General features: G+C 58.4%; 75 protein-coding genes (1 of these 75 running past the window's edge). 61 read left to right on the plus strand and 14 right to left on the minus strand.

Annotated features, from left to right (window positions below; genetic code table 11):
- Positions 1 to 60 precede the first annotated feature (60 nt).
- Positions 61 to 1,197 carry a DNA polymerase IV gene (gene dinB, locus OC446_RS14110; RefSeq protein WP_262029664.1) on the minus strand — a complete coding sequence of 379 codons (1,137 nt, stop codon included), beginning with the start codon at positions 1,195 to 1,197 and terminating at the stop codon, positions 61 to 63.
- Between the two features lie 156 nt (positions 1,198 to 1,353).
- On the opposite strand from dinB, the gene OC446_RS14115 reads away from it, so the two are divergent.
- Genes OC446_RS14115 through OC446_RS31050 form a run of 3 tightly spaced genes read left to right on the plus strand, consistent with a single transcriptional unit; the run spans position 1,354 to position 2,233 of the window.
- Entirely contained in the window at positions 1,354 to 1,827 is a 474-nt protein-coding gene (locus OC446_RS14115; protein WP_262029665.1) for a hypothetical protein, read from the plus strand.
- Between the two features lie 8 nt (positions 1,828 to 1,835).
- Positions 1,836 to 2,189, plus strand: coding sequence for a thermonuclease family protein (locus tag OC446_RS14120; protein ID WP_262029666.1), 354 nt, complete (start codon positions 1,836 to 1,838; stop codon positions 2,187 to 2,189).
- Positions 2,165 to 2,233, plus strand: coding sequence for a hypothetical protein (locus tag OC446_RS31050; protein ID WP_410055075.1), 69 nt, complete (start codon positions 2,165 to 2,167; stop codon positions 2,231 to 2,233). The genes OC446_RS14120 and OC446_RS31050 overlap by 25 nt, the downstream gene beginning before the upstream one ends.
- Positions 2,234 to 2,241: 8 nt before the next feature.
- Here OC446_RS31050 and OC446_RS14125 read toward each other — a convergent pair whose 3' ends face one another.
- Positions 2,242 to 2,658 carry a MucR family transcriptional regulator gene (locus OC446_RS14125; RefSeq protein ID WP_262029667.1) on the minus strand — a complete coding sequence of 139 codons (417 nt, stop codon included), beginning with the start codon at positions 2,656 to 2,658 and terminating at the stop codon, positions 2,242 to 2,244.
- 623 nt (positions 2,659 to 3,281) lie between these two features.
- On the opposite strand from OC446_RS14125, the gene OC446_RS14130 reads away from it, so the two are divergent.
- The 5 genes from OC446_RS14130 to OC446_RS14150 all read left to right on the plus strand — a co-directional run bounded on the left by OC446_RS14130 (position 3,282) and on the right by OC446_RS14150 (position 5,887).
- Complete coding sequence (locus tag OC446_RS14130; protein ID WP_262029668.1) at positions 3,282 to 3,527, plus strand: hypothetical protein; 246 nt, start codon at positions 3,282 to 3,284, stop codon at positions 3,525 to 3,527.
- 70 nt (positions 3,528 to 3,597) lie between these two features.
- Positions 3,598 to 4,257, plus strand: a complete 660-nt coding sequence (rnhA, locus tag OC446_RS14135; protein ID WP_315986506.1) for a ribonuclease HI — start codon at positions 3,598 to 3,600, stop codon at positions 4,255 to 4,257.
- A gap of 20 nt (positions 4,258 to 4,277) precedes the next feature.
- Complete coding sequence (locus OC446_RS14140) at positions 4,278 to 5,048, plus strand: hypothetical protein (protein WP_262029669.1); 771 nt, start codon at positions 4,278 to 4,280, stop codon at positions 5,046 to 5,048.
- A 151-nt stretch (positions 5,049 to 5,199) separates the two neighbouring features.
- The gene (locus OC446_RS14145; protein WP_262029670.1) at positions 5,200 to 5,574 is read left to right on the plus strand and encodes a hypothetical protein; all 375 of its coding nucleotides are present in this window, start codon (positions 5,200 to 5,202) and stop codon (positions 5,572 to 5,574) included.
- Positions 5,567 to 5,887 (plus strand): hypothetical protein, encoded by a 321-nt coding sequence (locus OC446_RS14150; protein WP_262029671.1) that lies wholly within the window; start codon positions 5,567 to 5,569, stop codon positions 5,885 to 5,887. The genes OC446_RS14145 and OC446_RS14150 overlap by 8 nt, the downstream gene beginning before the upstream one ends.
- A 10-nt stretch (positions 5,888 to 5,897) precedes the next feature.
- Here the strand turns inward: OC446_RS14150 and OC446_RS14155 are convergent, their stop codons facing one another.
- A complete protein-coding gene (locus OC446_RS14155; protein WP_262029672.1) occupies positions 5,898 to 6,299 on the minus strand; it encodes a hypothetical protein in 402 nt (133 codons plus the stop codon).
- Positions 6,300 to 6,444: 145 nt separating this feature from the next.
- Between OC446_RS14155 and OC446_RS14160 the strand changes: the two genes are divergently transcribed.
- From OC446_RS14160 to OC446_RS14195, 8 genes are all read left to right on the plus strand, one after another.
- Complete coding sequence (locus OC446_RS14160; RefSeq protein ID WP_262029673.1) at positions 6,445 to 6,840, plus strand: hypothetical protein; 396 nt, start codon at positions 6,445 to 6,447, stop codon at positions 6,838 to 6,840.
- 44 nt (positions 6,841 to 6,884) lie between these two features.
- Entirely contained in the window at positions 6,885 to 7,970 is a 1,086-nt protein-coding gene (locus OC446_RS14165) for a DNA-methyltransferase (protein ID WP_262029674.1), read from the plus strand.
- Between the two features lie 149 nt (positions 7,971 to 8,119).
- Complete coding sequence (locus OC446_RS14170; protein WP_262029675.1) at positions 8,120 to 8,770, plus strand: DUF4755 domain-containing protein; 651 nt, start codon at positions 8,120 to 8,122, stop codon at positions 8,768 to 8,770.
- 111 nt (positions 8,771 to 8,881) lie between these two features.
- Positions 8,882 to 9,169, plus strand: coding sequence for a hypothetical protein (locus tag OC446_RS14175; RefSeq protein WP_262029676.1), 288 nt, complete (start codon positions 8,882 to 8,884; stop codon positions 9,167 to 9,169).
- 223 nt (positions 9,170 to 9,392) lie between these two features.
- A complete protein-coding gene (locus OC446_RS14180) occupies positions 9,393 to 10,130 on the plus strand; it encodes a GIY-YIG nuclease family protein (protein WP_262029677.1) in 738 nt (245 codons plus the stop codon).
- Positions 10,131 to 10,187: 57 nt separating this feature from the next.
- Complete coding sequence (locus OC446_RS14185) at positions 10,188 to 10,739, plus strand: hypothetical protein (protein ID WP_262029678.1); 552 nt, start codon at positions 10,188 to 10,190, stop codon at positions 10,737 to 10,739.
- 431 nt (positions 10,740 to 11,170) lie between these two features.
- Positions 11,171 to 12,058 (plus strand): 3'-5' exonuclease, encoded by an 888-nt coding sequence (locus OC446_RS14190; protein ID WP_262029773.1) that lies wholly within the window; start codon positions 11,171 to 11,173, stop codon positions 12,056 to 12,058.
- Between the two features lie 59 nt (positions 12,059 to 12,117).
- Positions 12,118 to 13,029: an ATP-grasp domain-containing protein gene (locus OC446_RS14195; RefSeq protein WP_262029679.1), complete on the plus strand. Its 912-nt coding sequence runs from the start codon at positions 12,118 to 12,120 to the stop codon at positions 13,027 to 13,029.
- 113 nt (positions 13,030 to 13,142) lie between these two features.
- Here the strand turns inward: OC446_RS14195 and OC446_RS14200 are convergent, their stop codons facing one another.
- The 3 genes from OC446_RS14200 to OC446_RS14210 form a co-directional block, all read right to left on the minus strand.
- Entirely contained in the window at positions 13,143 to 14,291 is a 1,149-nt protein-coding gene (locus OC446_RS14200; protein ID WP_262029680.1) for a calcium-binding protein, read from the minus strand.
- A 140-nt stretch (positions 14,292 to 14,431) separates the two neighbouring features.
- Complete coding sequence (locus OC446_RS14205) at positions 14,432 to 14,914, minus strand: hypothetical protein (RefSeq protein WP_262029681.1); 483 nt, start codon at positions 14,912 to 14,914, stop codon at positions 14,432 to 14,434.
- A 62-nt stretch (positions 14,915 to 14,976) separates the two neighbouring features.
- Entirely contained in the window at positions 14,977 to 15,204 is a 228-nt protein-coding gene (locus tag OC446_RS14210) for a hypothetical protein (protein ID WP_203446990.1), read from the minus strand.
- Between the two features lie 803 nt (positions 15,205 to 16,007).
- Here OC446_RS14210 and OC446_RS14215 point away from each other — a divergent pair.
- The 5 genes from OC446_RS14215 (at position 16,008) to OC446_RS14235 (ending at position 18,230) form a co-directional block, all read left to right on the plus strand.
- The gene (locus tag OC446_RS14215) at positions 16,008 to 16,325 is read left to right on the plus strand and encodes a hypothetical protein (RefSeq protein ID WP_262029682.1); all 318 of its coding nucleotides are present in this window, start codon (positions 16,008 to 16,010) and stop codon (positions 16,323 to 16,325) included.
- Positions 16,326 to 16,705: 380 nt separating this feature from the next.
- Positions 16,706 to 17,044, plus strand: coding sequence for a hypothetical protein (locus OC446_RS14220; RefSeq protein WP_203446994.1), 339 nt, complete (start codon positions 16,706 to 16,708; stop codon positions 17,042 to 17,044).
- A gap of 160 nt (positions 17,045 to 17,204) precedes the next feature.
- Positions 17,205 to 17,660 carry an HAD domain-containing protein gene (locus OC446_RS14225; RefSeq protein WP_262029683.1) on the plus strand — a complete coding sequence of 152 codons (456 nt, stop codon included), beginning with the start codon at positions 17,205 to 17,207 and terminating at the stop codon, positions 17,658 to 17,660.
- Positions 17,661 to 17,749: 89 nt separating this feature from the next.
- Positions 17,750 to 17,950 (plus strand): hypothetical protein, encoded by a 201-nt coding sequence (locus OC446_RS14230; protein ID WP_262029684.1) that lies wholly within the window; start codon positions 17,750 to 17,752, stop codon positions 17,948 to 17,950.
- A gap of 25 nt (positions 17,951 to 17,975) precedes the next feature.
- Complete coding sequence (locus OC446_RS14235; RefSeq protein WP_262029685.1) at positions 17,976 to 18,230, plus strand: hypothetical protein; 255 nt, start codon at positions 17,976 to 17,978, stop codon at positions 18,228 to 18,230.
- Between the two features lie 92 nt (positions 18,231 to 18,322).
- Here OC446_RS14235 and OC446_RS14240 read toward each other — a convergent pair whose 3' ends face one another.
- The gene (locus OC446_RS14240) at positions 18,323 to 18,496 is read right to left on the minus strand and encodes a hypothetical protein (protein ID WP_262029686.1); all 174 of its coding nucleotides are present in this window, start codon (positions 18,494 to 18,496) and stop codon (positions 18,323 to 18,325) included.
- 46 nt (positions 18,497 to 18,542) lie between these two features.
- Between OC446_RS14240 and OC446_RS14245 the strand changes: the two genes are divergently transcribed.
- From OC446_RS14245 to OC446_RS14270, 6 genes are all read left to right on the plus strand, one after another.
- Positions 18,543 to 19,163 carry a hypothetical protein gene (locus tag OC446_RS14245; protein WP_262029687.1) on the plus strand — a complete coding sequence of 207 codons (621 nt, stop codon included), beginning with the start codon at positions 18,543 to 18,545 and terminating at the stop codon, positions 19,161 to 19,163.
- Positions 19,153 to 19,533, plus strand: a complete 381-nt coding sequence (locus tag OC446_RS14250; protein WP_262029688.1) for a hypothetical protein — start codon at positions 19,153 to 19,155, stop codon at positions 19,531 to 19,533. Before OC446_RS14245 ends, OC446_RS14250 begins: the two co-directional genes overlap by 11 nt.
- Positions 19,534 to 19,645: 112 nt before the next feature.
- Positions 19,646 to 20,131: a Panacea domain-containing protein gene (locus OC446_RS14255; RefSeq protein ID WP_262029689.1), complete on the plus strand. Its 486-nt coding sequence runs from the start codon at positions 19,646 to 19,648 to the stop codon at positions 20,129 to 20,131.
- Between the two features lie 75 nt (positions 20,132 to 20,206).
- Positions 20,207 to 21,013 carry a hypothetical protein gene (locus tag OC446_RS14260; RefSeq protein WP_262029690.1) on the plus strand — a complete coding sequence of 269 codons (807 nt, stop codon included), beginning with the start codon at positions 20,207 to 20,209 and terminating at the stop codon, positions 21,011 to 21,013.
- Positions 21,014 to 21,998: 985 nt separating this feature from the next.
- Positions 21,999 to 22,391 (plus strand): hypothetical protein, encoded by a 393-nt coding sequence (locus OC446_RS14265; RefSeq protein WP_262029691.1) that lies wholly within the window; start codon positions 21,999 to 22,001, stop codon positions 22,389 to 22,391.
- 97 nt (positions 22,392 to 22,488) lie between these two features.
- Positions 22,489 to 22,656 (plus strand): hypothetical protein, encoded by a 168-nt coding sequence (locus OC446_RS14270; protein WP_262029692.1) that lies wholly within the window; start codon positions 22,489 to 22,491, stop codon positions 22,654 to 22,656.
- A 232-nt stretch (positions 22,657 to 22,888) separates the two neighbouring features.
- Here the strand turns inward: OC446_RS14270 and OC446_RS14275 are convergent, their stop codons facing one another.
- The 3 genes from OC446_RS14275 to OC446_RS14285 form a co-directional block, all read right to left on the minus strand.
- The gene (locus OC446_RS14275; protein ID WP_262029693.1) at positions 22,889 to 23,278 is read right to left on the minus strand and encodes a hypothetical protein; all 390 of its coding nucleotides are present in this window, start codon (positions 23,276 to 23,278) and stop codon (positions 22,889 to 22,891) included.
- A 297-nt stretch (positions 23,279 to 23,575) separates the two neighbouring features.
- Positions 23,576 to 24,838 (minus strand): IS256 family transposase, encoded by a 1,263-nt coding sequence (locus OC446_RS14280; protein ID WP_262029694.1) that lies wholly within the window; start codon positions 24,836 to 24,838, stop codon positions 23,576 to 23,578.
- An 84-nt stretch (positions 24,839 to 24,922) separates the two neighbouring features.
- Positions 24,923 to 25,342 (minus strand): hypothetical protein, encoded by a 420-nt coding sequence (locus tag OC446_RS14285; RefSeq protein ID WP_262029695.1) that lies wholly within the window; start codon positions 25,340 to 25,342, stop codon positions 24,923 to 24,925.
- 110 nt (positions 25,343 to 25,452) lie between these two features.
- On the opposite strand from OC446_RS14285, the gene OC446_RS14290 reads away from it, so the two are divergent.
- The 8 genes from OC446_RS14290 to hfq all read left to right on the plus strand — a co-directional run bounded on the left by OC446_RS14290 (position 25,453) and on the right by hfq (position 31,525).
- On the plus strand, positions 25,453 to 26,370 hold the full coding sequence (locus OC446_RS14290; RefSeq protein ID WP_262029696.1) for a hypothetical protein: 918 nt from the start codon (positions 25,453 to 25,455) through the stop codon (positions 26,368 to 26,370).
- Between the two features lie 105 nt (positions 26,371 to 26,475).
- Entirely contained in the window at positions 26,476 to 27,165 is a 690-nt protein-coding gene (locus OC446_RS14295) for an FRG domain-containing protein (protein WP_262029697.1), read from the plus strand.
- 9 nt (positions 27,166 to 27,174) lie between these two features.
- On the plus strand, positions 27,175 to 28,116 hold the full coding sequence (locus tag OC446_RS14300) for a response regulator transcription factor (protein WP_262029698.1): 942 nt from the start codon (positions 27,175 to 27,177) through the stop codon (positions 28,114 to 28,116).
- Between the two features lie 102 nt (positions 28,117 to 28,218).
- Entirely contained in the window at positions 28,219 to 28,518 is a 300-nt protein-coding gene (locus OC446_RS14305; protein WP_262029699.1) for a hypothetical protein, read from the plus strand.
- Between the two features lie 19 nt (positions 28,519 to 28,537).
- The gene (locus OC446_RS14310) at positions 28,538 to 29,092 is read left to right on the plus strand and encodes a hypothetical protein (protein WP_262029700.1); all 555 of its coding nucleotides are present in this window, start codon (positions 28,538 to 28,540) and stop codon (positions 29,090 to 29,092) included.
- Between the two features lie 182 nt (positions 29,093 to 29,274).
- Positions 29,275 to 29,652: a hypothetical protein gene (locus OC446_RS14315; protein ID WP_262029701.1), complete on the plus strand. Its 378-nt coding sequence runs from the start codon at positions 29,275 to 29,277 to the stop codon at positions 29,650 to 29,652.
- Positions 29,653 to 29,814: 162 nt separating this feature from the next.
- Complete coding sequence (locus OC446_RS14320) at positions 29,815 to 30,789, plus strand: DUF4424 domain-containing protein (protein ID WP_262029702.1); 975 nt, start codon at positions 29,815 to 29,817, stop codon at positions 30,787 to 30,789.
- A gap of 499 nt (positions 30,790 to 31,288) precedes the next feature.
- Positions 31,289 to 31,525, plus strand: coding sequence for an RNA chaperone Hfq (gene hfq / locus OC446_RS14325; protein ID WP_262029703.1), 237 nt, complete (start codon positions 31,289 to 31,291; stop codon positions 31,523 to 31,525).
- Positions 31,526 to 31,530: 5 nt separating this feature from the next.
- On the opposite strand, the gene OC446_RS14330 is transcribed toward hfq, so the two are convergent.
- Positions 31,531 to 31,962 carry a hypothetical protein gene (locus OC446_RS14330; RefSeq protein ID WP_262029704.1) on the minus strand — a complete coding sequence of 144 codons (432 nt, stop codon included), beginning with the start codon at positions 31,960 to 31,962 and terminating at the stop codon, positions 31,531 to 31,533.
- 116 nt (positions 31,963 to 32,078) lie between these two features.
- On the opposite strand from OC446_RS14330, the gene OC446_RS14335 reads away from it, so the two are divergent.
- From OC446_RS14335 to OC446_RS14370, 8 genes are all read left to right on the plus strand, one after another.
- Entirely contained in the window at positions 32,079 to 32,456 is a 378-nt protein-coding gene (locus OC446_RS14335) for a hypothetical protein (protein ID WP_262029705.1), read from the plus strand.
- Positions 32,457 to 32,463: 7 nt separating this feature from the next.
- On the plus strand, positions 32,464 to 33,702 hold the full coding sequence (locus tag OC446_RS14340) for an AAA family ATPase (protein WP_262029706.1): 1,239 nt from the start codon (positions 32,464 to 32,466) through the stop codon (positions 33,700 to 33,702).
- Between the two features lie 344 nt (positions 33,703 to 34,046).
- Entirely contained in the window at positions 34,047 to 34,868 is an 822-nt protein-coding gene (locus OC446_RS14345; protein WP_262029707.1) for a metallophosphoesterase, read from the plus strand.
- A 74-nt stretch (positions 34,869 to 34,942) separates the two neighbouring features.
- Entirely contained in the window at positions 34,943 to 35,200 is a 258-nt protein-coding gene (locus tag OC446_RS14350; RefSeq protein WP_262029708.1) for a hypothetical protein, read from the plus strand.
- A gap of 142 nt (positions 35,201 to 35,342) precedes the next feature.
- Positions 35,343 to 35,822, plus strand: coding sequence for an ImmA/IrrE family metallo-endopeptidase (locus OC446_RS14355; RefSeq protein WP_262029709.1), 480 nt, complete (start codon positions 35,343 to 35,345; stop codon positions 35,820 to 35,822).
- A 27-nt stretch (positions 35,823 to 35,849) separates the two neighbouring features.
- Positions 35,850 to 36,104 carry a hypothetical protein gene (locus OC446_RS14360; protein WP_262029710.1) on the plus strand — a complete coding sequence of 85 codons (255 nt, stop codon included), beginning with the start codon at positions 35,850 to 35,852 and terminating at the stop codon, positions 36,102 to 36,104.
- A gap of 15 nt (positions 36,105 to 36,119) precedes the next feature.
- Entirely contained in the window at positions 36,120 to 36,344 is a 225-nt protein-coding gene (locus OC446_RS14365; RefSeq protein WP_262029711.1) for a hypothetical protein, read from the plus strand.
- A gap of 57 nt (positions 36,345 to 36,401) precedes the next feature.
- Positions 36,402 to 36,764: a DUF3572 domain-containing protein gene (locus tag OC446_RS14370; protein ID WP_262029712.1), complete on the plus strand. Its 363-nt coding sequence runs from the start codon at positions 36,402 to 36,404 to the stop codon at positions 36,762 to 36,764.
- Positions 36,765 to 36,777: 13 nt separating this feature from the next.
- Here OC446_RS14370 and OC446_RS14375 read toward each other — a convergent pair whose 3' ends face one another.
- Positions 36,778 to 37,638: an EAL domain-containing protein gene (locus OC446_RS14375; protein ID WP_262029713.1), complete on the minus strand. Its 861-nt coding sequence runs from the start codon at positions 37,636 to 37,638 to the stop codon at positions 36,778 to 36,780.
- 298 nt (positions 37,639 to 37,936) lie between these two features.
- On the opposite strand from OC446_RS14375, the gene OC446_RS14380 reads away from it, so the two are divergent.
- From OC446_RS14380 to OC446_RS14390, 3 genes are all read left to right on the plus strand, one after another.
- Complete coding sequence (locus OC446_RS14380; RefSeq protein WP_262029714.1) at positions 37,937 to 38,386, plus strand: hypothetical protein; 450 nt, start codon at positions 37,937 to 37,939, stop codon at positions 38,384 to 38,386.
- A gap of 45 nt (positions 38,387 to 38,431) precedes the next feature.
- Positions 38,432 to 38,899, plus strand: a complete 468-nt coding sequence (locus OC446_RS14385; RefSeq protein ID WP_262029715.1) for a hypothetical protein — start codon at positions 38,432 to 38,434, stop codon at positions 38,897 to 38,899.
- A gap of 396 nt (positions 38,900 to 39,295) precedes the next feature.
- Positions 39,296 to 39,568 (plus strand): hypothetical protein, encoded by a 273-nt coding sequence (locus OC446_RS14390; RefSeq protein ID WP_262029716.1) that lies wholly within the window; start codon positions 39,296 to 39,298, stop codon positions 39,566 to 39,568.
- 21 nt (positions 39,569 to 39,589) lie between these two features.
- Here the strand turns inward: OC446_RS14390 and OC446_RS14395 are convergent, their stop codons facing one another.
- The gene (locus OC446_RS14395; protein WP_262029717.1) at positions 39,590 to 39,844 is read right to left on the minus strand and encodes an RNA polymerase sigma factor region1.1 domain-containing protein; all 255 of its coding nucleotides are present in this window, start codon (positions 39,842 to 39,844) and stop codon (positions 39,590 to 39,592) included.
- A 204-nt stretch (positions 39,845 to 40,048) separates the two neighbouring features.
- Between OC446_RS14395 and OC446_RS14400 the strand changes: the two genes are divergently transcribed.
- The 7 genes from OC446_RS14400 to OC446_RS14430 all read left to right on the plus strand — a co-directional run bounded on the left by OC446_RS14400 (position 40,049) and on the right by OC446_RS14430 (position 44,196).
- Positions 40,049 to 40,651 (plus strand): hypothetical protein, encoded by a 603-nt coding sequence (locus OC446_RS14400; RefSeq protein WP_262029718.1) that lies wholly within the window; start codon positions 40,049 to 40,051, stop codon positions 40,649 to 40,651.
- A gap of 5 nt (positions 40,652 to 40,656) precedes the next feature.
- The gene (locus OC446_RS14405) at positions 40,657 to 40,887 is read left to right on the plus strand and encodes a hypothetical protein (protein WP_262029719.1); all 231 of its coding nucleotides are present in this window, start codon (positions 40,657 to 40,659) and stop codon (positions 40,885 to 40,887) included.
- A 50-nt stretch (positions 40,888 to 40,937) separates the two neighbouring features.
- Positions 40,938 to 41,240 (plus strand): hypothetical protein, encoded by a 303-nt coding sequence (locus OC446_RS14410; protein ID WP_262029720.1) that lies wholly within the window; start codon positions 40,938 to 40,940, stop codon positions 41,238 to 41,240.
- 167 nt (positions 41,241 to 41,407) lie between these two features.
- A complete protein-coding gene (locus tag OC446_RS14415) occupies positions 41,408 to 41,695 on the plus strand; it encodes a hypothetical protein (RefSeq protein ID WP_262029721.1) in 288 nt (95 codons plus the stop codon).
- Between the two features lie 89 nt (positions 41,696 to 41,784).
- Entirely contained in the window at positions 41,785 to 43,362 is a 1,578-nt protein-coding gene (locus OC446_RS14420) for a hypothetical protein (protein WP_262029722.1), read from the plus strand.
- A 39-nt stretch (positions 43,363 to 43,401) separates the two neighbouring features.
- On the plus strand, positions 43,402 to 43,815 hold the full coding sequence (locus OC446_RS14425) for a hypothetical protein (protein ID WP_262029723.1): 414 nt from the start codon (positions 43,402 to 43,404) through the stop codon (positions 43,813 to 43,815).
- A 54-nt stretch (positions 43,816 to 43,869) separates the two neighbouring features.
- A complete protein-coding gene (locus OC446_RS14430) occupies positions 43,870 to 44,196 on the plus strand; it encodes a hypothetical protein (RefSeq protein WP_262029724.1) in 327 nt (108 codons plus the stop codon).
- Positions 44,197 to 44,268: 72 nt separating this feature from the next.
- On the opposite strand, the gene OC446_RS14435 is transcribed toward OC446_RS14430, so the two are convergent.
- Positions 44,269 to 44,793 carry a hypothetical protein gene (locus OC446_RS14435; protein ID WP_262029725.1) on the minus strand — a complete coding sequence of 175 codons (525 nt, stop codon included), beginning with the start codon at positions 44,791 to 44,793 and terminating at the stop codon, positions 44,269 to 44,271.
- Positions 44,794 to 44,849: 56 nt separating this feature from the next.
- Between OC446_RS14435 and OC446_RS14440 the strand changes: the two genes are divergently transcribed.
- The 8 genes from OC446_RS14440 to OC446_RS14475 all read left to right on the plus strand — a co-directional run.
- A complete protein-coding gene (locus tag OC446_RS14440; RefSeq protein ID WP_262029726.1) occupies positions 44,850 to 45,311 on the plus strand; it encodes a hypothetical protein in 462 nt (153 codons plus the stop codon).
- Positions 45,312 to 45,533: 222 nt separating this feature from the next.
- Complete coding sequence (locus OC446_RS14445) at positions 45,534 to 48,983, plus strand: S8 family serine peptidase (protein WP_262029727.1); 3,450 nt, start codon at positions 45,534 to 45,536, stop codon at positions 48,981 to 48,983.
- 192 nt (positions 48,984 to 49,175) lie between these two features.
- Positions 49,176 to 49,436 carry a hypothetical protein gene (locus OC446_RS14450; RefSeq protein ID WP_262029728.1) on the plus strand — a complete coding sequence of 87 codons (261 nt, stop codon included), beginning with the start codon at positions 49,176 to 49,178 and terminating at the stop codon, positions 49,434 to 49,436.
- Positions 49,437 to 49,451: 15 nt separating this feature from the next.
- Positions 49,452 to 49,805 carry a hypothetical protein gene (locus OC446_RS14455; RefSeq protein ID WP_262029729.1) on the plus strand — a complete coding sequence of 118 codons (354 nt, stop codon included), beginning with the start codon at positions 49,452 to 49,454 and terminating at the stop codon, positions 49,803 to 49,805.
- A gap of 48 nt (positions 49,806 to 49,853) precedes the next feature.
- Positions 49,854 to 50,114, plus strand: coding sequence for a hypothetical protein (locus OC446_RS14460; RefSeq protein ID WP_262029730.1), 261 nt, complete (start codon positions 49,854 to 49,856; stop codon positions 50,112 to 50,114).
- A gap of 69 nt (positions 50,115 to 50,183) precedes the next feature.
- On the plus strand, positions 50,184 to 50,771 hold the full coding sequence (locus OC446_RS14465) for a hypothetical protein (protein WP_262029731.1): 588 nt from the start codon (positions 50,184 to 50,186) through the stop codon (positions 50,769 to 50,771).
- Positions 50,772 to 50,827: 56 nt separating this feature from the next.
- Complete coding sequence (locus tag OC446_RS14470) at positions 50,828 to 51,172, plus strand: hypothetical protein (protein WP_262029732.1); 345 nt, start codon at positions 50,828 to 50,830, stop codon at positions 51,170 to 51,172.
- An 87-nt stretch (positions 51,173 to 51,259) separates the two neighbouring features.
- Positions 51,260 to 51,686 carry the 5' portion of a hypothetical protein gene (locus OC446_RS14475; RefSeq protein ID WP_262029733.1) on the plus strand. 29 nt of this gene lie beyond the right edge of the window, so the window shows 427 of its 456 coding nt (coding positions 1-427); it begins with the start codon at positions 51,260 to 51,262; the stop codon falls past the right edge of the window.

Genomic DNA, 51,686 nt, shown 5'->3' on the forward strand with positions numbered 1-51,686 from the left:
GCTCGTCCAAATCGCAAATCAGGTCACTGCAACAAGCTCAGGTGAATACGATCGGCTAATTCAGAGCGCGAGGGATAGCTGTGGGGTCTCAGATTCCTCATCCGTATTGAGGGCGGACAAGGACACCCCCAAGAGACGAACCGCCTTCGGGAAGGGGATCAACCCGGACAGCAGATCGAATGAGGTGGCCTCAAGCTCCGCCCTGCCCTTCACCATTCCTGGCAGGGTTCGGCTACGGGTTATCTGGTGGAAGTCCGCATACTTAACCTTGAGCGTCACCGAGCGGCCCCTCACCCCAGTCTGATCGCAATGGCGCCAGACCTTGTCGATGATCGGCTGAAGCGCTGTCCTCATAGCTTCCAACTCAGTCAGATCGCTCGAGAATGTGTTCTCGGCTCCAACGGACTTCCGGATCCGGTCCGGGCGCACCGGACGATGGTCGACCCCTCTGGCAAGCCAGTAATAGTAGCTCCCAGCCTTGCCGAACCGCTCCTGCAGAAACTCCAGCGACCGCGCCTTCAGGTCGAGTCCCGTGAAAATGCCGAGCCTGTTGAACTTCGCAGCCGTCGCAGGCCCGATCCCATGAAATTTCTGGATCGGGAGCTGCTCCATAAATGCCGGCCCCATCTCGGGCGTGATGACGAACATACCGTTGGGCTTGCGCTGGTCTGAGGCCATTTTCGCAAGAAATTTCATGTAGCTGACCCCGACAGAGGCGGTCAGGCCCGTCTCTTGGAAGATCTTAGCCCTGATCTCCCTCGCAACTTGGGTCGCATAGGGAATGCCCTTCAGGTTCTCGGTGACATCGAGATATGCCTCATCCAGCGAGAGAGGCTCCACCAGGGGCGTATACTCTTGGAAAATCTCGCGGATCTGCAGCGACACCTGCTTGTAGACGTCAAAGCGTGGCTTCACGAAGATCAGATCGGGGCACTTCCGGCGCGCCGTTACCGACGGCATTGCGGAATGGACACCAAAGCGACGAGCCTCATAGCTAGCAGCCGCCACGACGCCCCGCTCTCTAGATCCGCCTACGGCGACAGGCTTGCCCCGCAGTTCCGGATTGTCTCGCTGCTCTACGCTGGCGAAGAATGCGTCCATGTCACAATGTATCACTTTGCGCTCGTTGAACACCTCGCTGCGTGCAGCTTTCTCCGATCTCCGATCGGCAATCACTGGATCAAGGGTGATGTCCATCGTGGTTCCCACGCCTGGATGCTCTCAGGGTCACCACCGTAATAGCATTTCCTGTTCTTCTTTTGTACTCCCCGCCCCGGATTTCCACCTGTTTCCTGTGGGGCAGCCGTTCTTGAGATCGTTTTCGATCAATCCCCGAAATCTCAGGAGCGTCCGATGTCCGCTGACAAGCATAAGGGCTTGGCCATACGCACCGCTTATCTCCGCCTTGCGGCCTCCCGCGGCGAGGCTGGCTTTGCCGTTCAGATCAAATGGGCCTACGCCGTCACTTCGTATGTCGAGGATCTTCTGAAACTCGGACACCTGCGCCGCACCAGGCAGCCCGCCGGCGGCCGGAAGCGCGTCACCTGTATGGTGATTACGCCGAGCGGCGAGAAATGCCTTCACGACACCCTCGCCCGCCGTGGGCAGGGCTTCGGGCCGGTCTCCCTCATCCGGACCATCGATCCACGAAAGGTCCGCAAGGAGGAGCGGCGCAAGCTCGCAGCCGAGGCTGCCGGATACACGAGCGGCCGCGTCTACACCGGGATCCGCCATTTGGATGCTGCGCTGGCGGTCCGCCACCTCGAGCGGATCAAACGGGCCCTAGCCCGCCCCGCCTCATCCCTCTCCACGCAAGCAATCGCCTGAGGAGTTCCATGAACCTTGCTGGCCCGGCTGCACTCGCTCTTCTGTTCGCCTGCCTGTTCTGGGTCTGGATCCGGTACTCCGCAAAGCAGACCATCAATCCACGAAACCTCTGCGTGATCGACGGCGACACCGTCTGGATTCTCGGGCCGGATCGATCCGTCGCGGAAAAGGTCCGGCTCCAGAACGTGAACGCGCCCGAACTCCGGCGCCCCCGCTCCCGCAGGGAGCTCAACAAGGCTGTTGCCGCGACTGAGTTCCTTCGGGATACAATTGAACGGGCTCGTTCTGCACCATCCGCAGGAGGGGCAAGGATCGATACGGGCGAACCCTCGCCCGTATCGCAATCGACGGCTCTGATTTAGGCCGCCTCCTCGTCCGCGCTGGCCATGCCAAACGCTGGACCTGACCAGGTTCTTATCCCTGCGCAGCAGCGGAGCGACGGCCAGCCTTCTTTGCGGGCTTCTTCCCCTGGGCGCCGAGGCCCATGGTCTTCGCCATCTGAGAGCGTTGCTGAGAATAGTTCGGTGCGACCATCGGATAGTCGTGAGGCAGGCCCCACTTGGCCCGGTATTCCTCCGGTGTCAGGCCCACACCCCTCAGGTGCCGCTTCAGGGTCCGATACTGGCGGCCATCCTCCAGGCTGATCAAATAGTCCGGCGTGATTGTCTTTTTGATCGGCACCCGAGGCTGCAGAGGCTCTGCCGTCTTGATCTCCTCAGGGCCGCTCTGGATCTTGGCGAACGCCTTGTGCACGTTCTCAATCAGGGTCGGAATATCCTGCCGGATCAGGGAATTGTTCGCCACATAGGCAGTCACGACATCTGCCGTCATCTGAAGAAGATCGTTACTCGTCGATGGGGTGGCGACTTCAGGGGTGTTCATAGAGATACTCGCTTCGGGTTCTAAGCAGTCCGGAGGGTATAGGGGCGTGGTTCAGATAGGACCACCTTCAAAAGGATGCTCTGGTTGGAGCAAAAGGCTATTGGGATCTTCCATTAGCGTTTGTGTTCTATCCGGGATCTGCTGTGTTCTTGGACTTGCGGTCAACGGACCAGTTCGGCAGCTAAAATGGCGGGGCAGTTAAACCCCGGGAAGGCGTTTATCTTCCAATTGGCTCTATTCCAAGCCGCATCGTTGATTTTTCAAGCGCGGCTCTGGAAGGATTGGTCGGGTAGAGCAAGGCTATTGGCGTGTTCCAGTGGCGTTCGTGTTCTAGTCGGGATCTGCTGTGCTTTTGGATTGGCGGGCAACGGACCAGTCTCAGGGCGAAAAATGGCGTCTATTCTAAACCCCGTAAGACGTTCAAATCGGTCGGAGAAATCCTCCTAATCTGTTGTTCTCTTTCTTCTTTGATGGCCTCGAAATCGGTTCAAAAGATCAGGAAAAACCCCCGAAGGATGCTCAGGACAAAGCAGCCAAGCGGGAGTAGCTGATCCAACACGAGAGTAGAGTACATGATCGCGATCGACACGAACTCCCGGTATGGCACCGTCGCCCAACTGCGCGACCGTTACCGCCGCATGTATGAGCCGACCCACGGCGCTCTCAAGTCGATGAGCCTCAATCTCATTTCCAGCGAAAACCGGGCGACGCTCGTCCTCGGCTTCGCCTCCGCAGGGAAGGCTCGGAAGATGACCGCTGAAATCGCCTTTGATCCGGGCGAGACGACAGTTGCCAGCCTCGCCTCGCGCTGGCACTAGCCTCGGCACCAGGGGCCGCTCCGGCGGCCCCGGATTGCTTCGCACCCATTTCCAATCCGAGATCTCCCGCATGTTCGATAATCATTTTCTGCGTGATGCTGCCGGCCGCCTGGTCGTTCAGGCCTATATCGATGGTGCCTGCTCTGGAAATCCTGGCCCTGGCGGCTTCGGCGTCGTCATCCTGGATAGGCACGGCAATGCCCATTCCCTCTCCGGTTTTGGCGGCTCGCAGACCACGAACAACAAGATGGAACTTTCGGCCGCCATCGCGCTGCTCGATCATTTCAAGGCGGAGGAGTGCAGCTTCACCATCCATGCCGACAGCCAGTATGTGATCAAGGGCATCACGGAATGGATCGTCAATTGGAAGCGCAACAACTGGCGCAACGCCCAGAAGAAGCCGGTCGAAAACCAGGATCTCTGGCAGGAGCTCGACCGCCTCGCGTCTAAGCAGCAGATCAAATGGCAGTGGGTCCGCGGCCATAATGGCAACCAATACAATGAGATGGCCGATCAACTGGCGGTCAATGCTGGCCGCGGCACCGTCCTGGAGCCGGATTGGAATGGCGCGGACGAACAAAAGCGACCCTCGCCGCCGAAGATCCAGTTTCCGGTGAAGTCGCCCGAGGAACAGATCATCGCGCAGCTCGAACGGGCACTGGCGACAGGCTCACCCGCTGATCTCAGAGACGCCGCCCAGGCTGCCCTCGACCACCTGAAATCCCGCTAACCTCACGCCCAAGGACAGTCATGACGACGTATGCATCCCAGGCTCTGGTCTGGGCACGATCCCGCTCGCTTCAATCTCTGAAGGCTAAACTCGATGCCGCGCCCGTGCTGGCCGCCGTTGTGGCATTTCTCGTGTTCGCCTTTGTCGACCTGATCTTCGACACCTCGCTTGCTTTCGTCTTCATGCTCCTGACAGCCCTGCCGGCAGCGTACTACTTCGTAGCGGACCGGCTGCGGCCGAGCCCTGTTCAGAAGCGCCTGGGGACTCTTGCGAGTTCCTCCTTCCAGAGGTTTGTGTCACTCGCCGAGATCACGGTCGAGCCGCCCCTCGTTGAGAAGAGAGCGGGTCTGCTCCTCATGATCGACCGGCGATCCCGCCAGATCTCGGATCGGATGGAGATTTACCGCCTCGTCCAGGAAGGATCACTCAAGAACAAGTTCTTGGTGCCCTCGACCATCCGGTTTCATCGCGACGGCGTTGCTGAGATCGAGATCAGCCGCAATGATCTGATCCCAGTAAGGATCAGAATTGACCTTCGGCGGGGCTTCAATCGGGTCACCCTCCGGGAGACGGTACCCGACGAAACGAATCCGTACGTGAACCAGGTTCGCCGATACCTCTCGGACACCCCGCTCGACAGCATCGCCGATCTCCGGAAGGCCAGGATAAAGATCGCCCAGTTCCTCAAGGTCGACACCTGTCCTGCAGAAGAGCGTCCCAACAGGACTGCAGCGATGGCTTTCGCCAACGACCGGCTCGATACCCGCAAGAAGGAGCTTTTCGGCCAATGACCGAAGGGAAAGTGATAACGCGTGAGGAAACCAAGTTCCTCCTCGCGCTCCTAATGTTCATCCCAGCCTGCGCTGCCGGGTCTGTGGCGCTAGTTGCGCTTATCGGCCTCCTTGCTGACTGACCAACTCATCCGTCGAAAGGGACCCTCCCATGATCAGTCCGCAGTCGATCCATTCAGCCGAAGCTGTTCTTGAGGCACTCGCCGGAACAACACGCGCTGAACTTGCCATCGATACCTACGAACGAACGGCCGGAATGGTCGGCGACATGGGTATCCAGACCTGGCACCTGGTCCTGTCCCTCATGGACCTGTGTGAAGCCCAGGGATCACATTTCGATGTGTTACTGCAGCAGGCCCAAATTGCCTTTGCCAAGGACGTGGCAGGCAAGCCTGACGCCCAGGTTCAGTTTCTGCTCTTCGACCTGATGGCCCTTTGCAAATCAAAGGACATCGACTTCGCCGAAATTATTGCAAATCTCCGGGCCGAGCGCCCGATCATCAACGGAGATGCTACCGATGCTTGATCGACAGAAAGCGCGTTCTGAGATCCTGGACGCTGTTCGGCAGATGGCCAGGCAGTACCCGGAGGCGGAATATGGCTTCGCCCGTGAGCAATCCGGCCTCCTCGGTCAGATCAAGCGGATTTGCGGCAACATCATGCCCACTGCGCGCCAGTGCTGGGAGTTCGTTGGCCTAGACCGTTCGAAGCTGGTCGACGAGTTCGCCTTTGCACAGGAGGACCTGAGAAAGGCCGAAGCTTCGAAGCTATTTCCTCACCAAGAGATGGCCTTAGAGGCGCTTCGCAAGACCAACCACGCGATCCTTCAGGTTCGGTAAGTCGCTAAGCTCAGGCCTGGCAGAACCATTGCATCATAGTGACTTTGTCCTTCCAGATGTAGGTCCAGGTAAGATTCTTTGTATCCGTGTTGTAGTAGAAGGCGTGCGGAAATCCCGCTCTCACTCCTGCTCCGAATACACCAGTGGCGTCCGTTCTCACCAAGAAGCTATCGCCCTTTGGATCGAAGACATCGCCTTTTTTGGTCCGGAAGCTCCATTCAGGCTCACTCGGCATGAACCGCGAGTACATATGAACCTCGTGGGCAGCCTCATCGATCACGAACCGGGTGACCGAGCCCATGCGTTCAGCCTCTATGGGATTGCTGATCAATTCGCAGCGTAATGTCAGCGCAGAAGCCGGTGTAACGGCCAGGCCGAGGAGCGAAGCCAGGAATAGGCGCTTAGAATTCATCGTTTCGTCTCGTTGTATTTCAGGCCGCCGCCATCGCGGAGGCCCTTTCTCCACTAAACGGCCCCCATCTACAATCCGGTTCCATTATTTCGGGCTAAAAGTCCGGATTGTTCAGCCGTCGGCCGCCATCCCTAGCGAGAGCCCCATGGATGCCTCAACCGACCTCCCCACTGGTGAAGTCCGCGCCTATTGCGATCTTCATCGACGCTGCAGCTCCCTTAAGGCCATGACCGGCGAGAACAAAGGAAAGGTGGTCGCCAAGCCAAAGCAGGTCGTACTCCGGGACGTTCGCTTCGAAGTGAGCCAAGCCGGTCTGCGACGCACCCGCGAGGAGACCGTTCGAAACGTCCATGCGTACGCCCGCGGGCATGTGCGCGATCAGGACGTCGAAGCCGTGCGCAATCATCCTGATGCAGTGCAGATCCGGTACAACCCACACAAGTTCGACACGTTCGTCAGAGCCGACACCTTGGAGCCTGTTGCAACCGCTCAAGTGTTCGCAATCGACGGCAAGGTCTCCTTTGCGATCGGCGTCGCCTGACTCGCCCTGCAGCTTGTAAATTCAATCCATCGCTGGAGAACCCTGTGAACGCTCATTCGCCCGTTCTGGTGACCGAGGCCGACATCCTCCAAGCCCTGCCGGTCATGACCTATGACGAGATACGAGCGGCATCAGGGTGGAGCCGTGGCAGGATTTATGGCCTGGCACTCAAGCACGGCGCTCGCAAAACGGAGGCCCGCATCCGGGAGCGGGCTGCGGAACGCAAAGCCCGCCAGCTCGAGAGCCTTGCTGCTCTAATAGAAACGACCGCGAAGGCCGACGTTCTGGATTATCTAGACTCCCTGCCAGATGGGTGCGCCCAGCTAGTCGTGACTAGCATTCCTTATAATATCGGGCGCCGATACGGTGATGGCACCTCAGCGGATCAGATGGCCTTCGTCTATTTCATGGGCTGGACGATGCAGGTCATCTCGGAATGCGCCCGCATCCTGAGGAACGGCGGCACTCTCTTCCTTCAGGTCGGATCGACCCGCGATGAGACGGGAGGTCTTGCCCCGCTCGATGCCCTCCTGTTCGAACCGCTTAAGAAGACCGGTCTTACGTTTCAGTCGCGAGTCATTTGGACTCAGCCACATGGGCTGACGCCGAGGGGCAGACTCGCAGAGCGTCATGAAACCGCTCTCGTCTTCTCGAAGGGTCCGAACCCTGTGTTTAACCCGACCCCGGCCCGAAAGCCTCAAAAGGGACCAGGCAAGCGAGCATTTAAAGGGGCCCGCAAAGGCAAACTTTCGAGCCACCCTTTAGGTGCTTGGCCGTCGAACGTTTGGGACGATATCGGTAATGTCGGTCACAATCATCCTGAACGGACCGGCCATCCCGCTCAGTTCCCCCTGGAACTCGCCCGTCGGGCGGTCCTCGTCTATTCCATGCCAGGGGATCTGGTAATCGATCCGTTCTCAGGGTCCGGCACAACGCATGTTGCCTCCCGCGAGACCGGACGGAGCTTCTCCGGGTGCGATCTGTTCTACGAGGACATTCGAGCCAAGCGCCTCGCTTCCGTGGAGCCAGATCTAGTCTCCCACCTTCCAGGCATTTCAGATGAGATGCTCGCGGTCTGGCAGGCCGAAGCCCGCCGCGTCGACGCGCCGGCTCAAGGCAACCTTTTCTGAACTTCCTGCGCACTTCTCCGGGAAAAATTATCGCCCAATACGGATGCTCAATTAACCTCTGGAAAAGTGCGATAGATCCTTAACCCGGCTTGGTTAGTTCTGCGATAGCTGTTTCTCCCATTATATTCCGCACGTCATCGAGAATTAGAATGTCGGCAATCAAGATTCACTCGCTCCCTCATCCGCAGGTCAAGAAAAAGATCAATGTCACTCGTATTCTCGCTGGCATATGCGCGGTAGTTGCGGTCGCCGCAATAATGATTGGTGGTATGGTAGGCGCTGGATCGGGCAACGACTTGGTCATGGGCACAGCATTCTTTGGCGCTGTACTTTGTGTGCTCTTTGCGATTCTTGGGCAGAAGCAGGCAAAATATATCGCAGAAGACTCAGTTCTGGAATCCGTTGAGCGCTACTCCGATGCTCCGATTAGTTTTTATGTCCGTGGCGACGACGGGAAGCTGCTAGCGGCCTCGCAGAACGCGATCTTCTTACAGAGGCCTCATAACCGTATCCAGGAGGTCCCTTACGCAAAGATCCGCAATGTCTGGTGGGAGATTCCTGGATATTCCCAGATTCTCTTCGGCGGGATCGTGGACGGGATGGCCAATAACGCTCGAAAATATGAGGCCTACAAGAACAGTGGCCTGTTCATTGATGTCGCCGACATTCGCGAGCCTCATTGGCATCTCCTGACCAATGACAAGCAATTGCTCATGCAGTGGCAGGAGATTTTCAATCAAGCATTCGAACGGCAAAAGCTTCAACAACAGTCGTCTCCGGTCGCTCGGACTGGCACATAGGATTGGCAGCACCCGGATTCTACAGAAACCCGCCCTCTCGGCGGGTTTTCTTTTGTCTGCAGGGGATCCTCAGCCATGCCAATACGCAATCAGCATACAGGACAGACCGTCATGAGACGCCACATCAAGCTCAGCGAGCTTTCACATATTCCGACTCCGGAATCGGATACGTACAGCCCAGACCTGATGGAGCAGGCCCGGAATGCACAAGTAAAAAAGAACCTTCGCTGGGACAATGCCCTAGGCATCCTCAGGGATGACGACATCGGCATGAGAGCGCGGTTCGTAAACCAGTCCGATCACGAACCGCATGACAATGAGGAAGACGTCATGCAATGGGTCTTTGCCTCATCGATCAAGAACTCGGCGAGCCGGATCAGCCGCGGCTATGAACCCTAGCGGATAACCGCCGCTTAAGGCATGTGCGCTACAAAGTTCATAGAACGCCTGGTCTCCGATTAGGCAAACAGCCCAGCGATCGATGCCGCTTTACCTAAATACACTCTTCGCCCAAGCCGGTATCCCGCCCTCAGATGTTCGTCTTCTGAGGCATAAAGACCCTCGCTCGGCCAGAGGCCGGACGCCGTACGAGCTATGGAGGGACGATAGGCCTGCCTTCGAGTTGTACCAGGGCACGCAGAGCTTCGGGAACAAACCGAAGCTGCAGGCACGCTATTGGGCATCCTTCGTGGTCACTCCGGCCGGGGAAACGCTCCTCGCCGGTTTTTACCGATGCCGCTATCTAGGACCATCCACGGAGGACCGAGTTTGGCCCCATGCTGACGGGATCGATCTTGCCGGCACCTGCGACATCTACGATCTCGCTCTGGAGGAGCAACTCAACGACCTCGCCGGCCGCCTCGTGATTGATTGGGGCGCCTCAGAACGCGCCTGGATCCAGCGGGCCGACAATCAGAATAAAACCGTTCTTGAAATCCGGGCGGCATTCCAAGAGCCTGAGTTTCCCGGGTTCGGCCGCTTCCTCTCACCCCTATCGACGCTCGAAGGACTCCCGCTCTCCTGGCGGACTACCCTTTCGAACTCACGCGGGGTTTATCTCCTGACTTGTCCCAAGACCAAGGAGCAATATGTCGGCGCGGCCTATGGCGAGGGTGGGTTCTACGGCCGCTGGCTTGCCTACGTCCACGGCGGCCACGGCGGCAACGTCGCCCTCCGGAGCCGAGACCCCAGCGACTACCAGGTTTCCATTCTAGAAGTCGCAGGCTCTGCCAGCACGGTCGAGAACATCATCGGCATGGAAGACCTCTGGAAACGCAAGCTCCAAAGCCGAGAAATGGGCCTGAACCGGAATTTGGGCATTCATTATTCCGAATTAAATTGCTTGCAGACGAGTTGCTAAATCGGGGATCAGGGCAAGGGATCGAATTCGATCTTTTGGAAAACCCCAGGAACTTCGATGATTCGAGAAATTCGCGGCAACGCCCTTCAGACGGAAGCCATGGTCATCGGTCACGGCACCAACTGCATCGGTGCAATGGGTAAGGGCTTTGCCGAGGCCATCGCCAACACTTGGCCGCACGTCAAACGTGAGTTCAAGCAGCTCCATAGCTCGGTGCCGACCATTCGTGGCGCGCGCCCGAACACATCTGTTGCTCCTTCTCTGCTCGGGACCGTTCAGTTCGTCGGTGTGACCGACGTGGGGCTCCGCCGACGGCTTCGCCCGAATTTGGCGGCGATCGCCAACCTGTTCATCCAGTTAGAAGTCGGCACCGACCGCCGCCGCGTCGAGTATGACGCCGTGCGATCCTCATTGACATTGGCCCGCAACCAGATGCTGGCAGGCATCGCCCTCGACCCTCGGCAGCCGGACGAACTCACTCGCCCCACTTCCTTGGCCCTCCCCCGTATTGGAGCCGGACTTTCCGGCGGCGACTGGCCGACGATCAGGGCCATCATCGATGAGGTCTTTGGCCAGTCCCCAATCGACGTCACCATCTACGTCCAATAGCAGGAGGGGCCGCATGCCCGTCTCAGCCTCTGTCGCTCAAGCGCGGCAATCTCGATATGACCGTCGCCTCAATCGCGCCGCAGCGATGATTCCGCAGGGGCCGTACTGCTATCGGATCGCTGGCGTTACCCACCCCTCGGACGGGTCAGCCCGGGTTCAAACTGTACGCTGCCCTTATTGGAAAACCCGTCTCGACTGGCCGGATCAAGCGGACGGGTACTGCCGCCTCCTCAAGAAGGGCGACACCTCCCAAGGGCGAAACACCGACGGGAGACCTCGCGCCACCATGCTCCTTTGGGACCAGGTGAAGGAATGCGGGATCAATGAGGACAGCGATGAGGATGAGCCTGACCAAGGCTGCGCTTCTGGCCTCTGACATTCGCCGATCCGACCATTTGCAACATGAAAGCTCGATAATGCATCTCGATGAAATGGCTGACGCGCTGGAAGCTACCGGCCGTTACCGCGTTCTCCGCCAACTGCCCACAGATCCTCAGGCGTTCCGCCCGATGCCGGATCCTCAGTCCCTGCCGGCCGGACACCGCATCGGCCTTTACGTCGACGTTGAGACCACCTCCCTCGATCCAAGGACTGGCGACATCATCGAGCTCGCCATGGTTCCATTCACGTTCACTGATGACGGGCAGATCATTGAGATCTTCCAGCCTTTTCAACAGCTCCAACAGCCGTCGCAGCCGATCCCGCCTGCTATCACCGCCCTAACAGGGATCGATGACGCGATGGTCGAAGGAAAGGCCATCGATATTGACGCCGTGGTCGGCTTCGTCGCCGCGGCCGAGATCTGCGCCGCCCACAAGGCAGCGTTCGATCGCCGGTGGCTTGAAAAGCTCACCCCTGTCTTCGCAACGAAACCGTGGGTTTGCTCGCTTCATGAGATTCCCTGGAAGGAAGAGGGCTTCGAGAGCCTCACACTCAGCTACATCGGCATGAAGAGTGGCTTCTTTTTCGACGCGCACCGGGCTGCAGAGGATTGCTTGGCCGCTCTTCAAATCCTCAAGCTGCCGCTGCCGAAGTCCGGCCGGTCGCCGATTTCGTATCTTCTGGAGGCCTCCAGGGCCATCACTTGCCGGATCAAGGCCCCCAACACTCCCTATGAGCGGAAGGAGCTTCTGAAGGCCCGCTCCTACCGGTGGTCAGATGGATCCGACGGGTCACCCAAGGCGTGGTGGATCGACGTCCCGCAGGAGAAGCTCAATGACGAGATCACTTTCCTGCAGTCGCACATCTACATGCGCCCGATCGATCTTCCCATTCGGCGCATCACCGCCTTGGAGCGGTTCTCCGCGAGAGCCGATTAAGTCCAAGGTCATAGGACCGGCGGAAACTCTATCGCTGAAATCCCCTGTAGGAGTTGGGAATGGACAATCTGCCTGAAATCCTGGTCACGCCCCGGCTCGCCTCGATCGGCATGGCGGTTCTTGCCGCCAGCCTCGAGCCTGTCCCTCCCTACGCCTTCGTCCTGGATCGCGGCATGGACCCTGAGGAGCGGCTTGAAAACGCGATCCTCTGGAAGGCTCTCAAGGATCGTGCCGGATCGCAGATCAAGGCCTATGACGATGTGGGGAAGGTCCCGGAGGGCGTCACCCATATCTTCGGGCGGGCCGGTCATCGCAGTGATCTTTTCCAGGACGGCCTGAAGTACCCAGGCCCGAACGAAAAGTCCCTGCCGTACTGGTCGATGCCGGGCTTCCTCGAACTCGCGGGCCGGTCCATCAAGCTCTGCGACCTCGATCAAGCCGACGCCGAGGTCCAGCGGCTCCACCTGGAGGGCAAGGATGCCTTCGTGAAGGCTACCCGGGACAAGTATTTCACCAAGCAGGTTCCCGTCGGCACCTCGCTCTGGCAAGCCTTGGATGCCCTGGTCTACTCCTTCATTGACGAGGAAGCCTGCCTGTTGGTGCAGGAACTCGTCGAGATGACGTATGAATACCGCCTCTTCGTGGTCGACGGACAGGTAGTGACGGGAGCCGGATGCATCCCGTGGAAGACGCCGTTAGACAACACCGCCCTCTATGACCCTGCGATGATCGAGCATCGCGGAGATACCAAGGTAGGCGGACCGGCTATGTCCAACCTCCGGCTCGACCAATATCTCGCCTTCGCGTCAGAGGCGGTCGACCAGCTCGGAGGCAGCTTCGTTCTGGATGTCGCCATGATCAACGGAGAAGTCGGGATCGTCGAGCTCAACCCGATGCGGCTGGGCCAGGTCGGGCTCTATGCCGCCAACGCCCCTGCACTCGTCAATGCAACTCTGGGGCATTTCGGGTAGTGATCCTGATCAGGAAAACCTTCGGAGGATCTGGGTCAGCAGTTCCTCCGATACAAGGCTAGCGTCGCTAGCCGCCACAATGATCACGCGGGACCACCTCGATAACCGATGTGTCAAAGAATGAACCAAGCCTTTTGGAGATCGATCACTCCCTTGAGGCGTATAACGCCCTCGGCAGACTTATCTGCGTCGGTATTGAAGAACACGTATGTGTCCTTTGACGTTTTCTCGTAACGAACCTGACCTGCTTTGGTGAAGGCCTTCGTCCCGACAAACGCAAATCCCTGGTTCCCGGCCTTTTGAAGGTTCGCGTCGATAAATTTTAGGTCAATCCGATCTCCGCTCTTACCTTTGAAATCAGAAATGTAGTCGGCATTCCTTTTGGACGAGCTAGTATCTTTTTGCTCGAAAACAAATGTATCGCGACCTGATCCGCCTTGTAAGGTGTCGATACCTAACCCGCCAGAAATTGTATCGGACTTTGAGGATCCGGTAAGCCGGTCCGCTCCTTGGTGCCCATAGAGTCTGACGGCCGAATTGTACCCAACAAAGGCATCGTTGAAGTCCGTGAGATCGAATGCCTCAACGGCATAGATCACATCCCCTGTGGCCGATCCGCCATTCCGGGTTTGATCGCTGAGATTAAGACTGAGGCGCACCGCGGCGCTACGCCAAGAGGCCGTGTCAATGCCGGTGCCGCCATCGATAAAATCGGCGCCTTCGCCCCCGATCAGGGTGTCGTTTCCGGTACCACCCTCCAAACTGTCGGTCCCGCTCTGACCGGATAATAGATCGTCGCCGCTGTATCCTTTCAAGAAATCATTAAATCCAGTTGCAATGATTTGATCGGATCCTAGCGTCGGACTGGCAACGTTTATCCCGCCATCATGAAGCACAATTTGTACTGGGACTCCCATAGCCAAGGCTTCCTCAGCAAGGATCGATCTCGTATTCCCGACCTGGTCGGTAAGGGATATTGCAGCGAGCGCGTAGACACCGCGCGGGGAATACTGGTTTACCGTTCCGGTATCGCTGCCCTCAACAGTGCCATTGGCCCCCCACATATTGTAGATGGCAAAGGCCTCATAGCCCTTCGTAAAGATGTCTTTGACATTAAAGAAGCCGAAGCCGACGTTCCGCAGCCCAGACAGGTCCTCAGTTATCGATACGGAAAGGTTGATCGAACCATTTCCACTCGACAAGTCAAAGTTCGTATTGAAGTTCGCCCAGTTCAAAACAGGCGCAGTAACATCTGCTGGCATCTTGCCCCCCAAAGCCTTCTAAAAATTCGTTTATTGTGTGGTCGAGGAGTCTCTATATCGCGGGCACCCCTGGAACAAGGCTCGCAGCGAGTATGGGGCCGGTCTTCCCAGTATGTCCCGTCACGCCAGATCCGAGGTCGTTAGAGGAGCCCGTTCATTCTAGTGCATGTCGACCCGACACAATTTTCACCGAGGGCGAAGACGTACCAAAGAACGGTCATGGGTAATGACAGCAGCGAAATGAATTGCGACCACGACCGGAAAATCATCGAAAGGATAAAGGCGCCAATAAAGCTTAGTGGGATCACAACGACGAGACCCAAGATGCCCATCAGCGACCACGCAATGAACACGAGGCCCAGGCTCGCAAGGCCATGATACCCATACCAGCCACTGGTCCCTGTCCAGCGACCTTTAGGCCATGCCTGTGCCTCAGCGAAACCAGGATAGGCTGTCCCCAATTGTGCGAGGACTCCGATAGCAGCGGTGATGATGATTGATGCCCACATGACCTTGCTTTTCCCCTGTTCTGAGCAACAAGTCTCCAAAGACGCCACAACTTCATTAACATCACGATAGCAAGGCACGCGACCAAGCCGCAGTTTTACTTTCGTCTTATGCATTAGAAAGGGCCGGCGATCCTGGTTCACGCCGACCCCTTGGCCCCGAGATTATGGTAACTCGGTTAGTGCCGCTTGCCAGCCTCGCCGATTAGTCGACCGATGCGCTTGTTGTCCACGAATCCCGCCTCGACCTCGCGCAGTTCCAGGAGGAGCCGGACTTCCAGGGGCAGGCTTTCGTCCGCCAACAGGGCCGCCGTCAGCTGCTCCCGTGCCTCGGCGACATCCGTCCGAGAGACAAAGCCAGCCTTCACATCGGCCAGGACGTTCATTGCTCCAGAAACTACGCTCATTTTGAATTCCTCTTCTTCAGTGGGGGGCAGGTTGCAGGCCCTTCCTGCAACCCTGCCTCTCCGGCGAGGAGCGGAGGGTGGGTGCAAGGATCCGCGCAGAGCCCGAGACGAAGTCCGAGGCGTGCCGATGGGTGCGCAACGCGGTTGCTCCGGAGCCGTAGGCGATGGTGCGATCCGACTTGCTGCACCCGGAGGACAAGGGGACGCCTTGCAGGGAGGTGAGGCAGCGCCTCCCTTCCTGGAACGGGGTGACGACTCCAGGTCTATCGCTGCGGTTCGTCCGAGATGAAATTCGGGCTTTTGGACCAGACTAAATGCCCCGCTCATGGGTGTATGTTCCTTATTTGTTCTAGCTCTGGATCACACCCGATTTGCCTCCGGTCAATTCTGGTTAACGAATTATCCCCGCTATCCCATGCAGTGATGTTCGGCCTTCGGCCGCCAAATTCTGGCCTGAGGGCGTCCCGCCCTCACCCACCAATTGTGGGGAGATAATCTGACCCGAAACGGGTCAGCCATTCTGGAAGCAGAAAGCCTTATTCCTCCTCCTGAAAGGACACTTCGATGGCTAATCTTTCGCCCGAGGATGCCGCGCGCCGGTATCTCACGCTGTACGATGGAGACATCGCTCGAGACAGTCACCTCGAAGCTCTGGGAAACCATGAAACCGAACCGTCCCGGTCGGCCCAGGAATTCGCACGCGAGTATGAGGACCAGGCGAGCCCTGACGATTACGCTCGCTACCTGGAGGTCTTAGATCAACTCCTGAAGGAAGGAGGAAACTCTGCTTCAGGAAATCCCCGATGAAAGATCTGACGTGTATCGATTTCGCGGTTGAGACCCGTACAGTCACCCTCACCGATAAGCATTGTATGCTCCTTTCGGACTGCTTGCGGCACGTCATGGATTCCGACGCCGGACGCGAGCGATTCACTTCCCTGTTCGACATGTTCCACGGTCAAGAAGGAACGTTCACCCTCACCATTGCGAAGTGGTATGAGGTCGAATACGCCGTCATGGCGCTGGAAGGTCTTCTACAGGAAACTCTCTCGTATGAGACGTTTCCCGAGCGCCACCGCGCCTTCGAGGAAATCCATCGCCTGATCGATGGCGAGTCCTGACAGTCTTCTTGCAATAGAACGCCGGCCCATGGCCGCCATTCTAGCCCGGAGGGCGCGTCGTCCTCCCTGCTACAGCAGAAGGATGTTCTGACCCAAAAAGGGTCAGTCATTCTAAAATCTGGATGCCGAATTCTTCGGATGAGAAGTTTTCGAAAACCCCGAAAGGTGAGCAGTTTCAAGCGAACGGCTCAGGCGGGAGGGCGAAGAAGAGCATTCCCAAAAGATCAGCATTAATCGAACAGCTAGGTCGGAAGGGAAGACTTCAAAATCCCCAAAACGAAAAGAGGCGGAGCTCAACCGCCCAGACGACATCGACCGGTCACCTGAGACAGGGACCACATCATCACCAGCCTTTGGCAAAACGAGAGAGAAAGCCAATCATGGACACGGCAGTGAACGACAACCAGGTTTCGAACAACGTCTCTGGCACTCAGGTTTCGCAGGATCGCTCCCCGGCATTTCCGGTGCGCGGCCACCTGTCGGCGGTCGAGGTCTCTAAGGACAAGAACGACAAGCCCTATGCGAAGGCCAAGCTGACCTTCACCCGCCGCAAGGACAATCGGGAAGTGACCGTCACGACGATGGCCTTCGGCAAGGCCTTCGACAGCACGCAGCACCTCTTTCAGGAGGGCCCGGTCGCCCTCTACGGCACTTTCGAGCGCAACGTCTTCCGCGTGATCAGCGAGGCGCTGCCGCCGAAGGAGCAAGCAGCGGCCTGATCCATAGCCCCCGGATCTCGGCCAGCTTGAGAAAAGCCACCTTGGTTAAGGTGGCTTTTCTTTTGCACGAATTTGTAAACCACCGAACCATTTCAAAGCTCTTTGGTTTCTCCCCTCAACAGGAACCGGACACCCAAGGACGAAATCCCCGAGGATAAAGATGGCCGCGACCCCGCTCGTGTATCTCGATATCGATGGCGTCATCGTCACAGATCGGTCGACCAAACTCGGCGGCGCCGGCTACATACCGCCTGGATCCGCCGCTATGGTTGTCGATATCCTCGACCAAACGGGTGCGCGTCTGGTTGTCGCAAGCACTTGGCGCCGCGATGCCGACTGCCGGGATAAGCTCGCTAAGGCTGGGATCGGTCAGGATCGCTATTTCATAGATTGGCGGACCCCAGACCTTCTCCCGGAGGAGGAGATTGCCGACCTTCCGATCCGAGGGTCCGAGATTGATCGTCATCTGCAGCGCCACCGGCCTGCTCGGTACGTCATCATTGATGATGATCCAGGCATGCTGCCGCACCAGAAGCATTTCCACATTCAGGTTGACCCGAGCATCGGACTTACATGGACCGATGCGGAGACTGCGATCGCCCTATTGCGCGGGTAGCGGAGTGCCAACTCCCAAGATCTGAATTCCAGGCTCAGTCCGAGATGAAAGGGATGAATTGAAAATTCCCGAAATCAAGGAGAGCCACGATGTCCGGTTTCGATCGTTTTTCGTCTCAGGAAGCTGCCAACATCCAGGCCTTCGGCTCTGACGTGAAGGACGCAACCGTCCTCGCGGACGGAAATGGCTTCGTTGTCCAGGTCGAGACGGCTCAGGGCGACTTCTTCTCCCTCCCCCACACCTCCTACGCCTCCGCGTCGGCCACCGCCGAGCGGCTCCTCTGCGCTTAGTCGCATTTCACGGAAAGGAAACACGATGCCGGATCATTACCGCATCATTGATCGAGAGGGCAGCCGCCGTATCGAGTCGCGCCAGCTTGCCAGGTCGACGGCCTCCACCAAGCCCGGGTTCCTACGGCTGTTCTATTCCCTCAACCCGAAGGCAAAGCGCGGGTACTTCGGGGTTCGGCTCCACGATGATGGCGCCGACATCCTCGATGGAAACGGCAACACGGCCACGTCCTTCATGCGGGTTCGGCCCAGCGAGCTCGCCCGATATCAGAACCACTGACCGTGTCGGGATTGGTTTACCTGCCTCTGCTACCCTGGAGGCTGGAGAACTGGCCAAAGGCCCCTGACCAGGGGAACACAGCCTCTTCAGCCTTACAGCCGCAGGATTCCGCAATCATGGCAGACCCCCGTGAAACCCTTCTCGTCGCTTACGACGCCCTGATGGCCGCTCGAAAGCACAAAGAAGAGTTGCTGCCAGCGCGGATCAAGACCCTGAAAACCGATCCGGAATGGACCGAAGCCGTGGCACGCGAAATCGCCTGCCATACGGCTTTCGATCTCTGCGCCCTTGCCTTCTGTAAGGAACTACGACGTGAATCAGCCCAAGATGATGCTTCACCTCCCCACGACGGGAGAGTTGCTCGACGTAAAAGCACTCGAGGAAGGTGAAGTCCTCGGCCTGAATGAAGCAGGCGATATCCTTCAGTGGGGCGTGGACATCGGGATCTACATCCCACAGGAGACGCCCGAAGAATTCGGGCTCGATAATCTCCGCGCCCACGAAGTCCGCAGGGTCCGTTCCCAGGCTCAGGGCTCGGCTCCCGATCCAGTCCTCTACCCGCTCAGCACCCAGGACAAGAACACTGTCCTCGCTGCGCTCCTCCACTATTTCGAGGATGGTCTGGGAGAACCCTTCAAACAATCCAACGAGGTCCACCTGTTGGCCTCCGGAGAAGCCGAAGGCCTCAACGAGGATATCTCCCTCGACCAGGACGGAGTTCAAGAACTCCTCGACAGGTTGCGGCAATCGGACGGTATCGTCTCGACTGCGCTCCTCCAACTTCGAAAGTTCGCCGCCAAGCAGGATAGAGACATGTCCGATCCGTCTGGTGATGGATCGGGAACGAACGCCCGTCCGCCCAACGGCGACGATTGGAACGACCTCCACTCTGAGGTCATGTCCACAACGGAGAGCCTGAAACATGTCGACTGAAACCGCCGTCGCCCCTCAGTGGGTCGCCGTCTACCTCGGCCGGGCCGTGACCCACTCGTCTAGAGAGGAGGCTGAGCGGCTCTCCACCCCTGATCGCATCGCTCTCCTGCCGGTCGCGTTCGATCCAAAGGAACTCAGCAACCATGATCTGTGCCTCGCCCTTGAGGAGATGCGTCGCCGGGGCTGGGCTGTGGCAGCCTATGACGTTGATGACGTGGACGCCCTGATCAGCGACGACGTTGATCCGGCTCCCACCGACGATGACATCCGGGCCTGGTTGAAGGACAACCAGGACGATCTTCAGGACAGCATGTGTGCCGCTATGCACGAGGCGATCAACGCCGAGTGGAACCGTCGCGACGACGGTTAAGGGCTAGCCCCTCAGCCACGATCTAGCGTCGGCAAGACCGACTAACAACGCGGGACGACCCATCTTCCCGCGCCGCTTTCGTTTGCCTTCCCTTCAACGGAGATCTCGGACCATGGCATATCCCCCGATTGCAGTCGCAAACACGCTGATCGCTCGCCACGCCGCCTCGGGCGGCATCACCCATAAAAGGATCCAGACGCTCTGCTATCTCCTGTATGGCTGGTCGATCCCGATCCTGGGAAAGCCGCTCCTGACCGAAGCCCCGGAGGTCTGGAGCGAGGGTCCAATCTTCGGCCGCCTGTTCGCTCAGCTGTCTTCTCACGGGGACGCTCCGATCACGGAGCCCGTTCAGGTCAAGGGATGCCCAGCCGTGCCGGACGAGGACACGATCACCCACGAACTGATCGAATGGGTGGACGAACGCCACGCGAGCCTGCCCGAAGCCAGTCTGAGCCTCATCGCCCACGGTCCGAACTCACCTTGGAGGCGGGTCGCCGAAGAGCATCACTTTCTTCTGGCCGATCCCATCGAGATCCCGCAGGCGGTGATCGCCCATCACTTCACCGCGCAGGCGCGGCAGGTTTCGCTCATCCAGTAGCGACACCGCGCCCTTGGACCCGACCAATGGCCGGGTCCATTTCGTCCCAGCCCATTTCATCCCACGGAGGCTCCGTTGCCCAAGAACCCTGGCGTATTCACCGAACAAGGCCTCGCATCCCTGAAAGGGAGCATCGCTGCAATCTGTAGACACCCCTACAATGGCGAGCGCTCATTTGTCGGATTTGCCACCCACTTCGGTGGCGGAGCCTTCGCGACGGTGACAGACGGCAAAATCAAGCTCCCTTGGACGGAGTGGAAAGGCGCTGGCCCCTATCACGACCTTCGGATTCACCTGCTCGACGGTTCTGGGGCGGTGTTCTGGGTCGACTGGGTTTACGAAACTCCGATCATGCCCGTTGCTGTTCTTCAGGTTCGTGGCGAAGGCATTGAGCGCTGGCCCGATCCGGAAGTCGCGACAATAGCGGCCATGCACGGCAAAAATCATCTTTGGCGGATCGGCTATGCAGACGGCCAATTCGGAGACCACCGCCTCGATTTGAACTCCTTAGGCACGGAACCGCCGCAGATTGTGAAGGCAGGATGGATCTGCACTCATCCGTGTCTGACCTACTTCCGCCACGGAGGAGATCCTGAATTCTCGGGTAAACGGACAATCGCAGGGCACGCCTGTTTCGATTACCCGACTAAGAGCGACTTGGGCGGCCCCGTCGTCGATAACGAAGGACGCCTTGCAGGTGTGCTCGTCGGAGCCAACCTTGGGCCACAGGAGGCTCACGTTGGAGCCTATGTCCCTTCACAGATGATCATACCCTTCGTCGGAGAGGCGAGAGCCGCGAAGGTTTACCATTCATTCCATCGCTCTCTCTTCCAGGTCCTCCATCAGATCGACGAAAGCGAAGTCACGGCTTCCGCAGCATAGGAAGTGAAGACTTTTCTCCAGTTGAGAATGCGCAGAAGGGGAAGCTGAAATCCCCAAAAGAAGAAAGTGCTTCGAGAGGAGGCGACAATGAAGCTTTAGATCAAATCAACGTCCCGGCCCAGAGTGGCTTTCTGACATATACCTGCCTCATCCGTTGGTCCCTTTGACCGTTCTGCAGGGCTTCAAAACAAGTATCCTTTTTGGCCAGGTGCTCGCTACGAGACCTCAGCCTCTGATCATCGCTGACGCGGACCCAAGATCCACGGGTCTAAAACACTGGATAGTATGGGAACCGCTTAAGGGCTCGCTACCTCTCGGGCGTCGAAGGTGGGCTGGCACCCCAGGATCACTGCCAATCAGATTTTTAATTCATTTGAGAATGTGAAGAAGGGGAAATTGAAATCCCCGCAAAATCGACCTGAGAGGAGGTTAAGATGGAACGTTAGATACGCTAGCTGCTTCCGACATTGATAGTCGACAACATACCTGCCTCATCTGTTGGCCCATTGGCCGTACTGCAGGAACTCTTTGACCAAAGTAGCCTTTTGGCCAGGTACGCGGCGGACATGTAACCCGACCGTTGCCTCAGCCTCTGATCATCGCTGACGCGGATCCATGACCCACGGATCTAAAACGCCGGGTAGCACTGAGCACCGCTGACGGGCTCCCTATCTCATCAGGGACGAGAGTGGACTGACCTCCAACCTAAAGGTCACCTAACGAAAGAAGCCGCGAGAGTGCCACATAGGCCCTACCAATCTCGCGGCTTCTTTTGTGCTCGTTGAGCCAAACCCCAAAATCCACGCCGGTCAATCTTTTGTCAGTCTGCGGAGCAAATCTCTAACGCAGCGGGAATCCGGGCGTTTGTTGAATTCGGAAAGGATCAGCGAAGAGGAGAAGGTTCAATCCCCAAAAGGGAAATCGGATTTCCTCAGATCAAAAGTGAGCAAGGCTCGTTTCAATCCCCAGAATAAGGATGAGTTTGATGACAAACGCAGCAGTCGCCTCCAACGTCGCTCCCGTCGCCAACGACAACGCCCAGAAGCAGCGCACCTATCCGCGCATGGTGACGCCGAAGGCAATCAAGGAAGGCTCGAACAAGAACGGCACGCCGTTTGTCAGCTTCATCGGCGAGTACACCCGCCGCGGGGCAAGCAAGCCCTCGACGATGCTACACACCGCGTCGGGCAAGTCTCTGGCGGCGATCAAGGATCAGCTCAAGGAAGGCCAGCCGATCCGCGTCTTCGGTGTCTTCGAGACGATGCCGGCCACGGAGGAACGGACCGAGGGTCAGGTGTTTCGGATTATCGGCCTTTCTACGCCGCGCGAGGCGGCGCCGGAGGCCGCCGACCAGGCCGAGATGAAGGAAGCCGCGTAATCGGCTTCCGCCACCTGGGGTCGGCGCAGGCGCTAGCCTGCCACGGCGCAAGCGACGTGCCGACCCTGCCACTTCCGCTCCAGACAGGTAGGTTCTGGTGAAATATCTCCTGGCAAAATTGTACTACTGGCTCGCCGCCTCGACCAGTGATCCCGGCAAGGCAGCGAGCTATCTCGACCGGTCGCACGATCTCGATTATCGCGCCGACCCATACTACCAGATTGAGGATGACGGCTCCAATGATGAGCCGCTGCCCGCAGCCTAACGGCACCCGATGCCGGAACAGAAGCCGCCCTCTCGGGCGGCTTTTTTCATGTGCGCTGCGAGGACCGTCTCGCTGGTGTGAGTGAATGGAGGTCAACATGGTTGCACAGCTGATGCGCTTTGCCCTGGGAATCGTATTCCCGCTGGCTGTCGTGGGTTATGCTCTTTCGAAGGGCGTCTAAACGAATGATCCTGCGCTGTGATCCCGTTTGAGAGGAAGTATTTTTGGGGCCCTACACTTCCCACAGCTTCCTGAACTCAGGGGAGAATGTCACTTCCTTGTCGTTCTCTTCATTTCGGCTATAGGTCGCAACGGTGACTTTCAGTTTAGCAACGGCGTCGAGGAGCACACTGCTCGATCCGCGTGGTACCAGGAGGATCGGCGTATGATTTTGGAGCGACGGCATCAACTGCCGGTAAAGCATTAGCTGGCCGAACGCCTCATATATGTCCGACGCCGTAAGTCCGGTCTTGATTTCAACTAGCAGCGGCCCAGTATTGCCATCAAACTCCGCATCGACCTCGAAGCCTACTGCTGGCCGCGGCTTCCTGATCTTTTTGCCATACTTGGCTAATTCAGCCTCCAAAGCGTGCCAAACTTCGCCCTGCCAGTTGCGAACCATCGTCGCATCTGTGGCAGCTTTCGGTGCTTTGAAGTATGGGTCCGCATTTTCTGGGCCCCCATAGAGTTGCGCTATAACTGAGGTATCCCGTTCGTCCTGATGGTCCGTATAGCGATCGCGGGCGCCAGCGCATCGAGCGACAAAGAACGCTGTCTCGCGACGGATTTGCTCTGGTGGCTGATTAAGACGGGCTACAGGGTACCAGCGGCGGTCCCGAATGCTATTCGTCACTTGGTGCCGTCGCGAGCTGTGTTGAAATTCGGGTGGCGCGATCTCCGGCATGAACATCGTATTGGGTCAGGCGGCGAGGTCAATCGTCTCCTTCGGGGCTGACGCTTGTGTCAGCGTCTTCCAGCCGTCGACCTTGCGCATGGTGATCTGACCGGACGCCAGCAGGGCCCAGAACAGCATGGCGGCGGTGGCCGCCGAGGGCAGCACCGTCTGGGTCTTGATCCGCCGCTTGAACTCCTCGTGCAGCCGCTCGATCGCATTCGTGGTCCGGGCCGACTTCCATTGCGAGGGCGGCAGCTGCGTGAACGCAAACAGCGCCTCACCCGCTTCCTCCAGGCTGTCCGCCACCGCCCGATGCCGCAGCCGCCATTTGCGCAGAAAGGCCTGGCGGCGCTCCGCAATCTCCTCGACTGTCGTGGCATAGATCATGTCGGTGTAATCGGCCGTGATCTCGTCGGAGAGCCGCTTGGGCGCATGGGCGAGCAGATTGCGGTGCTTGTGCACCGTGCAGCGCTGCAGGGGAACAGCGTTCCACACCGCCGCGAGCGCCTGCTCCAGGCCCGGCGCGCCATCGACGATGACAAAGGCCGGCCGGCGCAGCTGGCGCGCGACCAGATCGTCGAGGACCGCACGCCAGGCGGCCGTGGTCTCGCCGCCCATGTTCCTGACCGCCAGCAAGACCTTCTGCCCGTCCTCACGGATGCCGATCACCACCAAGAGCGAGATCGACGTCGCCTTCTTGTCGAGCCGGACCCGCACCACCGTGCCGTCGAGGATCAGCCGCACGATCGGCTCGTCGGCGAGCGAACGCTGGTTCCAGGCCTGCCAATCGGCCTGCACCTTGCGCCAGACCCGGCTGACTGTGTCCTTGCCCACCGCTCCGCCGAACAGGGCGGCAAGCGCCCGGCGCACCCGCCGGGTGTTGGTGCCTGACAGATAGGCCGAGGCGATCAGCGCATCGGCGGCCTTGGTGCGGCGCTGATAAGCCCGCAGGGTGGCACTCCTCCACTCGGTGGTGCCGCCATCCTGCGTGTGCAGGCGGGCCCGCGGCACGGAAATCTCGGTCGGCCCGAAGGTGCCCGTGAGCGTGCGCGACCGGCAGCCGTTGCGGTAGCCGCGCGTGCCGACGGACGGCTCGCCAGCAGGCGCCCGGCCATAGCGGGGTCGGCCGAGAGCGGCCTCCAGTTCGGCCTGGATGAGGGCTTCGATCCAATCGCGCACCCGCTCGCGCACGCCGGTCTCGATCGGGTCGATCCAGGTGTCGAAAAGTCGGGCGTCGGGTTGGCCGGTCAGATGCGCAGACTGTGACTTGCTGATAGGGTCCGTCATGGCGTGGTCTCCAATGGGACCCTGGCGCTCCAACGCCCGAATCCCGTTTTGTGGGCTTCAACACCCGGAGACTACGCCACCCTCTCAAAAGTCCACCACATCCCAGACGGCACCCGTCACTTTTGCTTGGAATAGTCCCGTAGCCAAGCGGAAGGCCTCACCTTCGATGGGGGGCTGGTTCTGCCGTTTCAGGTTACCCTGCCGTAGGAGCCACGGTTGATTCTCTTCGTCGAATGCGATTGAGGACTCGCCGTCGCCCACGCCGAGTTTGGCTGGTGGGTTCAGTTCGACTGCCCATGGCGCACCAGTCCGATCAAAGGCAAGCTTCACAAAGCGCGCTAGGCCAGATGGCGTTTGCCTTCGTGTCGTAAGGATTGCAATGCGTTCCTCCTGAAGCCAGTGCACTCCGTTACGCCTAACCGCATGTTCGGTCATGGCGGTGTACCAAATGTTGAAGCCGTCACTGGACCGCTGCGGGTTTGTCTCGAGCGCGAACGTCGTCATTCTTCTGGGCCCCAATAGGCGGTTCAACCGCTCTTCGCGACCTTAATCCTACGTTTTTGAAGATTGAACCAGGGTGTTTCGAAATCCCCGAAAAGGAAAAGGGCTCGCCGATGTCTCGCATCTACAATGAAATTCGTGGTCAGCGCCTTGCCATCTCGAAGATCGAGACCGCCCAGTACGACCTCTCCAAAGAGCGTTGCGACGCCCGGAAATCCGTTCAGGCCGATATCCGTGCCCTCTTTCAGAACCTTCCCGCAGGCCTGCGGCACCTCACCCACGCGTTTTTGGCCGCAGAGGGCAATCGCTACCTGCTGATCGACTTCGACGGTCCTGAGGGCGGGATTGTCAACGGTGCCCGCACCCGCTTCACCCTCATCGACATCTGCCCGAGCCTTGCCGGGCTCGCTGCCTGGGACGTCGCCCGCGATGAATTCCTGGGGGAGGTGAACGAGTTCTCGTTCCGTGACTTCACCTTCTGGCCGGACTGGATGGTCTATTCCAACCACCCCCAGAAGCGGAAGGTATGGACGGACGGCGTGTTCCACGCCGACGTCAAGTCGGGCTACTTCGGAAAGATCCTGCTTCCGGTGTCAGGCCCTGCCCTCGCACACCCGGCTTTCGCCCGGCTGGCGGACTACGCCAGGTCCGTGATTGAGCGCAAAGATGCCAACATGGAGCATCTGCGCGCTTTCGACGCCAGGTTCGACGCCTATGACGCTCAGATCGAGGAGATCGAGCGGAAGGCTGAAGCCTTCGCCCGGACCGAGGGCCAGGACCCAGAGGTCCTGACCGCTCAGAACGGTGAGCTCGCTGGCCTGATCCGGACCATGGATTGGACCTACGACATGGCCGACCGCCCCAATCGCGCCTACGCGGAGCAGGAGCGTCGGATCCGCTCGCTGCTCTCGGCGCTGCCGGTGGACGACGCAGTGGTACTGTTCGTCCACAACGCCGGAGCCAACTGGACTAAGGCTCCCTATTACCTCCAGTGGCACTCGGAGGTGAAGCAGATGAAGGTGGCGGCTTAGGATTTTCCTCGCTTCCAAAAGTCTATATAGCGGTGTCAGCGGGAAGCTAAGCCGTTGCTGCCCTTCGGATAGCTTCTCACCCCAAACTGAACGATCTAATCGAAAATGATATCTCCTCGGCCTGGTCCAGCTTGGACAGAATTCATCGAAATTGTCTCAGATAGAACCGACGGCAGCTGGCTCTTTCGAGGGCAAACCGAGGCGGTCTGGGGCCTGAGCCCGTCGGCAGGCCGCCCTCAGAAGCTCGGCCCCGCCGGGTACCGTGCCAACGACGAGCGTGAGATGTTCCTGGCCTTCAAGCGCGAGGCAATTCGCTTCGAAGATCGCTTGACGAAGGATCTCGAATGGCTTGCGCTTGCCCAACATCACGCTTTGCCTACCCGGCTTCTGGACTGGTCAACAAACCCACTCGTGGCAGCTTGGTTCGCCTGCGAGAATGAGGAGTCGTCAGCCGCCGGTGGGCTCCACATGATCTGGGTTCCTGCGCATGAGATTGCCGACGAGGTGGATGACCCCTTTGACCCGACACTACGGGGGGTTACCTTGGTTCGGGTCCCTCCTCGGGCGGCTCGGATTACGGCTCAGCAGGGCCTTTTCTCCCTTCATCCCGATCCCACGGCCGAATGGGATCCCCGCTCAGCGCCGGTCAGGTATGAAAAACTTGAAATCCCAGCGGCGGAGAAACCATATTTCAGGCAAGCCCTGCATGCGTTCGGGATCAATCGTGGCCGCCTAATGGTTGACCTGGACGGGGTATGCGCCACGCTCGCATGGGGTTATCGTACTCGTACCTAAGGGGGCCCAATGGCAAAGACGCAGACAGGTCAGCAGAAAACCACGGTCCGGAAAGGGACTGGTCCTGTGACTGTAAAGTCGAAGAAAATCGGCAGCAGGTCACGGGATCGTGATAATATTTCTAACGCCGAGATCGGATTTGGAAGCCCCAAGCTGACACTTAGGGACGGAAAGCAAATAATTCCTTCCGTCGAGAAACGTGCCCTCTTTCTTGGGTACTTGGGCGGAAGCAATCACTCTAGGTCCGTAGGTGAAGGCAGCTTGGGGGGAGCAACAGTACAAGTTGTTCAACATCCGGGAAGCCCACGCCAGAGGAACACTACCAATCCGCAATACGCTCCGGTCATCGCCACACCGGCCGAGAAGGCGGTTCTGCCAATAAGCGAGAGCCCCATGCACATTGCCGAGACTATCCGCCAGTTCAATATCGAAGGGCACCCAGCCTGGAAATCGTTACTGGAGATGATCCCCGGAGCGACGAAATTCGCAATTGAGTGCGCTCCCACGTCCGTTGATCTGCGCGAAGACGGTGAGTTCAGCACGAGAGCCCGTCTTCTAGTTGAAGTCCCAAAGAAGCTGTCTAGTGGGAGACAGTCTTTTGGATCGGTGACAGTCCCGGCGTTTGTCACTGGAACCCTCAAAGGCAACGGCGAACTAAAGATCAAGGAATTCAGGTTGGGCCTTGATCAACCACCCGGGACCGAACGAGATGCGGGCGCCACAACCTCAAACGAAACGAGGGCAGTTAAGTCGGGATTGGACACCCTGTCCGCACGAGAGAATGAGGTCCTTAGCTGCCTTTTAGCGGGCTCCCCAACAAAAATGATCGCGCGGAAACTCGAGGTCTCGGAGGCTACTGTAAAGGTTATGGTCAAAGCAATTCTTCGCAGGATAAATGCGAAGAACCGGACTCAGGCAGTATTATGGGCCCGTGAACACTTGCCCGAATGAAGAAGGGATGCCGTGCCAGTCGGCATCAAGGCAACCACTTCACAATTCCGCCGTGGCGATTAAGTGATCAATTCCTGCCCGAGTGAAATAGACTCTGTCCATGTGGCCGCCTTCGTTTGCAGCTTCGATGTCCAGAAACATCCGTCGTGGAACGACGTGAAGAAGGATCACCCCAAGGCGAGCCTGTTCGTGACAGAATGCTCGCCGGACTCGGTTGAGATCCAGTCAGGTGGGAAGTTCAGCACACGCGCCCAGCTCCTGGCCGACGTTCCGGTGAAATATCCTGACGGCTTTGAGGTCGAAGGATCAATGACCGTCCCGGCCTTCGTCACAGGAACACTCAAAAATAACGGCGATGTGGTGATCAAAGAATTCAGATTGAGCGTGGGTCATCCTGCTTAGATTATTGCAGATACACACGATGATCGAAAAACCCGGCCCGGTGCCGGGTTTTTTATTGCTCGGATATTGGCTCGTTTCCTCACTCAATCGAGCGCTAAGGGAAGTTCAAAAAATCCCCGAAAGCAAAGATCAGGTTTCGCTTCAAAGAAGCGGGAAAAGTTTCGTCAAAATCCCCAGAAATAGGATGAGTTCGATGACAAACGCAGCCGTTGCCACCTCCGCCGCCACCGTCGCCGCTAACGACAACGCCAAGCAGCAGCGCACCTACCCGCGCGTTGTGACGCCCAAGGCAATCAAGGAGGGCAAGAACAAGAACGGCACCGAGTTCGTCAGCTTCATCGGTGAGTACCGCCGCCGCGGCTCCGAGAAGACCTACACGATGTTCCACACCGCGAGCGGCGCTGCCCTCGCTGGACTTCGTGACGACCTGAAGGAAGGCCAGCCCATCCGGGTCTTCGGCGTCTTCGACGAGATGCCGGCCGACGGTGAGCGGAAGGCAAAACAGGTTTTCCGGATTATTGGCCGGTCGGTCCCGCGTGAGCAGGGTGCCGAAGAGATGCAGCAGGCCGCATAAGGCCTGTACGAAGAGAGAAGAAAGAGCCGCCTTCGGGCGGCTTTTTTCATGGGCGGATCGGGCGTGTTGAACGCATCGATCGATCACATCACCAGGTGTCTTACGCCACGCAGGAAAAGACATCAGTTGCTCTCTGGTGAGAGCGCAAGAGTTCTTTGTCAAATCCCCGAAAGGAAAGTTCGATGACAAACGCTGCCAACACCTCCGCCGTCGCCACCGTCGCCAACGACAACGCCCAGAAGCAGCGCACGTACCCGCGTATGGTCACGCCGAAGACCATCAAGGAAGGCAAGAACAAGAACGGCACGGAGTTCGTCAGCTTCATCGGCGAGTATCGCCGTCAGGGCAAAGACAAAGTCTACACGATGTTCCACACCGCGAGCGGTGCAGCCTTGAGTTCGATTCGCGAGCAGCTGAAGGAAGGCCAGCCGATCCGTGTCTTCGGTGTGTTCGACGAGATGCCGGCGGACGCCGAGCGCAAGAGCAAGCAGGTTTTCCGTATCGTGGGCCTGAGCGTGCCGCGTGAGCAGGCTGCCGGAGAGATGCAGCAAGCCGCCTGATCGGCACCATGAAGAAGCCGCCCTCGGGCGGCTTTTTTCATGCTCGATGAGAGTGCCCCATAACGTCGCTTTGTCGCAGGGCGACGAAAGGTTCACACAAGCGCTCTTTCTCATATGGTCTATTGCGGAACGGTGCCCGCCCACCGTCATGAGGATTCTTCGATGCGTCACCTCTTTGCGGTTGCTGCCATTTTGTCGGTTAGCGTTACGACACTACCGGCTCAAGCAAACGATACGATGGCTCACTTTGCGGCCGGAGAACTCGTTTTCACTCAGACCGACGCTGTGAGCATGGTTTCAGAAGATCTGTTCCTCTCGACCGAGGAAGTCCGGGTCACCTACCGCTTTCGGAACCTCACCTCCCAGGATGTCACCGGCACGGTGGCCTTTCCCATGCCGGAGGTTCGCGTGACGATGTCGGACGCAGACTACCCCGATGGACCCGAAGCAAACCCGATGCGGTTCTCGGTTACGGTTGACGGGCGGCCGCTTCCCGTTCAGTTCGAGGCGAAAGCCATGGTCGAGCGCCGGGATGTGACCAAGGTCCTGCGAGACCTCAAGATCCCAGTGCCGCCATATGACGATCGCGTCGGTCCTGCTCTCCAAAAGCTGGATCAGCAGACCATCAGCCGCTTAGAAAAAGAGGGGCTCCTTGATCCCGACAATGAAAGGAGCCCGAACTGGGCGCTGGCCGGATCCTATCACTGGGAGCAGACCTTCCCAGCTGGGCGAGACACAGTCATTCAACATCGGTACAAGCCCAGCGTTGGAGCAACTGTTATCTCCTTGGAGTCCATGGTCACCGCCAAGACTGTAGAGGACATGTACCTCATCGGCGAGAACTCCTGCATGGACAAGGACTTCATCAACGGAGCAAAAAAGTGGGCCGCCCGCGAACTCAAGCGCGACAAGGGTGCGGGCCAGCGTATGCTCGAGTACATCCTCGTCACTGGCGCGAACTGGGCCGGGCCCATCGGCACCTTCACGCTGACGGTGGATAAAGGACGTCCTGATAATCTCGTCAGCTTCTGTGGGGAAGGCGTCAAGAAGATTGGGCCAACGCAGTTTCAGATGGTCAAGAAGAATTTCAAGCCCAAACAGAACCTTTCAGTGCTGATCCTTGAAGCAGGAATCTGATCGTTCTGTTCACCTTCATCGATCAATTGCGGGGCACCTATGGCGAATACACTACTAGGGTCATTGTTAACTGCAGCATTGATAACGATTTCGAGCGGGGCAGCCGCAGAAAACTACAAGAGGCACTGCAGCTATTTCAACTACACGACGAACGAGTCGTATGAAGGAGCCTGTACCGCAGTTGAACTTCCTTCGGCGGAGCTTCCGCGCAAGCGGGAATATCGGTTCAACAAGAAGGTTGTGCGCGTCACGATACACCAGTCAGCCGGGATTTGGGCCTCGATTGAGCTCAACGGCAAGCTTGGAATGCGATATGAAATCGATCGGGCAAACTTCTCTTACAGCAGCCGGGATCTTACCGAGACTCTCGATACAGGAAGCCCAAAGTAGACCTTTCTGCGGATGGGTACCGGAGCAAAGCCGCCTGAGGCGGCTTTTTCCTTGCGCGAGCCCGCAACCCCCGCTGTATAGAAGAGCCTCACACAGTGAGGAGAGCACGGTGGCTAAATCCGTAAGTCCGCAGGAGCAAGATTGGTTCTTTGAGCGTCTGCGTGGCGCCAGGGTGGACGTCAACATGTTCTTGATCAACGGGGTGAGATTGATCGGGCGAATTGATCGGTTCGACCGATACACCGTCCTCCTTGCCCGAGGTTCAAGCTCTCAAACCGTCTACAAGCACACGATCTCGACCATCGCGCTGCCGGAAGGCTTCGAAATCAGTCCTCCCGAAATGTAGCGATCTCAGGCGGCAACAGCTTCGGGAAGGATCCTTCCTGGATTTTTCGAGCCTGTCGTAGACTTCCCCGATCCTCTGGCCTCAACTTTGGATTTCCCCATCTCGTCACGTATGGCCTCATAGCGAGCGACATACTCATGATTGGCTCGGGTGATCTCCTTGAGCTCGCCTTTAAGCTCGCCCAGCTCGGACTTCAGTTCGGCAATCTGTTCAGCCTGGTTGTTTTCCTGCCGGATTTGGGAACGGAGATCGCGGATCGTCTCCTGCTGACCAGCCAATTTCGCCTCGAGCTTCTTTATCCTGCGCTCCGCCTCCGCCAGCAGCCGTTCCGGGCTCTTGATTTGATCTGCAGGCTGAATTGCGCCGGCCATGGTAACTGTAACTCCGTTTCTTTGGGGATTTGTTGGAACAAAATAGGAACGGAGGAGAATGGTCAAGGAGACAGCCTGTCGCGCTAGCGTCCTAGCCCTTGGAGGGCACAGCTAGGATCATCTATCAGGAAGGGGCAGCAAAAACTCAAATCAGAAATCCCGCAAAAAAGGATGAGATGAGCATGCTCAAGGCGACAATGTATTTCTCATACGGACGCGACGCACGGTCGGGTCTGAAATCGAAGACGACATTCGACGCCATTCTGGCAGGCGAGCGCAGCTCGACGACACGATTTCCATCGTGGCCAGGATATGAGCGCTGGAAAGGTTTGAAGGTTGGCGATCAGGTCAGGTTTTATGCCGATCGCGATATGAAGGGGCGCTATGTCGATGTCACCATCACCGAGGTTCCCAAGGTGATCGACCTCGCGAAATGCGGCGAGGCGGACCTCGCCGCCTGGTCAGAGGCTGAGGGCTGGAGTGAGGCTGCAGGCCGTCGCTATGGAGGGCAGTATGGTCCGGGTCTTCAGATCCGGTACCAGCCCGCCGCCACGGCGTGAGGAGACGATGAGAAAGTCATTCTCTTTCCCATACTTCGTCGTGAAGGTCGGCTTCACCCTTCTCGCCCTCTACATCACGGCAATCTATCTCATGACCAATCTGCCCATCTATGGGCGCTCGTACTTCGATTGGTTCCTCGCCACTGCGATCGTGACGTGGGTTCTGGTCTTTATCGGCCTAGCCCACGAAACCCGCCTCACCTCCCGTTTCATCAGACTCTTCGTCAAAGGACTGCCACCCAGGTGGCTGCGGATCATCATGGACCTTCTCGATCGCTACACTAACAAGGATGGCCTCCTCGCACGGCTCGCCGCTGTACAGCGCTCCGAAAACCTCGATGCGACTGCCCTTGCCGCTGCCGTGAAGCAGAAGGTCGTAGGCCAGGATGTTGTGGCGGACGAGGTTGCCGCCACCCTGCGCCGCCGCTTGGCGCAAGTCGCACGTGACAAGCCCGTCGGCGTCTTTCTGTTCGTCGGCCCGCCCGGCGTTGGCAAGACCGAAATGGGCAAGCAGTTCGCTCGCAACTTGAAGCGCGGGTTCCTCTTCGAGGATATGTCGACCTGCAGCAACCCTGCCGGCGCCGAGCGCCTCTTTGGCGTTCCTCCGGGATACTCAGGCTCTGACAGCTATGGGAGCCTTACAGGGGGGCTGCGGGATCAGCCCAACTCCTTCGTGCTCCTTGATGAAATCGAGAAAGCCCATGTCGACGTCCAGAAGCGGTTTCTGACTGCCTGGAATGATGGCTTCGTGACCGAAGCCTCGACTGGCCAGAAAGTGCCGACCAACCGGGCGATCTTTGCCGCAACGACCAATGCGGCCGCCGACAGGATTGGCGAACTGGCACGAGAGATCACGGACCGCGATAAACTTCTGATCGCCGTTCACAATGTGCTCAAGGAAGCCGGATTCCCATCCGAGGTCCTCAGCAGAATTGACGAAGTGTTCGTGTTCAACCCCTTGGAAAGGCTCGACCTTGCCCGGGTGGCGATCATCCAAATCGTTAATATCGTCGAGAGCTACGGCCTCGAGCTCGACCAGGGCGGAATCGACGACATGATCCTGTTCGAAGCCATGCAGCGTGCCGAGATCCTGCAGACTGCCGGTGGTGTACGAGCCGTCATCCGCGCCCTTGAGAAGCGTATTGCCGATGTGCTGATCGAGGCTCGCCAGAAAGGCGCTCGCCGCGTCAAGCTCATCATGGATGAATCGGACCTCGAAAAGGTCCAGGTGACAATCACGGGATAGGAGGGACACTGTGCTTCATCAACTGGTCCCCCAACCCATTCGGAGGCTTTGGAATGAGGCGTCGGTCTGGCGCTGGTGCCTCATCCTCGCTGTGTTGTCGACAGGCATGCTCCTGATCGCGGCCCCTCCTCCTGCTCCTGTGAAATCCGCGGTTGCTCCCGGCACGACGCAGCCGTCCAGGACGGTCTCCCAGCAGAACCTCACCTCATCTTCAACCAAGCCTAAAGAGAACCACCCTCAACTCTAAGGAGCGGTCTGCAGGTCCTGCGGGAGCAAAGCGCATCCTGTCCCATCTGGGATCAGTGACAGCGTTTTCGACAAAACCCCAAAAGGATCGAATGACCATGACGATCTCCCAGCACGTCCTCCCGTTTGCCGCTCGGCCCGACGAGGAGATCTTCGCGATCAGCGACCTACATGGCCGCAGTGATCTCATGAATGCGCTCTTCGAGGTCATCACCAAGACCTCTCGCGCCCCTGGCTGCCGGCGGATCGTGGTTCTGCTTGGGGATCTCATCGACCGTGGTCCGGATTCCCTCGGCTGCCTCGACCTTGCCATCGAGGCCAAGGACCGGACGGGCGCCGACATCGTGGATGCGCTTGCTGGCAACCACGAGCAGATGCTTCTCGCGACCATCGTCCTGGATGGTCAGGTGCATCGCAGGAAGACTGCCTACAGTAACTGGCTGTTGAATGGCGGCATGAGGGTCGTGACCGACCTTCTGGACAAGGGGCATAGCGCCAAGACCCCCAGCGATCTGAGGGATGCTCTTGGGCCGAGGCGGGTGGAGTTCCTCGAAGGGCTGTCGAAGCACCGGACCTCGGGGGAGTTCATGTTCATCCACGCGGGGCTGAACCCATATGCTGACCTGGAGAAGTTCCTGGCCGAGCCGATCGACATCGACTTCCGGGAACTCGAAGAGCAGGACCATTGGGCTTGGGTTCGGAACCCGTTTCTCGCCTTCAACCCCTCCGAGCATGAGAAACAAGGCCACCACGGGTTCTTCGTGGTGCACGGCCACACCGCTCCCAAGGACGAATGGTTCCCCGTCGCGGAGCAGTTGTGCCTCGACCGGCTCAACCTTGATGCCGGCTCGTACGCCACCGGCCGCGCCCGGATGGCCCGGATCATCGGCTCTGAGCTGACCTTCTACGAGGTGTCCTAGCGACACCTCTGTTCGTTTCAGCACATCCAATCAGCGGAAAATCAGGGATTTAAGTCCCCAGAAGGAGTGGTCACATGCACGCCTATACCCGCCCGCTCGTCCGTCGCCGGCCCAATGCTGCAGAACGGACTGCTCAGATTGTCCTTCTCGGGCTTGTTCTGATCGGCATTGCCGCTGTGGTTGCCGTCGTCATCTGCTCGGTGTTCGAACCCCACGTGATCGTGGCATTCCTCGTCGTGGCGCTCCTGTTCCTCGTCTTTCGGATCGAGACGCGTCCCCAGCACCTCCCCAAGGGGGCATTCTATCCGTCCCGCGCCCTCGGGCACCGCTGAGGGCAGCCCGATGCACTTTCCCAGCCAGGTATACCAGCCTGTCCCAGCCAACTGCGCCCGCCATGCCATCGAGACGTTCGCCGAAAGTGTCGCCGAGCGTCTCGGGTTCATACCGGATAGGGACTTGGCGGAATCCCGCCAGATGAGAGCGAAAGTTCGCTTCGATCGAATCCACGATTTGATCAAAATGCTCGGGGGGCAGATCGACTTCGAGTATGTTCCGCCTGCCGAACTCCACACCTCTCAGAGCCTGATTGTTTTCAACAACGAGCGGTTTGAGATCGCCCTGAATGGCCGGTTCCGCCTGGAGGAGCGACAGCAGAACTGGATCCTTGCCCAGGAGCTCAGTCACTTTCTCCTGCATTATCCGATGGTCCGAGAGAAGCACGGCGATGTCGCCATGGCGGCCAACCGGTACCCGGACCAATCCAACCCAGCAGCGGTTCAGGCCCGCCGGGAAGCCATGTGGTTCGCCTTCGGGCTTCTCACTCCGGCGAAAGCCTTCATGGAGGCTTACCGGAGCACTGACCGGCCGGTCTCTCTCGAGTTCCGCTTCAACCTTCCTTACCGGGTGATCGATCTCCGGTACCAGTACCTGAGTGAACTGAAGGCCTCTGGCTAAGACCCAGTTCTATCAAAGGACATCACTATGACGGCACAGGATCCTGCGCTTGCCCTCGCGAAACGCAGGGCACGGTACGGCCACCGCGACTGGCTGTTCTGGAAAGACCGCAACGGGACAAGCCACTCCGCACGACGGAACGCGAACACTCTAAAGGCAGCAATGCTCGCTAGTGGAACCTCAGGGAAGTGGTTCATCGTCCAAGCGTCGACCGGAACCCTTGTAAAAGGCTTCTGGCGGCTCGGCATCAACCTTCTGAAAAGCGCGAAATACGGCATCTGAAAACGGAGACTGCCTATGTCCAATCTGCCCACTTGGCCTGGAGCCGATGTCTGCTACGCACGCGCCGGCAAGATCAACGAGCACCTTTGCCGGACCTCCTACGCCGCTGCCAAGGTCAAGAAGGGCTGGAGACCGCCCGAGGAGGTCACAGAGTTGATTCAGGCGATGGACCGCGGCGACGAGGAGGCGATCAAAGCCGCCTGTCAGCGTTATGCTCATATCTGGGCTGCTGCGGCCTGATCGTATGCTGTGGTAATCACCCGGCACGAACCGAACCCCGGACCAAGGAGGGTGATCGTGAGCGATGATGTTGCAGGCCAAGAGGCACCACGGCGGGGCGATCCTGAGAGCCTGGGCATCCAGGTCCTTCATTTCATCGTGTCGGACGTCGATCGTATAATCCAGTTCATGAATGTTACGGGGTTGCAGCCTGAGACCCTTCGGGAATCCGCGAACGCTCCCGATTTCCTCGTCGGCGTTCTCGAGTACGTTTCGAAGGACGATGAACTGCTGAAACTGATCCATAAAGATCTGGGCATCCCGCCGGACACAATCCTGACTGCGGCAGGCCACCTGGCACCAAGGCCAGATAACGCCAAGCAGGCCGACAAGAAGCCAGAGCCGCGTCCACAGCTCCCCCGCCGATCAATGTTCCGTTGAACGAAGAGTTGCTTTAGGCCGCCGCGGGCACGCGGGTGCGGGTTCCGAGGAAAGCGTCGAGATCCCTTGCGGCCATCGGCCGGGCGAAAAGATAGCCCTGTAGGGCATCGCAGCCGGCCGACGCCAGGAACCGACGCTGTTCGTCAGTCTCGACGCCCTCAGCAGTTACAACGAGGTCCATCGTCCGGCCGATCTCAATCATCTCCTCAATCGTGCCGTGAGACGGCTCCGACTTAAGGCAGTCCAGTCTCCGGACGAAGGACTGATCGATCTTGAGCTTGTCGACGCCGATATGGTTCAGACGGTTCAGACCAGAGTACCCGATCCCGAAATCATCGAGCGCAATCCGAAACCCGCATTCACGCAGGAAGGCAATTGAATCTCTGGCAGAGCCGTCGTCTGCGAGGGGCTGATTTTCGGTGATTTCGAACTCGATCTGATGCGGGGTCACCCCGCACTCCTCGACGGTCTTTGCAAATCGCTCAATCAAAGCCGAATGAGCGAAGAGCACCGGAGACAGATTGACCGCGACCGTCAGATCAGGTTGACGCTTCGCAACACTGCAGGCCTCGCGGATGACAAATTCCGTGACCTGCAGGATTAAGCCAGTCTCTTCCGCGATAGGGATGAATACCCGCGGGGAAACCGGCCCAACTGTCGGATGCTGCCAGCGCACCAGCGCCTCTACGGCTGAAACTTGATCATCCGCCACATTGACTTGGGGCTGATAAACCACCGACATGCCCTGGCCAGACTGAAGGCTCTTGTAGAGTTCCCGTGCCGGGATGCCGCCCAAATAGGAATACACCTCCGAGAGCTTGCTCTCGAGGCGGCCAAAATCAGTCTCTGTGTCGGCCAGATCCTGCAGCAGCACAAGGCACCCGGTAAACGGCGAAATTGATGTCTAAAAAAGTGTTACCACTTCAGAGTTAAAATGTCACGCGTTCCGCGTTTAATTCGGAGATAAAATTCCTCATAGCGCGAGCCTTTGGGTGCTTCTTGCTTATTCTGGGGCCATTCTAGCTATTTAAAGGCTTGTGGCGAGGCTCGCTGCGGATCGTAGTTAAGCATTTCCGCTCCCCGCACGCGCAGATTAAATCGCCCAATTAGATCCGAGCCACCGGGGCATTCCAAATCCCCAAAAAGATCTGTCCGCTGTGCCGGAGAAAAACGTGTCCGCCAACTTCATCGACAAGCTGCACATTGATGTTCTCGTCTCAGGCGCGATAGACCTCGCCTGTACGGCACGCCTCGTTAAAGGCGGCGCTCTCGTCGACATCCTACCAGAAAACGGAGAGCAGTTCGGCAAGATGCTCTGGGCGGAAAACGCGCGTTCGGTGAACTATCTCGACGCCCTGCTTGGTCACGGCGCCAACCCCGTCCTCGACGAGATTGTCGGCTTCTATGGGTTTGAATACCGGCCGAACTTGTGCCCAACAGTGGTCTCAAAAGCCCTCGTTTCCTATGAGCATCAAGCCTGCGAATGCCCGGATTATCCGGAAACCGTCGCCTATGACTTCGCTTCGCGCCTCGCCCGGCGCCTGATCAAGAAGCTGCCAGGATGGGAAAAGGCACCTTGGGGCATCGAACGCCCTGAGCAGATTGCCGTTCGGTTCGCCTGATCAGGCCCCATCACCCTCCCCCACAATCTACAGGGATATCCGTTCATGAGTGCAGTCCGGATCCAGATCAGGGACGATCTGGGCAATATCAGCTATCTCTCCCGCACAAAGAGCGGCTACTGGAACCTTGTGAGCCAGAACGGCATCGCACTTGGCCTGTCAAATGTCGTCGGGAACGAGCCCTTAGCCCGGTTTGCCCTTGAAGACGCAGGTGACGACGGCGAGGCCGTACTGGAAGCGATCAGGAAGCACCTGAGCGGTAAACGGACCGCAACCCTCCTCTCCGCAGGCTCAGACACGCCCCGCAAGGGCGCACTGTCCGACGAGGAGAAGAGCGACTTCGCCTGGATTCTCGCCGAAGCCATCGACCTCTCTGTCGACCGGCGCGATGGCCTCGCCAGACACGAGGCCAAAACCGAGTTCGAAAGCATTAAGCGCGTCCTCGACTACCTGGAGGCTAACGGTGCGGACATGAGCGTCCAGCGCCGGGCCCTCGGCACGCCTCGCTTCTGACCATCAGCTCCCTCTGGCTTGAAAGGATTGCCACTATGCGCAGAAAACGCATCCCTCAGTCCCTTATCCGCGAAGCTCAGAAGAGGATCGACAGGATCCGGGAAAACATGGAGGAGCTTCGGGCCCAGGAGGGCAAGGGACGTGCAAACGCCTACCTTCGAGCCGAGCGCACAGCCAGCACGGGGCAAGACGCCATCCGAGTCCTGATCCGTGCCGGAATGCCCCTTCCCGAATGGGTTGGAAACAACTGGCGGTACCTTGAGGCGATGGGTTGGCATCAGCCGCATCTGTCGCTGCCCTGGAACTCCTCGCTTATGGCCCGGTGCTAGGCGCCAGCACGCCGTCCAGCTGACTGCGCGCGCCTGCCCCATCCTCCCTTCAAACGCAGAGTTTCCCATGCAATTACATTTCAAGCACAGCCCCGCCGAATTCGACGAGGCTGAAGATGACGAGTTCATGCTGATGAACGGCGACCAGTGGACCGGGATCAGCATCCAGGACGCCAGTTCATATGGCGGGGGCTACTGCGTTAACCGCTACGGCCTGGAGCGGTCGGACTCGCCCCTGAAGGATCTCGACTTCTACTCCGAATATTGCGGGTCCTTCGACACCCTTGAGGCCGCCCAAGAACGCGCCTTGAAGGTCCACAGCGGGGAATGGAAGCCCTAACCAGCTGCCGTCGCTTCGAAATCAGTGGGGCCAATCGGGCGGTTCATTGGAGTTCGCTGGCGGAGACATTTGGCTTTCAATGCCCTCTTCGACCTCAACGAGGGCGATTCCAGCTTCCGCCAGCTGATTGACCACATCGTCGACCTGCTCAGGCGTGGCCGCCCATGGCGGGAGCAGCCGATCCAGCTCCTCCGACGTAATATAGCCCCGCTTCTTCGCCAGCCGGATCACCTTCCAATTGGCGGCCTTCCCAAGATCGATGATCGGTTGGTCCATCCACGCCTCCCAGGTGAAGCGGAATAGGCCTCACAAGTAGGCTCCCACCGGCGGTTTCAAGGCTATGGGGCGAACTAGTTTCCCCGGCGTCACTCGGCTTCCGTTGGGGGTCCGAGTTAAAATGCGGTATAAGCGCATAAGAACGCGGATTTCTCGAATCGAACACGTGCCCGGGAAGCCGAAACACTAAAGGGGTTCCGGGATATGTTGTTATCCCTCATCTACAGTCATCTGCAGCGGATGAAGGGCCGAAGGGCCCTGCCACCGCTGGACGACGTTCTCCTTCATCGGGAGAAAGAGCTAATCGCCCAGTGGACGCCTGAACTCGATGCCGAAGCTCGCAAGGAAGGCTGGACGATGGTGCAAACCCATCGCTCTCCCCTCCTCGCCCTCCACATTCTCGATCCCTCCTTTGTCGGCTATCCCGAACAATATGTCCGCATGCGTGCCCGGGCCGGGAGCCGAGCGGCCTGGGTGGGACACACCATCCACTGGCAACTTTCGGTCGCCCGCAAGCTGGCGTCCGAGGGGCGGCTCCGAAAGGTGGAAGAGCCAGACCAAGCGTTACATGAACAGGTCCAGTGGCTTCTCGCACGACAGTCCTACCTCACGATGCATATGCACGGTGTCCAGCTTGTCGCCTGCGATGAACTCCGCCGCAGGATGGTCGCATGCAGTGACCACGGCGCCATCGTGGCAGTCGCGATGAAATCTCTGAGCCCGAAGGCGGGCGGAAGCCCAGGACCTATCACCCTGTCGACGTCCAGAAATCGGCCCGGATTATTCACTGGCCTATCCAAGAGGTAAATACCATGGCTACGAACGCTGACCTTCCCACTCTCGTCATGGAGCCCGTCGATTGCCCTATCTGCGGCGCTAAGACGGTGACCCAGGCTGACCGGAAGTGCAAAGCCAACCAGGATCAGTCGCTAAAAGGGCAATGCATGATGACGAGCCACGACGAAGATGGAAACTTCGTCATGCCGACGGCCGAAAGCTATGCCGCCTTCGAAAAGGGATTTGCCGCCTTCATTGGGCAATAACCCCGTTGCAATTCGAAATTTTTCTTCTATGACACCCCGCCGGAGATACGATGGGAAATAAACGGTCGGTCACCGCAGAAAAGCTCAAGCCCCGTCGGCGGACGGCGACACGAAGAACAAAAAAAGATGCGCTTGCAGAACTTCAAACCCACCCGCGAGTTGAGATCGTCGACGACGAGCGCGAGATGGGGAACTCCGTGATCATTACGTTGAACCGGGGCTGGCGCTTCAACGACGAAGGCGAGCATGTTTTCGGCGAGGATACTCCGGAAGAGTGTCTGGTCGCTGTCAACACCCGCGTTAAACCTTGTGCCTGTTCCGAATGTCAGGCGGCTAAGAAAAAGGTAGTCTGAAGATGAGGACGGTTCGCGGGACACAGGCAGCGCGCCGCTCGCCTGTGAAGACGTGGAAACTCTATTCTGTGTCGGTTTCAGGATGTGGGCGGGAGATCATCCACGCCCTTTCCAAGCAAGCTGCCCTGCGTGAGGCTCGGCAATGCGAAGCCTTCCGATCGATGACGATGGCCCAGTTCAGTCAGATTGCGACCGTCTACAGGATCACGGAGCCACTGGCTGACGACGGCTACGAATACATCCGTCAGCAGTTTGAAATCGAGGTTCGGATCCACCGCCGTTGCTGGGTGAAGGATACAAGGAGCCCGCACTACGGCAAAATCGGGATTGTCCTCTACGCCGGGCGCTCCACGAGCCGTGTCCGTGTTGCCCTTGACGGGCAGGACACGACACTGAATTTCCATCCAATGGATATCGGGATGGACATTCCTTCGAGCATACCCCAGGCCGCTTAACCCTTCCCGCACATTCAGCGCCGAACCAGCCCGCCCTCACAGGCGGGCTTTTCTGTTTGTGCTCCGCTCTCCCACCGTACGGACCTTCCATGACCGATGCTAAATCCTATGCCGCCCAACTGGGCGATGACCTCATTCGCCAGGCCGCGAACCTCAGCGAGCTGAATGCATCGTGTGCCCTGCTACAGAACGCGGTTGGCATTACAGACGGCGGAATCGCCGCTCACCACTTTAGCGGCAGATGCCCGGACGCGGATAACCCGGAGACAGGAGACCCGCTCGACTGGGAAGACGCCTGGCCCGTGATCTCGCCTGCGGACCGAGAGAAGGAGCTTCGGGCATGGCTCGCCCTGGAGGACTCATTCCGAAACAGGGCAAACGACGGCTCTATAATCCACGTGGCCGGCGATGGAATGACCTATCTTGCAGCCGCAAGCGATCTGAAGATTGGTGACGTCGTCACAAATACACAGATCCTGGAGACATATCCCACCCACTTCATCGAACCGGGAGCCCGGTTCGTGGTCGTGGGAAACGATCTCGATAATGAAAGCTGCATTCTCGACATTCGGCTCACGCCATTGGACGCGGCTAAAATGACAGGTGGGAACCTTCAGGAGTGGGGAAATTGCGTCCAATTCTATGGACCTGAGTACGAGGGATACGAAAACGATCCAGGGATCGATCCCACTGCCCGCCAGGATCCCGGCAACATGTGGACCAAAGCGACCATCCCGCTGCGGAAGGACAATGACCTCCTCCCACTGGATCACAGAGTAGCCGCCGTCTTCACATACCTCCTCGCCGAAGGTATCGGCGGCAAGATGGCCGAAGTGGTTCGCCGCAACGGCGTCGAGCAGAGCCGAGACGTCTGTCACAGTCACGACTTCTGTGACGCGAACATGGTCATGGCGCCCGCGATAGCCTACGTCCTCGGCCGCCCGATCTGGATGCCCTCCGACTGGGAAGAGGGTCGCTGTACCGAAGCCGAACATGAAGCTGACATGGCTCTATGGGGGCGTGCCTGGGACCTTGCCAAGAACGCCTACTTCCTCGCCTATGAGCCAACCGACAACCGTGAGGAAGACACTGCGAGCGACGGCACCACAGAGAACTCGTCTCACTATGAGGCGATCTACTCCCAGCGGGGGGAATACTGGTACGTCGACCTCCGGGACGACGAAGGCGGCAGTACCGTCGCCGGCGCGAATGGGGAACTCGCCCTGACCGAGCAGGAGGCCCGATACATCGCAGATCGCCTCAACCACGGCGATCCGCTGGTCTTGGTTCTGGCTCTCGCCAAGAAGAGGAAGGCCGAGAACCCGCTCGCTGCCCCACTCCTCGAGCTCCTGCAGTATGTCGGCGGCTGGGATCATACCGACCCCGAACATCCGATTGTCAAAGCTCGCCTAGCCTATGAAGGCGCGACTGGATCGGTGCTGAGCGGCGCAGAGACCGATGTCGACTTCAGGCCACTCACCGACACCACCGTATGGCGGCACTGCCGTCAGCTCGGCGTCAGCGCCGATTACTGCATCCTCTATCAGCGAGCGGAGGGCTATGACGGCTGGAGTCCCTTCGCGACGTGTGCGCCTGAAACTGTCGAACTGATCAAGCGAGATGGAGTTCGGGCCCATGCCGGTCTCCTGAAGCTGTTCAAGCCCTGAACGGGTCACACCTATAGCAAACCCCAGGAGATGAGGACGATGGGCGATCAGACACCGCGTCAGGATGTTGCCAGCGACGAGGTCAACAGCCTTCAGACCCGAACCCCGTTCAATCCGGGTAATGCCCCGATCGTTGATTGTAACGGAAGGCCGTTCACCCCCGGGTGTCGGGTGAAATTCGTCCTGCCGTCATACTACATCAACACGTTTTCCGACACGGGAACCCTGATATCCAGTTTCGATCCGTACGGAGGCGTGACCATCCGGGCGGACCATGAGCACAATTACCACGACGAGAGAGGCAACATTGCCGGCCGTCGTCATGAAGTCTACGCTACCAGCCGGTATCAATACACTGGGGCCTATGAAGGCCATCGGGTGACCCTCGCCGGATTGGGTGACCCGCATGAGCATGGTGTCACTCAGACCTATGTCGAGATCATCGACGATTGATTGATTAGTGGAGATGCGTTCAAGATCGATCTGAAATCCCCAGAAGGAAAAGACATGAACCAGAATGGCCATTCGACCATCCAAGTCCTTGCCAGTTCCCTCGACCCGCAGCAGTTCCTGCCGGCTGATCGCCGGAGCGATCTGATCGGCCTGTCCGCGTCGTTCCCAGCAAATGCGATCCGCCAGGCGATCCGTGCGACTGCCGCTTCCCTTCAGGGGCGCCAGAGCGAGGAGGATTTCATCAATCCGGAAATCTTCGTTCCAGACAGCCGCCAGACCGAGCTCATGGATATGGCGCCGACGGATGGAGCGACCGCCGTCGACCAGGCAATCCGGGAAACGGCCGCTTTCCACCTGCTTGCGACCCGTACCGCCCACTAGGCGGCATAAGGAGGCCTCCGAAGGCCTCCTTTTTTATGGACATGCGGAGAAACCTCTAAAGCTCGCGGCCACTCACTTGCACGATGCGAGTAGCCGCTTGATGACCTTAGGAGCTCCTTTTAGCGGGTATACATCCTCATCGTCCGACGAGTCCTTAGAACCGTCCTTGTCTTGCCAGAACTCCGTGGAGTCGGCATCGCCAAGCAGTTTGATCAACTCGTGACCTGGCGAAATGGTGCTGACAAAGACAGTGTAGTCCCCGCTCGACTCATCCTTAACGGTCTTAGCGGCTCCATCGACCGTTGCTTCTGCCGTATCTCTATACACCCCCACCTTTACCACGGCTCGGAGGCCGCCGTTTGGCAGTTTCTTCAAGGTGCCGGGTTCATACGGAGCTTCAAACTCGACCCTTCCTTTCCCGACGCACCGCAGTGAGATCGGCGTGTTATCGGTTTCAGGGACGCCAAGAATGGCTGTCTTGCCAGCTGGGTTATAGGCCCAGCTCATGGTCTTGATCGCCCTCTGCCACTCCGTTTCAGCATAAGCTGGTGCCGCAACAAAGCCTGCGACTGTCGCAATTGCGATGGCCCTTAACATTGGTATACCCCTAGCCCTTGTTCTTACCCGGGACCATCACCGAAGAAGCCTAAAAAATGGTTCTTCAGCCATGGTTTAAGCCGTCTCTTCTTAGTCCATTCGTTTCGATTCCGCAGGTTCGCGATCCGATGATTTGCGAAATCCCCGAAAGGAAGATGAAGATGGCTTACTCCTACGCGCTCAACGTCATCCGCCAGCGTAACGTCAATGGTCGCACGGCCTTTGCCGGAGTAAGCCGGTCCTTTGCGGTCACCCGCGGCACCGCGACTGAAATCCTGTCGAGTCTCGGCCTCGGTGAGGATCTCGATTTCATCAATAGCGATGAAGACGTCTGCTCTGTCCAGGTCAGCGCGCAGAAGATCCTGGAGGCAAAGATCGATCCGAAGCAGCAGATCGTGAATGGCCAGGAACTCGGTTTCGGCAACATCAATCTCCGAAGCGAACTCGAAGGCCTCCTCGAGGTCCAGCAGGACCTTCGTGCCAGCTCGCGCGCCACGGTCTTCCTCGAACTGAACTAAGTCCGGCCCCGACCTAGACCACCGGAGCTTTCCCAGCGGCTAGCCTTTTTGTTTGGCCTTGTTCCCATGGAGCGGCGGTGGAAGTCCCAGCCCCGCATGGGGTGACATAGGTAAGGCTCGCTTAGGCAGACAGTCACAAGGCCCAGGACACCTAACCGTTTCTGAAACTCTGTCGTAACCAATTGATGTCATGTCTGAAATCAAAAGTCTGACGGAAAAATTATGAGTCTCCCGACCTTCACCCCGACCGATCCTGAATATGTCAACCAGTGGTTTTTTCGGAAAATCGGCGATATCGAAAAAATCTGGGCCGAATACACCGGCACCGGGATCAAAGTCGGCGTCTACGATGACGGAATGGAATATACCCATTGGGACCTGAGCGAAAATTATGATGCCTCGCTTAAGGTAAAAATCAATGGGGTCTCGCTGGACCCGATGGCGGATCCGAATGCCATTCATGGAACGGCAGTCGCCGGGCTCATCGCCGCCGCCAACAACGGCCGGGGCGGCGTCGGGGTGGCGTTTGACGCCACCCTCGGTGCTGTGGACATATTCGGCAATGCGGGAGGATCCAACCAGCTTGAGGCTTTGCGGCAGCAGCTCAAGTTCGATGTAGTCAACCACTCGTGGGGATGGACCGGCTGGTGGGCCGACCCCATTTCGGGGCCAGGAAGTTTCGGGGCTCAGTTGGTCGCGGCCCTCAAACTCGTCGCAGATACCGGAAGAGGCGGCCTTGGCACTTCAATCGTCAAATCCGCCGGAAATGATTGGTTCACAGACACCCGCGGCTCCAACAACTCCGAGTTCAATGCCGATCGGCATGTGATCACCGTCGGCGCCGTCGGTGATAACGACATGGTCGCCTACTACTCGAATCGGGGCTCCAGCCTTCTCGTATCTGGCCCTTCGAGCGGCGGCTATTTCGGCCTGACCACGACCGATCAGGTCGGAGAGGCTGGCGTCAGCCCTGGTGACACAAACGACAGCTTTGGCGGCACCTCTGGGTCCGCTCCCATCGTGACTGGCGTGGTCGCCCTCATGCTTCAGGCCAATGCCGGTCTTGGCTGGCGCGATGTTCAGGAAATCCTGTCCGTCACCGCGGCCCATACTGGATCTGACCTCGGCGGGCCCATGCAGGGCACCGAGGCCTACGGCTGGACGATCAACCACGCGACCTCCTTTAATGGGGGAGGACGTCACTTTTCCAATGACTACGGCTTTGGCGTCGTCAATGCCTTCGCGGCCGTCCGTATGGCAGAGGCATTCCGGTATTTCGGGGAGGCCCAGACCTCTGCCAACGAAGTTTGCGTCAGCGGCGTTGGTGCATCCGATCAGGCTATCCCTGACACCGGGAGCGTCATTATCCCCGTGACATTGACGAATGACCTCTTCATCGAGAATGCCCAGCTCACGCTGACCCTGACCCATGGAGATCTTGGAAAGATCCGGGTCGAGCTCATCTCCCCTGCTGGGACGAATTCGATCGTCATCGATCCCAATACCAGCACCATCGTTAAGACGGCGACCGGATTCCAATGGACCTTCGGGTCTCAAGCCTTCAGGGGCGAGACCGCCACGGGAACTTGGCAGGTGAAAGTCACGGACACGGCCGCCGGCACGATTGGCACCGTGGTGTCCACAAAGCTCGCCGTCTATGGATCCGCCACGACCGTCAACGACGTCTATCACTACACCAGCGACTTCGGGAAAATGGTCGCCCTAGATGCGAGCCGCGCCACCCTGAGCGACAATGACGGAGGCATCGACTGGATCAATGCTGCCGTGCTGCAGGAGGATTTGACTCTCGATCTTCGGGCGGGCGCACAGTCCCGGATCGACGGGGCCTCCTTTATCAAGGTTCAGGCCGGATCCGTCATCGAAAATGCGATTGCCGGCGACGGCGACGACCGGATCATCGGCAACGAGATTGCGAACCACCTCGTGGGCGCCCGCGGCGACGATACGCTCGTTGGCGGCGCCGGAACCGACACCCTTGAGGGTGGGGCCGGTATCGACACCGTGGATTACTCCTCGTCGTCTATCGCCATTGACGCTGATCTCACCCGCGGCACCGGACTCCATGGAGATGCCGTCGGCGATGTCTACCTTGGGATCGAGAACCTCACCGGATCTTCGCTCGATGACCGCCTAGCAGGCAATGGCGGAGCTAATGAGCTCAACGGCGGAGTCGGGAACGACACCCTGTTCGGCGCGGGCGGGAATGACACCTTGGTCGGTGGCAATGGCGTTGATACCGCCCTCTTTACCCTGACGCGTGCCAGCTACGCCTTCGTGCTCGGCGTTCTGGGACTGATGGTCGACTCTGCTTCCGCCGGAAGCACGCTCCTGACCACAATCGAATACCTCTCGTTCCTTGACGAGACAGTCTCCTTCGATGAGATCGCTCAAGGCCTCAACGCCGTACCGGAGATTGTAGTCGATGCTGGAAAGGCAACGATCCAGGCCAATGATAAAGGAGCTAGTGTTTCTCCCTTCCTCGGGCTGATTATCGCAGATGCAGACGCCCGGTCTGACGAGATCATGACGCTCTCGGTCGAGTTCGCCCGCGATCACGGAAAATTGGCGGCTGGAGGAGCAAGTCTGCCATTCTCCTACGCTGGTGATAAGCGCGTCCATATTTTCACTGGCACGCTCGCGCAGTTGCAGGCCCAGTTGCAAGCACTGACATTTGATCCGGCTGACAGGGCATGGCCCGGCGATGCGGTTACCACGAAATTCAAGGTCACTCTTACTGACGCGCTCGGGAGTTCCGTCAGCAATGACGGGATCACCGTGGTCACAACCATTGTGGCAGGCCAGCCACCAGTCGTCACCCCCGTGGAACCGCCGGTAGAACCCCCGGTCGTACCGCCCTTCACACCTCTGCCAGTAGATATCAGCAACGTTGCTCTCACCACACCTCAAGTTCAGGAAGTTGCTAACAACTTTGACGCCGCCATTGGCTCTGGAGTTGTCGGCGTACTGACCCCAGTAAGTGGGAGTATGCAGGTTCAATATGAGTTGCTGGACGATGCTGGCGGGCGCTTTGCCCTTTACACCCACTTTGGTGTCACCCGCGTTGTGGTCAAAAACGGTCTACTGCTTGATTACGAGCAAGCTCAGTCCCACACGATCCAGGTCAAGGCCTCATCTGGCGGACAGATGACGATCAAGACCATTACGATCCAGGTCATGGATGTAGGTTCTGAGCAACCCGTCGGATCCTCGGCCAACGATGTGTTCGTTGGCGGACGCGGGCGCGACACCATCATGGGAGGCGCCGGCAACGACAAGATCAGCGGCGGGTACGGAAATGATACCCTCTATGGTCAGGCCGGCTCCGACATCTTCGTCTTCGATAACGCTCTTGGAAGCTCCAAGACCGACCGGAAGGTCAATTTCGACAAGATCGTCGATTTCAATCCTGTTCAGGACACGATCTATCTCGAGAATGCGATCTTCAAGAAGCTGACCAAGACGAAGACGCTTAGCAGCAAGTTCTTCACCGTCAGTTCCAAAGCCACCGACAAGTACGACTATATCGGGTATGATAAGAAGACCGGCGTCGTTTGGTATGACGCTGACGGATCCGGGTCGAAGGCGGCGATCGAGTTCGCTCAACTCTCCAAGAACCTGAAGGTGACGGCAAAAGATTTCTTCGTCATCTAATCGACCCTGCAGGCACCGCGATCAGAAAGACTCACCTTATGGTGGGTTTTTCTATGTGCCGACCATGACCAGCACTTGAGGGCAACTTTGAGGTTCCCTTCATTCTCCGCGAGCGCACAGCCAATCCCTTCGACTTCGATCCTGTCGTGATTGCGAACCAAGGATTTGATAAATCCCCGAAAGGATCGTCCCATGAGAATTTTCCGCTTCAAGTCGCTGGAAGATGCGGCGAAAGGATCGCAAGCCGACTTGGTTGCGGAGTATCGCAACGTCAGGTTCGCCGAGGATCATGAATTCCCATCCAACTTGGATCGGGACCGCTATGCCCGGGCGATCTACACCATGGGCTCCTTCCTTTATGGGCACATTTTCATCCGTTTGGTCGGCGCCGAGCCAGAGTCCCCTGACGTAATGATCCAGGAAGGTCGTTATCCCCACCGCGCCCGTTACTGATCTCGGAGGCTACCAATGATTACTGTGTGCCACTGCAATCTGGATGCCGTCGAGATCGCCACTGAGATTGCGATTAAACGGGGCTCCGACAATTCCAAGGGGCTCGCCCTCTTCTCTGAGCTGATCGCCAATGGTCTGTATGCGCCAGTCGCCCATTTGGAGTGCGGCGAGTTCGTAGACGCACATCGAGCGACCAACCACGGCGGCCGCATCTGGGACGAACAGCCGGCCAGCGGCTTGACGGTTCTGACAACTCCGCACGGTCACAACCACCGAAGCACGTCGATCGGCGACATCCTGCTGCGCGACGGCATCGGCTACCTGGTTGACCGAAAAGGTTACACGCCGCTCGGGCCGATCACGATCTGATCGGCCCGCCCATTCCTCCTTAATCGCCATTTCGGAAAGGGCCTTGTTTTGGAGCGTACAATCCGCATTGACATCACGGCCGACCAGTACAACACCATCGTCCAGCAGCACGCCGCGCTGAAGGGTCAGACGCGGTTCTTTGCAGACTCGATCCACGTCTACAAAGAGGGGAACAGCGTCGTTCGGCAGACATACTCCCATATGAACCACGGCTTGCCGTCCATTGAGGAGGTGCGCCAGCAGGGGGGAGAGGTCAGCTACCGGCAGTTGGTCCATCAAGTTGATCATGAGGAAGGAGCCGGGCCCTGACCGAATGGGCAAGTTTCTCACCTTGGGGACGAACCCGCTGTTGAAGAAATCCCCGAAAGGATGACAACGATGTCCGTCACGGTTTCCGCTCTTCTCCCGAATGTATTCGCCATCGAGGGCGCTCCGCAGCGTGAAATCGAACTCACCCGCGACGAGGCCGTGCAGATCGTCACAGCCATCAAGGCCGTCGGCACCGCCGATCCCGATTTCATCGGCCTCGATGACTGCCAGTTTGGCTATTACGCCATCCGGTCGAACCCGACTGGCGTCGCCGAAGCTGTTCAGACCCTCAGCTCGGATCTGCAGGTCAAAGTCGCAGATCATTTGACCTTCGCGATCAAACACAGCCTGGGTGTAACCGTCGAGACCCGGGACGACATGGCCTACAACGGCGCGAAGCCGATCCTGCGGGTCGAAGCCGAGCGCACGGACGACCCGCAGGTACAGTGGACAGGAAGCCACGCCGTTGAGGCCCTCCGGAATGTCGGAATCAGCTATGACACCGACAATCCGCACGCGCTCTCCGCAAAGGAACTCGCCACCGCTTGCGAGCAGCGGCTCGACAAGGTGTCTGATATGGACACCGCCCGTCTCCTCGAGATCGCCGAATACGCGATCAGCCAAGCCGGGCCGGACGCACAGGTCCTGGCCGCCTAAACGGTCTTCCCTCCCTTCCGCCATTCCGTTTCACCGCCCATCGAAGGATCGGACGAATGATGCTGCGCGCCGAAAACGACAATCTCACCTATGATGAATTCGAGGCCGGCGTGAAGCCCACGCCTAGCGTCGCTCCGGTTCGAATGGACGCTCAGGTCATCCTACAGGGGCGGGTTCCTGGCGGCTTCATCGTTCTGCAGAAGACCGTGAAGCCTGGTCCCGATGGGATGCCGGTCCTGACTGCCGCACCTCTTGCCATGATGCCCCACCCGGAGTGCCCGCCCAACCGGCCTGTGGCCGTTCAGCCTTCGATCCCTGATCGCGGCCTGCGTCAGGAGCGCCCCGCATTCATCCGTGGTGTCGTTGTTAACCAACCGGCAAGTGCGGTGGAGATTTGCTGAAAACCGAAATATAATACGGTTAGACCGTTTCCTAATTCGTTTCGGGCGGGATGTGAGCAACAGATCCGGAAATCCCCGGAAGAAAGGATGATCGAAATGGCGAGCCTCTCTGCCTGCATGTCCGGTATCACCCAGTCCGCAGGACTGTTCGGGTTCAACATCCAAATGCTCCCGCACGAAGGATCAGAGACCGTTCTGGCCGAGATTGAGGTGCCCCCGGCCTACGCCAGTGAGCATGAGGCCCGCAACAAGGCTCAATCGGCCCTGATGTGTTACGAGCTTACAGGAAAGTTCCCGAACTTCTCTGAAGACGTCAAGGGATCGTCCCTGTTTGCCAGGGTTCGTGAGCTTCGCTCCCTGGCAAAATGCACCCTGAAGGAGGCCGTTGCTGCTTTATCCCAAGCCAATGAACCCCGGTTTGCCGGCGACGTCCTGATGGCGCTGGCCGCTATAAAGGATGAGGAGAGAGCTCACGATCGCTCTGCCCAGTGGCGGATTGAGAACCCGGCGCTGG

Origin of the sequence: Microvirga sp. Mcv34, assembly GCF_024519725.1 — a bacterium.
Taxonomy (GTDB): Bacteria; Pseudomonadota; Alphaproteobacteria; order Rhizobiales; family Beijerinckiaceae; genus Microvirga.

Bases quoted from the DNA above. Each gene is read 5' to 3' on its own strand.
- dinB (WP_262029664.1), bottom strand. From the start codon at position 1,197: ATGGACATCACCCTTGATCCAGTGATTGCCGATCGGAGATCGGAGAAA.
- OC446_RS14115 (WP_262029665.1), top strand. From the start codon at position 1,354: ATGTCCGCTGACAAGCATAAGGGCTTGGCCATACGCACCGCTTATCTC.
- OC446_RS14120 (WP_262029666.1), top strand. From the start codon at position 1,836: ATGAACCTTGCTGGCCCGGCTGCACTCGCTCTTCTGTTCGCCTGCCTG.
- OC446_RS14125 (WP_262029667.1), bottom strand. From the start codon at position 2,658: ATGACGGCAGATGTCGTGACTGCCTATGTGGCGAACAATTCCCTGATC.
- OC446_RS14130 (WP_262029668.1), top strand. From the start codon at position 3,282: ATGATCGCGATCGACACGAACTCCCGGTATGGCACCGTCGCCCAACTG.
- rnhA (WP_315986506.1), top strand. From the start codon at position 3,598: ATGTTCGATAATCATTTTCTGCGTGATGCTGCCGGCCGCCTGGTCGTT.
- OC446_RS14140 (WP_262029669.1), top strand. From the start codon at position 4,278: ATGACGACGTATGCATCCCAGGCTCTGGTCTGGGCACGATCCCGCTCG.
- OC446_RS14145 (WP_262029670.1), top strand. From the start codon at position 5,200: ATGATCAGTCCGCAGTCGATCCATTCAGCCGAAGCTGTTCTTGAGGCA.
- OC446_RS14150 (WP_262029671.1), top strand. From the start codon at position 5,567: ATGCTTGATCGACAGAAAGCGCGTTCTGAGATCCTGGACGCTGTTCGG.
- OC446_RS14155 (WP_262029672.1), bottom strand. From the start codon at position 6,299: ATGAATTCTAAGCGCCTATTCCTGGCTTCGCTCCTCGGCCTGGCCGTT.
- OC446_RS14160 (WP_262029673.1), top strand. From the start codon at position 6,445: ATGGATGCCTCAACCGACCTCCCCACTGGTGAAGTCCGCGCCTATTGC.
- OC446_RS14170 (WP_262029675.1), top strand. From the start codon at position 8,120: ATGTCGGCAATCAAGATTCACTCGCTCCCTCATCCGCAGGTCAAGAAA.
- OC446_RS14175 (WP_262029676.1), top strand. From the start codon at position 8,882: ATGAGACGCCACATCAAGCTCAGCGAGCTTTCACATATTCCGACTCCG.
- OC446_RS14185 (WP_262029678.1), top strand. From the start codon at position 10,188: ATGATTCGAGAAATTCGCGGCAACGCCCTTCAGACGGAAGCCATGGTC.
- OC446_RS14190 (WP_262029773.1), top strand. From the start codon at position 11,171: ATGGCTGACGCGCTGGAAGCTACCGGCCGTTACCGCGTTCTCCGCCAA.
- OC446_RS14195 (WP_262029679.1), top strand. From the start codon at position 12,118: ATGGACAATCTGCCTGAAATCCTGGTCACGCCCCGGCTCGCCTCGATC.
- OC446_RS14200 (WP_262029680.1), bottom strand. From the start codon at position 14,291: ATGCCAGCAGATGTTACTGCGCCTGTTTTGAACTGGGCGAACTTCAAT.
- OC446_RS14205 (WP_262029681.1), bottom strand. From the start codon at position 14,914: ATGCATAAGACGAAAGTAAAACTGCGGCTTGGTCGCGTGCCTTGCTAT.
- OC446_RS14210 (WP_203446990.1), bottom strand. From the start codon at position 15,204: ATGAGCGTAGTTTCTGGAGCAATGAACGTCCTGGCCGATGTGAAGGCT.
- OC446_RS14215 (WP_262029682.1), top strand. From the start codon at position 16,008: ATGAAAGATCTGACGTGTATCGATTTCGCGGTTGAGACCCGTACAGTC.
- OC446_RS14220 (WP_203446994.1), top strand. From the start codon at position 16,706: ATGGACACGGCAGTGAACGACAACCAGGTTTCGAACAACGTCTCTGGC.
- OC446_RS14225 (WP_262029683.1), top strand. From the start codon at position 17,205: ATGGCCGCGACCCCGCTCGTGTATCTCGATATCGATGGCGTCATCGTC.
- OC446_RS14230 (WP_262029684.1), top strand. From the start codon at position 17,750: ATGTCCGGTTTCGATCGTTTTTCGTCTCAGGAAGCTGCCAACATCCAG.
- OC446_RS14235 (WP_262029685.1), top strand. From the start codon at position 17,976: ATGCCGGATCATTACCGCATCATTGATCGAGAGGGCAGCCGCCGTATC.
- OC446_RS14240 (WP_262029686.1), bottom strand. From the start codon at position 18,496: ATGGCAGGCGATTTCGCGTGCCACGGCTTCGGTCCATTCCGGATCGGT.
- OC446_RS14250 (WP_262029688.1), top strand. From the start codon at position 19,153: ATGTCGACTGAAACCGCCGTCGCCCCTCAGTGGGTCGCCGTCTACCTC.
- OC446_RS14255 (WP_262029689.1), top strand. From the start codon at position 19,646: ATGGCATATCCCCCGATTGCAGTCGCAAACACGCTGATCGCTCGCCAC.
- OC446_RS14265 (WP_262029691.1), top strand. From the start codon at position 21,999: ATGACAAACGCAGCAGTCGCCTCCAACGTCGCTCCCGTCGCCAACGAC.
- OC446_RS14275 (WP_262029693.1), bottom strand. From the start codon at position 23,278: ATGGTTCGCAACTGGCAGGGCGAAGTTTGGCACGCTTTGGAGGCTGAA.
- OC446_RS14280 (WP_262029694.1), bottom strand. From the start codon at position 24,838: ATGACGGACCCTATCAGCAAGTCACAGTCTGCGCATCTGACCGGCCAA.
- OC446_RS14285 (WP_262029695.1), bottom strand. From the start codon at position 25,342: ATGACGACGTTCGCGCTCGAGACAAACCCGCAGCGGTCCAGTGACGGC.
- OC446_RS14290 (WP_262029696.1), top strand. From the start codon at position 25,453: ATGTCTCGCATCTACAATGAAATTCGTGGTCAGCGCCTTGCCATCTCG.
- OC446_RS14295 (WP_262029697.1), top strand. From the start codon at position 26,476: ATGATATCTCCTCGGCCTGGTCCAGCTTGGACAGAATTCATCGAAATT.
- OC446_RS14300 (WP_262029698.1), top strand. From the start codon at position 27,175: ATGGCAAAGACGCAGACAGGTCAGCAGAAAACCACGGTCCGGAAAGGG.
- OC446_RS14310 (WP_262029700.1), top strand. From the start codon at position 28,538: ATGATCGAAAAACCCGGCCCGGTGCCGGGTTTTTTATTGCTCGGATAT.
- OC446_RS14315 (WP_262029701.1), top strand. From the start codon at position 29,275: ATGACAAACGCTGCCAACACCTCCGCCGTCGCCACCGTCGCCAACGAC.
- OC446_RS14320 (WP_262029702.1), top strand. From the start codon at position 29,815: ATGCGTCACCTCTTTGCGGTTGCTGCCATTTTGTCGGTTAGCGTTACG.
- OC446_RS14335 (WP_262029705.1), top strand. From the start codon at position 32,079: ATGCTCAAGGCGACAATGTATTTCTCATACGGACGCGACGCACGGTCG.
- OC446_RS14340 (WP_262029706.1), top strand. From the start codon at position 32,464: ATGAGAAAGTCATTCTCTTTCCCATACTTCGTCGTGAAGGTCGGCTTC.
- OC446_RS14345 (WP_262029707.1), top strand. From the start codon at position 34,047: ATGACGATCTCCCAGCACGTCCTCCCGTTTGCCGCTCGGCCCGACGAG.
- OC446_RS14350 (WP_262029708.1), top strand. From the start codon at position 34,943: ATGCACGCCTATACCCGCCCGCTCGTCCGTCGCCGGCCCAATGCTGCA.
- OC446_RS14355 (WP_262029709.1), top strand. From the start codon at position 35,343: ATGAGAGCGAAAGTTCGCTTCGATCGAATCCACGATTTGATCAAAATG.
- OC446_RS14360 (WP_262029710.1), top strand. From the start codon at position 35,850: ATGACGGCACAGGATCCTGCGCTTGCCCTCGCGAAACGCAGGGCACGG.
- OC446_RS14365 (WP_262029711.1), top strand. From the start codon at position 36,120: ATGTCCAATCTGCCCACTTGGCCTGGAGCCGATGTCTGCTACGCACGC.
- OC446_RS14385 (WP_262029715.1), top strand. From the start codon at position 38,432: ATGAGTGCAGTCCGGATCCAGATCAGGGACGATCTGGGCAATATCAGC.
- OC446_RS14390 (WP_262029716.1), top strand. From the start codon at position 39,296: ATGCAATTACATTTCAAGCACAGCCCCGCCGAATTCGACGAGGCTGAA.
- OC446_RS14395 (WP_262029717.1), bottom strand. From the start codon at position 39,844: ATGGACCAACCGATCATCGATCTTGGGAAGGCCGCCAATTGGAAGGTG.
- OC446_RS14400 (WP_262029718.1), top strand. From the start codon at position 40,049: ATGTTGTTATCCCTCATCTACAGTCATCTGCAGCGGATGAAGGGCCGA.
- OC446_RS14405 (WP_262029719.1), top strand. From the start codon at position 40,657: ATGGCTACGAACGCTGACCTTCCCACTCTCGTCATGGAGCCCGTCGAT.
- OC446_RS14410 (WP_262029720.1), top strand. From the start codon at position 40,938: ATGGGAAATAAACGGTCGGTCACCGCAGAAAAGCTCAAGCCCCGTCGG.
- OC446_RS14415 (WP_262029721.1), top strand. From the start codon at position 41,408: ATGGCCCAGTTCAGTCAGATTGCGACCGTCTACAGGATCACGGAGCCA.
- OC446_RS14420 (WP_262029722.1), top strand. From the start codon at position 41,785: ATGACCGATGCTAAATCCTATGCCGCCCAACTGGGCGATGACCTCATT.
- OC446_RS14425 (WP_262029723.1), top strand. From the start codon at position 43,402: ATGGGCGATCAGACACCGCGTCAGGATGTTGCCAGCGACGAGGTCAAC.
- OC446_RS14430 (WP_262029724.1), top strand. From the start codon at position 43,870: ATGAACCAGAATGGCCATTCGACCATCCAAGTCCTTGCCAGTTCCCTC.
- OC446_RS14435 (WP_262029725.1), bottom strand. From the start codon at position 44,793: ATGTTAAGGGCCATCGCAATTGCGACAGTCGCAGGCTTTGTTGCGGCA.
- OC446_RS14440 (WP_262029726.1), top strand. From the start codon at position 44,850: ATGGTTCTTCAGCCATGGTTTAAGCCGTCTCTTCTTAGTCCATTCGTT.
- OC446_RS14445 (WP_262029727.1), top strand. From the start codon at position 45,534: ATGAGTCTCCCGACCTTCACCCCGACCGATCCTGAATATGTCAACCAG.
- OC446_RS14450 (WP_262029728.1), top strand. From the start codon at position 49,176: ATGAGAATTTTCCGCTTCAAGTCGCTGGAAGATGCGGCGAAAGGATCG.
- OC446_RS14455 (WP_262029729.1), top strand. From the start codon at position 49,452: ATGATTACTGTGTGCCACTGCAATCTGGATGCCGTCGAGATCGCCACT.
- OC446_RS14465 (WP_262029731.1), top strand. From the start codon at position 50,184: ATGTCCGTCACGGTTTCCGCTCTTCTCCCGAATGTATTCGCCATCGAG.
- OC446_RS14470 (WP_262029732.1), top strand. From the start codon at position 50,828: ATGATGCTGCGCGCCGAAAACGACAATCTCACCTATGATGAATTCGAG.